The organism is Rhizobium sp. WYCCWR 11146, assembly GCF_013591995.1.
GTDB lineage: Bacteria > Pseudomonadota > Alphaproteobacteria > Rhizobiales > Rhizobiaceae > Rhizobium > Rhizobium indicum.
Genome location: NZ_JACCEY010000033.1, coordinates 72,166 through 128,786 on the forward strand (window position 1 = coordinate 72,166; position 56,621 = coordinate 128,786).

At 61.1% G+C, this 56,621-nt stretch carries 55 protein-coding genes, 1 tRNA gene and 1 pseudogene (1 of these 57 running past the window's edge); 28 read left to right on the forward strand and 29 right to left on the reverse strand.

Translation table 11 applies throughout. The features are described from left to right. The 3 genes from hisG to hisS form a co-directional block, all read right to left on the reverse strand. Nucleotides 1-660 (reverse strand): ATP phosphoribosyltransferase (gene hisG / locus HX899_RS26945; protein WP_181293808.1); only part of this gene is annotated, 660 nt, incomplete at its 3' end. Then, on the reverse strand, nt 657-1,778 hold the full coding sequence (locus tag HX899_RS26950) for an ATP phosphoribosyltransferase regulatory subunit (protein ID WP_138328916.1): 1,122 nt from the start codon (nt 1,776-1,778) through the stop codon (nt 657-659). The genes hisG and HX899_RS26950, both read right to left, overlap by 4 nt. A 42-nt stretch (nt 1,779-1,820) precedes the next feature. Then, nucleotides 1,821-3,344 carry a histidine--tRNA ligase gene (gene hisS / locus HX899_RS26955; RefSeq protein WP_181293809.1) on the reverse strand — a complete coding sequence of 508 codons (1,524 nt, stop codon included), beginning with the start codon at nt 3,342-3,344 and terminating at the stop codon, nt 1,821-1,823. A gap of 129 nt (nt 3,345-3,473) precedes the next feature. Between hisS and HX899_RS26960 the strand changes: the two genes are divergently transcribed. From HX899_RS26960 to HX899_RS26970, 3 genes are all read left to right on the forward strand, one after another. Next, the gene (locus HX899_RS26960) at nt 3,474-4,235 is read left to right on the forward strand and encodes a hypothetical protein (RefSeq protein ID WP_181293810.1); all 762 of its coding nucleotides are present in this window, start codon (nt 3,474-3,476) and stop codon (nt 4,233-4,235) included. Between the two features lie 57 nt (nt 4,236-4,292). Continuing rightward, complete coding sequence (locus tag HX899_RS26965; RefSeq protein ID WP_138390692.1) at nt 4,293-4,658, forward strand: hypothetical protein; 366 nt, start codon at nt 4,293-4,295, stop codon at nt 4,656-4,658. Nucleotides 4,659-4,731: 73 nt separating this feature from the next. Next, nucleotides 4,732-5,091 carry a DUF305 domain-containing protein gene (locus tag HX899_RS26970; protein WP_181293811.1) on the forward strand — a complete coding sequence of 120 codons (360 nt, stop codon included), beginning with the start codon at nt 4,732-4,734 and terminating at the stop codon, nt 5,089-5,091. Nucleotides 5,092-5,157: 66 nt separating this feature from the next. Here the strand turns inward: HX899_RS26970 and HX899_RS26975 are convergent, their stop codons facing one another. After that, on the reverse strand, nt 5,158-6,207 hold the full coding sequence (locus tag HX899_RS26975; protein WP_181293812.1) for an aldo/keto reductase: 1,050 nt from the start codon (nt 6,205-6,207) through the stop codon (nt 5,158-5,160). A 232-nt stretch (nt 6,208-6,439) separates the two neighbouring features. On the opposite strand from HX899_RS26975, the gene HX899_RS26980 reads away from it, so the two are divergent. Beyond that, nucleotides 6,440-7,144, forward strand: a complete 705-nt coding sequence (locus HX899_RS26980; protein ID WP_181293813.1) for an HAD family hydrolase — start codon at nt 6,440-6,442, stop codon at nt 7,142-7,144. A gap of 120 nt (nt 7,145-7,264) precedes the next feature. Here HX899_RS26980 and HX899_RS26985 read toward each other — a convergent pair whose 3' ends face one another. Then, the gene (locus HX899_RS26985; RefSeq protein ID WP_181293814.1) at nt 7,265-7,771 is read right to left on the reverse strand and encodes a hypothetical protein; all 507 of its coding nucleotides are present in this window, start codon (nt 7,769-7,771) and stop codon (nt 7,265-7,267) included. Further along, nucleotides 7,768-8,397, reverse strand: a complete 630-nt coding sequence (locus HX899_RS26990; protein WP_062943465.1) for a DNA-3-methyladenine glycosylase I — start codon at nt 8,395-8,397, stop codon at nt 7,768-7,770. The genes HX899_RS26985 and HX899_RS26990 overlap by 4 nt, the downstream gene beginning before the upstream one ends. Nucleotides 8,398-8,626: 229 nt before the next feature. Here HX899_RS26990 and HX899_RS26995 point away from each other — a divergent pair, with 229 nt between their 5' ends. The 3 genes from HX899_RS26995 to HX899_RS27005 all read left to right on the forward strand — a co-directional run bounded on the left by HX899_RS26995 (nt 8,627) and on the right by HX899_RS27005 (nt 11,103). Further along, entirely contained in the window at nt 8,627-9,376 is a 750-nt protein-coding gene (locus tag HX899_RS26995) for a L,D-transpeptidase (RefSeq protein ID WP_181293815.1), read from the forward strand. Nucleotides 9,377-9,615: 239 nt separating this feature from the next. Continuing rightward, nucleotides 9,616-10,308, forward strand: a complete 693-nt coding sequence (locus HX899_RS27000) for a L,D-transpeptidase (RefSeq protein ID WP_064651506.1) — start codon at nt 9,616-9,618, stop codon at nt 10,306-10,308. A gap of 120 nt (nt 10,309-10,428) precedes the next feature. Further along, nucleotides 10,429-11,103, forward strand: coding sequence for an outer membrane protein (locus HX899_RS27005; RefSeq protein WP_138328923.1), 675 nt, complete (start codon nt 10,429-10,431; stop codon nt 11,101-11,103). A gap of 18 nt (nt 11,104-11,121) precedes the next feature. On the opposite strand, the gene HX899_RS27010 is transcribed toward HX899_RS27005, so the two are convergent. The 4 genes from HX899_RS27010 to HX899_RS27025 all read right to left on the reverse strand — a co-directional run bounded on the left by HX899_RS27010 (nt 11,122) and on the right by HX899_RS27025 (nt 15,795). Then, nucleotides 11,122-11,562: a hypothetical protein gene (locus HX899_RS27010; protein WP_181293816.1), complete on the reverse strand. Its 441-nt coding sequence runs from the start codon at nt 11,560-11,562 to the stop codon at nt 11,122-11,124. A 42-nt stretch (nt 11,563-11,604) separates the two neighbouring features. Beyond that, on the reverse strand, nt 11,605-12,915 hold the full coding sequence (glcF, locus tag HX899_RS27015; protein ID WP_181293817.1) for a glycolate oxidase subunit GlcF: 1,311 nt from the start codon (nt 12,913-12,915) through the stop codon (nt 11,605-11,607). A gap of 244 nt (nt 12,916-13,159) precedes the next feature. Beyond that, nucleotides 13,160-14,359: a glycolate oxidase subunit GlcE gene (gene glcE, locus HX899_RS27020; protein WP_181293818.1), complete on the reverse strand. Its 1,200-nt coding sequence runs from the start codon at nt 14,357-14,359 to the stop codon at nt 13,160-13,162. Beyond that, nucleotides 14,356-15,795: an FAD-linked oxidase C-terminal domain-containing protein gene (locus tag HX899_RS27025; protein ID WP_181293819.1), complete on the reverse strand. Its 1,440-nt coding sequence runs from the start codon at nt 15,793-15,795 to the stop codon at nt 14,356-14,358. Before HX899_RS27025 ends, glcE begins: the two co-directional genes overlap by 4 nt. A 261-nt stretch (nt 15,796-16,056) precedes the next feature. Between HX899_RS27025 and HX899_RS27030 the strand changes: the two genes are divergently transcribed. Then, nucleotides 16,057-16,953 (forward strand): LysR family transcriptional regulator, encoded by an 897-nt coding sequence (locus HX899_RS27030; RefSeq protein ID WP_017990392.1) that lies wholly within the window; start codon nt 16,057-16,059, stop codon nt 16,951-16,953. 7 nt (nt 16,954-16,960) lie between these two features. Here the strand turns inward: HX899_RS27030 and HX899_RS27035 are convergent, their stop codons facing one another. Next, complete coding sequence (locus HX899_RS27035) at nt 16,961-18,118, reverse strand: adenosylhomocysteinase (RefSeq protein WP_181293820.1); 1,158 nt, start codon at nt 18,116-18,118, stop codon at nt 16,961-16,963. Nucleotides 18,119-18,216: 98 nt separating this feature from the next. Then, on the reverse strand, nt 18,217-19,125 hold the full coding sequence (locus tag HX899_RS27040; RefSeq protein WP_138328931.1) for a LysR substrate-binding domain-containing protein: 909 nt from the start codon (nt 19,123-19,125) through the stop codon (nt 18,217-18,219). A gap of 231 nt (nt 19,126-19,356) precedes the next feature. On the opposite strand from HX899_RS27040, the gene HX899_RS27045 reads away from it, so the two are divergent. From HX899_RS27045 to HX899_RS27060, 4 genes are all read left to right on the forward strand, one after another. Continuing rightward, nucleotides 19,357-19,887, forward strand: a complete 531-nt coding sequence (locus HX899_RS27045; protein ID WP_062943475.1) for an NUDIX hydrolase — start codon at nt 19,357-19,359, stop codon at nt 19,885-19,887. A gap of 62 nt (nt 19,888-19,949) precedes the next feature. Then, nucleotides 19,950-21,449, forward strand: coding sequence for an inorganic phosphate transporter (locus tag HX899_RS27050; protein ID WP_138328933.1), 1,500 nt, complete (start codon nt 19,950-19,952; stop codon nt 21,447-21,449). A gap of 18 nt (nt 21,450-21,467) precedes the next feature. Next, on the forward strand, nt 21,468-22,205 hold the full coding sequence (locus HX899_RS27055) for a 16S rRNA (uracil(1498)-N(3))-methyltransferase (RefSeq protein WP_138328934.1): 738 nt from the start codon (nt 21,468-21,470) through the stop codon (nt 22,203-22,205). 147 nt (nt 22,206-22,352) lie between these two features. Beyond that, nucleotides 22,353-23,726 carry a glutamate--cysteine ligase gene (locus HX899_RS27060; RefSeq protein ID WP_138328935.1) on the forward strand — a complete coding sequence of 458 codons (1,374 nt, stop codon included), beginning with the start codon at nt 22,353-22,355 and terminating at the stop codon, nt 23,724-23,726. Between the two features lie 64 nt (nt 23,727-23,790). Here the strand turns inward: HX899_RS27060 and HX899_RS27065 are convergent, their stop codons facing one another. From HX899_RS27065 to HX899_RS27075, 3 genes are all read right to left on the reverse strand, one after another. Further along, nucleotides 23,791-24,675: a hypothetical protein gene (locus HX899_RS27065; RefSeq protein ID WP_138328936.1), complete on the reverse strand. Its 885-nt coding sequence runs from the start codon at nt 24,673-24,675 to the stop codon at nt 23,791-23,793. Nucleotides 24,676-24,741: 66 nt separating this feature from the next. Continuing rightward, nucleotides 24,742-25,653, reverse strand: a complete 912-nt coding sequence (iolE, locus tag HX899_RS27070) for a myo-inosose-2 dehydratase (protein ID WP_181293821.1) — start codon at nt 25,651-25,653, stop codon at nt 24,742-24,744. A 75-nt stretch (nt 25,654-25,728) separates the two neighbouring features. Next, the gene (locus tag HX899_RS27075; protein WP_181293822.1) at nt 25,729-26,724 is read right to left on the reverse strand and encodes a LacI family DNA-binding transcriptional regulator; all 996 of its coding nucleotides are present in this window, start codon (nt 26,722-26,724) and stop codon (nt 25,729-25,731) included. 182 nt (nt 26,725-26,906) lie between these two features. Between HX899_RS27075 and HX899_RS27080 the strand changes: the two genes are divergently transcribed. The 7 genes from HX899_RS27080 (at nt 26,907) to HX899_RS27110 (ending at nt 33,227) form a co-directional block, all read left to right on the forward strand. Next, complete coding sequence (locus tag HX899_RS27080) at nt 26,907-27,857, forward strand: sugar ABC transporter substrate-binding protein (protein WP_138328939.1); 951 nt, start codon at nt 26,907-26,909, stop codon at nt 27,855-27,857. Nucleotides 27,858-27,962: 105 nt separating this feature from the next. Beyond that, nucleotides 27,963-29,084, forward strand: coding sequence for an ABC transporter permease (locus HX899_RS27085; protein ID WP_097620998.1), 1,122 nt, complete (start codon nt 27,963-27,965; stop codon nt 29,082-29,084). After that, the gene (locus tag HX899_RS27090) at nt 29,084-29,872 is read left to right on the forward strand and encodes an ATP-binding cassette domain-containing protein (RefSeq protein WP_029872562.1); all 789 of its coding nucleotides are present in this window, start codon (nt 29,084-29,086) and stop codon (nt 29,870-29,872) included. The genes HX899_RS27085 and HX899_RS27090 overlap by 1 nt, the downstream gene beginning before the upstream one ends. 77 nt (nt 29,873-29,949) lie before the next feature. Continuing rightward, the gene (locus tag HX899_RS27095) at nt 29,950-30,744 is read left to right on the forward strand and encodes a TIM barrel protein (RefSeq protein WP_181293823.1); all 795 of its coding nucleotides are present in this window, start codon (nt 29,950-29,952) and stop codon (nt 30,742-30,744) included. Nucleotides 30,745-30,773: 29 nt separating this feature from the next. Further along, nucleotides 30,774-31,793, forward strand: coding sequence for a Gfo/Idh/MocA family oxidoreductase (locus HX899_RS27100; RefSeq protein ID WP_094086672.1), 1,020 nt, complete (start codon nt 30,774-30,776; stop codon nt 31,791-31,793). 56 nt (nt 31,794-31,849) lie between these two features. Continuing rightward, a complete protein-coding gene (locus HX899_RS27105) occupies nt 31,850-32,179 on the forward strand; it encodes a MurR/RpiR family transcriptional regulator (protein ID WP_094086673.1) in 330 nt (109 codons plus the stop codon). A gap of 175 nt (nt 32,180-32,354) precedes the next feature. After that, complete coding sequence (locus tag HX899_RS27110) at nt 32,355-33,227, forward strand: DUF937 domain-containing protein (protein ID WP_181293824.1); 873 nt, start codon at nt 32,355-32,357, stop codon at nt 33,225-33,227. Nucleotides 33,228-33,429: 202 nt separating this feature from the next. Here the strand turns inward: HX899_RS27110 and HX899_RS27115 are convergent, their stop codons facing one another. Continuing rightward, nucleotides 33,430-33,729, reverse strand: coding sequence for a DUF1127 domain-containing protein (locus tag HX899_RS27115; RefSeq protein WP_138328942.1), 300 nt, complete (start codon nt 33,727-33,729; stop codon nt 33,430-33,432). 215 nt (nt 33,730-33,944) lie between these two features. Between HX899_RS27115 and HX899_RS27120 the strand changes: the two genes are divergently transcribed. Next, complete coding sequence (locus tag HX899_RS27120) at nt 33,945-34,901, forward strand: LysR substrate-binding domain-containing protein (protein WP_038614725.1); 957 nt, start codon at nt 33,945-33,947, stop codon at nt 34,899-34,901. Between the two features lie 6 nt (nt 34,902-34,907). On the opposite strand, the gene HX899_RS27125 is transcribed toward HX899_RS27120, so the two are convergent. The 6 genes from HX899_RS27125 to HX899_RS27150 form a co-directional block, all read right to left on the reverse strand. Continuing rightward, a complete protein-coding gene (locus HX899_RS27125) occupies nt 34,908-35,549 on the reverse strand; it encodes a TetR family transcriptional regulator (RefSeq protein WP_138328944.1) in 642 nt (213 codons plus the stop codon). 214 nt (nt 35,550-35,763) lie between these two features. Then, nucleotides 35,764-38,814 carry an autotransporter domain-containing protein gene (locus HX899_RS27130; protein WP_246697186.1) on the reverse strand — a complete coding sequence of 1,017 codons (3,051 nt, stop codon included), beginning with the start codon at nt 38,812-38,814 and terminating at the stop codon, nt 35,764-35,766. A gap of 329 nt (nt 38,815-39,143) precedes the next feature. Beyond that, complete coding sequence (locus tag HX899_RS27135; protein WP_138328946.1) at nt 39,144-39,560, reverse strand: MAPEG family protein; 417 nt, start codon at nt 39,558-39,560, stop codon at nt 39,144-39,146. A 162-nt stretch (nt 39,561-39,722) separates the two neighbouring features. Further along, on the reverse strand, nt 39,723-40,277 hold the full coding sequence (locus HX899_RS27140) for a hypothetical protein (protein ID WP_138328947.1): 555 nt from the start codon (nt 40,275-40,277) through the stop codon (nt 39,723-39,725). Nucleotides 40,278-40,279: 2 nt separating this feature from the next. Next, complete coding sequence (gene guaB, locus HX899_RS27145; protein ID WP_128440017.1) at nt 40,280-41,764, reverse strand: IMP dehydrogenase; 1,485 nt, start codon at nt 41,762-41,764, stop codon at nt 40,280-40,282. A 278-nt stretch (nt 41,765-42,042) separates the two neighbouring features. Beyond that, the gene (locus tag HX899_RS27150) at nt 42,043-43,035 is read right to left on the reverse strand and encodes an MBL fold metallo-hydrolase (protein WP_181293826.1); all 993 of its coding nucleotides are present in this window, start codon (nt 43,033-43,035) and stop codon (nt 42,043-42,045) included. Nucleotides 43,036-43,286: 251 nt separating this feature from the next. On the opposite strand from HX899_RS27150, the gene HX899_RS27155 reads away from it, so the two are divergent. Next, nucleotides 43,287-44,711 (forward strand): DHA2 family efflux MFS transporter permease subunit, encoded by a 1,425-nt coding sequence (locus HX899_RS27155; protein ID WP_181293827.1) that lies wholly within the window; start codon nt 43,287-43,289, stop codon nt 44,709-44,711. Nucleotides 44,712-44,821: 110 nt separating this feature from the next. On the opposite strand, the gene HX899_RS27160 is transcribed toward HX899_RS27155, so the two are convergent. From HX899_RS27160 to HX899_RS27175, 4 genes are all read right to left on the reverse strand, one after another. After that, nucleotides 44,822-45,205, reverse strand: a complete 384-nt coding sequence (locus HX899_RS27160; protein ID WP_181293828.1) for a VOC family protein — start codon at nt 45,203-45,205, stop codon at nt 44,822-44,824. A gap of 158 nt (nt 45,206-45,363) precedes the next feature. Further along, complete coding sequence (locus tag HX899_RS27165) at nt 45,364-46,083, reverse strand: RlmE family RNA methyltransferase (protein ID WP_017993025.1); 720 nt, start codon at nt 46,081-46,083, stop codon at nt 45,364-45,366. Nucleotides 46,084-46,097: 14 nt separating this feature from the next. Continuing rightward, on the reverse strand, nt 46,098-47,666 hold the full coding sequence (locus HX899_RS27170; RefSeq protein WP_181293829.1) for an exopolyphosphatase: 1,569 nt from the start codon (nt 47,664-47,666) through the stop codon (nt 46,098-46,100). Nucleotides 47,667-47,714: 48 nt separating this feature from the next. Further along, nucleotides 47,715-47,924, reverse strand: coding sequence for a hypothetical protein (locus tag HX899_RS27175; protein ID WP_181293830.1), 210 nt, complete (start codon nt 47,922-47,924; stop codon nt 47,715-47,717). Between HX899_RS27175 and HX899_RS27180 the strand changes: the two genes are divergently transcribed. After that, nucleotides 47,910-47,983, forward strand: a tRNA-Gln gene (locus tag HX899_RS27180). The genes HX899_RS27175 and HX899_RS27180 overlap by 15 nt on opposite strands. Nucleotides 47,984-48,159: 176 nt before the next feature. Here HX899_RS27180 and HX899_RS27185 read toward each other — a convergent pair. After that, nucleotides 48,160-48,459 carry a hypothetical protein gene (locus HX899_RS27185; protein ID WP_181293831.1) on the reverse strand — a complete coding sequence of 100 codons (300 nt, stop codon included), beginning with the start codon at nt 48,457-48,459 and terminating at the stop codon, nt 48,160-48,162. Between the two features lie 30 nt (nt 48,460-48,489). On the opposite strand from HX899_RS27185, the gene HX899_RS27190 reads away from it, so the two are divergent. Then, entirely contained in the window at nt 48,490-50,466 is a 1,977-nt protein-coding gene (locus HX899_RS27190) for an acyltransferase family protein (protein ID WP_181293832.1), read from the forward strand. A gap of 157 nt (nt 50,467-50,623) precedes the next feature. Here HX899_RS27190 and HX899_RS27195 read toward each other — a convergent pair whose 3' ends face one another. After that, nucleotides 50,624-51,577, reverse strand: a complete 954-nt coding sequence (locus HX899_RS27195; protein WP_348647935.1) for a GDP-L-fucose synthase — start codon at nt 51,575-51,577, stop codon at nt 50,624-50,626. Continuing rightward, on the reverse strand, nt 51,578-52,639 hold the full coding sequence (gmd, locus tag HX899_RS27200; RefSeq protein WP_131630351.1) for a GDP-mannose 4,6-dehydratase: 1,062 nt from the start codon (nt 52,637-52,639) through the stop codon (nt 51,578-51,580). A gap of 180 nt (nt 52,640-52,819) precedes the next feature. Here gmd and HX899_RS35265 point away from each other — a divergent pair. The 5 genes and pseudogenes from HX899_RS35265 to HX899_RS27225 form a co-directional block, all read left to right on the forward strand. Next, nucleotides 52,820-52,955: pseudogene (locus HX899_RS35265) on the forward strand (dTDP-glucose 4,6-dehydratase); the annotation flags it as partial. A 398-nt stretch (nt 52,956-53,353) separates the two neighbouring features. Continuing rightward, nucleotides 53,354-54,550, forward strand: a complete 1,197-nt coding sequence (locus tag HX899_RS27210; RefSeq protein ID WP_181293833.1) for a glycosyltransferase family 1 protein — start codon at nt 53,354-53,356, stop codon at nt 54,548-54,550. A 2-nt stretch (nt 54,551-54,552) separates the two neighbouring features. Next, the gene (locus tag HX899_RS27215; RefSeq protein ID WP_138390716.1) at nt 54,553-55,488 is read left to right on the forward strand and encodes a glycosyltransferase; all 936 of its coding nucleotides are present in this window, start codon (nt 54,553-54,555) and stop codon (nt 55,486-55,488) included. A gap of 28 nt (nt 55,489-55,516) precedes the next feature. Beyond that, a complete protein-coding gene (locus tag HX899_RS27220) occupies nt 55,517-55,951 on the forward strand; it encodes a hypothetical protein (protein ID WP_180194730.1) in 435 nt (144 codons plus the stop codon). After that, nucleotides 55,948-56,621: the 5' portion of a DegT/DnrJ/EryC1/StrS aminotransferase family protein gene (locus HX899_RS27225; RefSeq protein ID WP_138390718.1), read on the forward strand. Its footprint extends 436 nt past the window's final position; 674 of the gene's 1,110 nt are visible here — the first part of the coding sequence; its start codon is at nt 55,948-55,950; the stop codon falls past the right edge of the window. Before HX899_RS27220 ends, HX899_RS27225 begins: the two co-directional genes overlap by 4 nt.

The window sequence follows — 56,621 nt, forward strand, 5'->3', positions numbered from 1 at the left end:
GACCGCCGGTTCGTCCGCATGGCTCTCCTTGCGGGCGCGCACGAGGCAGGCCTGCGAATGCAGGATGACGCCGTCCTGGAGCACCTTCAGGTGGTTGGCACGCAGCGTCGAGCCGGTGGAGGTGATATCGACGATGATATCGGCCGAGCCGGAGGCGGGAGCACCCTCGGTGGCGCCCAGGCTTTCGACGATGCGATAAAGCTGGATGCCGTGCTGGCTCGAAAAGAACTGCTGGGTCAGTCGCCAGTATTTGGTGGCGATGGCAAGGCGCCGGCCGTGGCGGGCGCGGAAATCGGCGGCGACATCGACGAGATCGGCCATGGTGTCGACATCGAGCCAGATCTCCGGCACAGCGACGACGACATCGGCATGGCCGAATCCGAGGCGGGCGCAGAATTCGACGCGCTTGTCGACCTCGGCAAAACCTTCCCGCATCAGATCCTCGCCGGTGACGCCGAAATCGACGGTGCCGTTGCCGATTTCGCGGGAGATTTCGGAAGCCGAGAGGAAAGCGATTTCCACATCGTCCCAGCCTTCGACGCGGCCGCGATAGGAGCGGTCGTTACCAACAGCCGAGATCGTCATGCCGGCACGTTCGAAGATCGCCGAAGCGTCCTCCTTCATCCGGCCCTTGGAGGGAAGCGCGATGGTGATGGTCATGCGGCTGCCCTTTCGGTTTCGATGCGGTCGAGCCAGAAGGAGAAGCCGACGGCCGGAATGCGGTCCGTCGCACCGAGGAAGGTCAGGAGCCGGTCGAAGCGGCCGCCGCCGGCTAGAACCGCGGTCGAACCTTCGACCGTCACCTCGAAGACGAGGCCGGTGTAGTAGTCGAGCGGCCGTCCGAAGGCGGCACGATAGTCGAGGCAGGAAAGATCGACGCCGGCATTGGAAAGTGCTGCGACACGGCCATTGAAACGGGAAAGCGCATTGCCGAGTTTCAGGCCGGCAGCATCGGCGAAACCGGAAAGGGCCGCGGACGCATTGACCAGCGGCACGTCGAGCGACAGGAACTCTTCCAAAACATGGAAGGCCGCATCGTCGAGGCGCGTTTCGGACAGGATGAGCTTTTCCTTGAGCCTTCGGGCGATCTCCAGCGCCGAACGGCCGGCATTCGTCGAATAGCCGGTCTTCTGCATCTCGCGCTCGAGATGGGCGACCAGCGCCTGCTCGTCGCCTGACGCGACCAGCCTGGCGATATCGTCGTCCAGACCGGTGACGAATTGCGGGCTGACGAGGCTGGCAAGCAGCGCCTCCAGCTGCGTCATATTGCCGAAGGCGTGGATCAGGCGCTTCTGCCAGCCAAGCGGCAGGCCGAGCGCCTGGACGACAGCCTCGAACACCGCCTGGTCGCCCAATGTCACCGACAGACGGCGGCCCGGCAGCAGGCGGGCGAGAATGCCGGTGGCATCGCCGATGGCGCGGGCATCGGCGTTTGACAGGTCGATATCGCCGAGATCCTCGATGCCGGCCTGATAGAATTCATTGGCCCCGTCGCGACGCTGGCGGAAAACCTCGCCGAGATAGGCGTAGCGCTTCGGCGTGCCGGTCGCCGTCTCGATGTGGCGCAGACAGACGGGAATGGTGAACTCGGGACGCAGGCAGAGGCTGGCGCCGGTTTCGCTCTCCGTCATGAAGATGCGGCGGCGCAGATCTTCGCCGGCGATATCCAGGAAAGGTTCGGCCGGCTGAATGACAGGCGTATCGATGCGCTCGGCGTTGCGGGCGACGAATTCGGCGATGAGGTCGTTGGAGAATTCGGGGAGGTTGATCAGGGGCATGCCGGGCTCCGAATAATAGGCGACGGGCGTGCCGGAAATGCCTCAGACATCACCGCCCGCCCTCTTCCGATCCTCGGCCTGTGCAGCAAGGATTTCCTTCACCTTGGCGACGAGGTCGGCTTCCGGCGCCGTCTCCTGCGCGACGCGCGCTTCGCGCCAGCTGGCATTGTCCTCGATCTCGCCGGAGAGCCGCTTGCCTTCGATCAGATCCTTGATCTGCACGACGCTTGTCGCGCGCTCGTCGCCGCCCTGGATGATGGCGACGGGGCAGCCGCGGCGATCGGCATATTTCAGCTGGTTGCCGAACTTCTTCCAGTTGCCCTGGAACATCTCGGCGCGGATGCCGGCGGCGCGCAGTTCCTGCGTCATCTTCTGATAGCGGCCCATCGCCTCGACATCCCCGTCCATGACGGTCACCAGCACCGGCTCGATGACCTCGCTGGCGCCGAGCTTGCCGAGGTTCTTCAGCGCCGTCATCAGCCTGGAGACGCCGATCGAAAAGCCGGTCGCCGGTACCGGCTGCCCCATGAAGCGGGAGACGAGGCCGTCATAACGACCGCCGCCGCCGACCGAACCGAAGACGACCTTTTCGCCCTTTTCGTTGGTGACGTCGAAGGTCAGTTCGGCCTCATAGACTGGACCCGTATAATATTCGAGGCCGCGCACGACGGAGGGGTCGATCTTGATGCGGTCAGGGCCATAGCCGGCGCTGGTGACGAGTGCACCGATGAAGTTCAGCTCCTCGACGCCTTCGCCACCCTTGGAGGTTCCTGCAACCAGCTCAGCGAGGCGGGCAGCGCTTTCGGCATAGTCCTTGATGCCGACGAAGAACAGCACCTTGTCGATCTGCTCCTGGCCGAGGCCGGCGCCCTTGGTGAAATCGCCGGATTCATCCTTGCGGCCGGGACCGAGTAGCAAGGCCACGCCCTCCGGGCCGAACTTGTCGAGCTTGTCGATGGCGCGCAGCACGTTGAGCCGCTGGCCGGCCTTGTCGTCGCCGCCGAGGCCTATCGCCTCGAGCACACCGTCCAGAACCTTGCGGTTATTGACGCGGATGACATAGTCGCCGCGCTTGATACCGAGGGCTTCCAGCGTATCGGCCATCATCATGCACATTTCGGCATCGGCCTGGACGCCCGGCGCACCGACTGTATCGGCATCGAACTGCATGAACTGACGGAAGCGGCCGGGGCCCGGCTTTTCGTTGCGGAAGACGTAACCGGCGCGATAAGTGCGGTAGGGAAGCTGGATCTCGTTGAAATTCTCGGCGACATGACGGGCGAGCGGCGCCGTCAGGTCGTAACGCAGCGACATCCATTGCTCGTCATCGTCCTGCAGCGAGAAGACGCCCTCGTTCGGCCGGTCGCTGTCCGGCAGGAACTTGCCGAGCGCATCGGTATATTCGAACAGCGGCGTTTCGAGCGGATCGAAACCATAGTGCTCATAGACTTCCCGGATCTTTGCCGTCATCTCGTTGACGGCGCGGATATCGCCGGCCGTCCGGTCAACGAAGCCGCGCGGCAGGCGGGCCTTGAGCTTTTGCGGTTTCTTCTGCTTGTCGTTCATTTCCGGGGATTCCACTGACTGTGACAGTGGCGGTTTCCTAGCGGATTGGGCGGGGAGCGGCAAGGGCGAAGGGTCTTGATGTGGCTGCGAGAATCGATTGAACGAAGGAGCTCCATCAGAAATGCGGATATGTTCATGATCACTGAGGCACTCCTCTATGCCGCGACCTTGCCGCTGACCGGCAAGCCGCATCGAAAGTTCATCCGCTATTCCGTCAATCTCTGGTCGCGGGCCGGGCGCTGCGCGGCGGATTGGGCCGAGCATGAGGAGATGAGCCGGAAGGCGATCCTGGCGGCGACGGCCGATCTCAGGCAGAAGCGGACCGCCGTCGTCCTCGGCTCCGGCCTGTTGCGCGACGTGCCGATCGAAGTGCTGGCGAGAGATTTCGACACCGTGGTGCTGGTCGATCTCGTTCATCTCGCTTCGGTGCGCCTGTGGCTGTCGGCCAAGGGCTATCGCAATGTCCGGCTGATCGAGCGCGATCTCTCCGGCTATGATGACCTTGCCGCCGGCCGCGAGCCCGAACCGCTCGGCTTCCTGCGCGCTGTGCCCTATCTCGATCTGGTGGTTTCCGCCAACCTCTTGTCGCAGATCGGTCGCGGCGTGAAACGGCGCCATGAGGCCGAGCCAGGGCGAATGCCTGAAGACACGGTGGAAAGGCTGATCGCGGCACATCTTGCCGGACTTTCCGGGCTTTCCTGCCGCAGCTGCCTGGTGACCGACATCGCCTATGCCGTCATCGACCGCAATGGCAGGACGCATGAAGAGGCCGACCTGCTGCACGGCGTTTTGCCGCCAACGGCAAAAGCGGCCTGGACATGGCCGGTCGCCCCGCTCGGCGAAGAGAGCAAGGATTATAGGATCGAGCACAAGGTCATCGCTGCATGGTGACCAGGATGTGACCGCCGATCGGCTTGGCTTGTATCCAGCCTTCGCCTATAAAACAGCATGCGCATGCTTGCCCTCATCACGATGTTTCTCGGCTGGCTGGTCTACAGCGCCATGTCCGCATGGGCCGGCTGTCCGACCTGTGCGTCGATGGATGCGCCGGTCGTCGTCGAAAACGGTATGCACCATGAGATGGCTGGCATGGATAGGCATGGGGCGGCTGATACGGCCGATCCGTTGAAAGACCCGTGCGCCACCGGCAACTCCGCGCATATGCCGCTATGCGCCGCCTGTCTTCTGCTGCCAGCGACGGTGACGGTCATGGATGGCGGAAAGTCCATTTTCGGCTATCCCGCCCCGGCGCCTGCCCGCGCCCTGGACGACGACAAGCCGACACCGCAGCCGCCCCCTCCCCGACTGTCCTGACACGACGACCATCCATGCCAATCAGGTGGTTTGGCCGCCTGGAGACCTATGTCAGACAGAGGAAGGAACTCTCATGTCTTTGAAAATCATCATCCTCACCGCAATGCTCGCCATCATTGCCGCTCCCGTCCTTGCCGAAGACAAGCCGATGGACATGAGCAAGCCGATGGGCAACCACGATGCGGCAGGCCACGCCTTCAGCGAGGCGAATGCCAAGATGCACAAGGATATGATGATCGAATATAGCGGCGGCGCCGATGCGGATTTCGTCCGCGGCATGATCCCGCATCATCAGGGTGCGATCGATATGGCCAGGATCGAGCTGCAATACGGAAAAGATCCCGATATCCGCAAACTCGCCGAATCCGTCATCAAGGCGCAGGAAGCCGAGATCGCCGAGATGAACGCCTGGCTCAAGGCCCACGGCAAGTAACCGATCGTTGGTGAAAAGGGGAACGCCGGAAATGTCCGGCGTTCCTCAAGACTTATGTTGGCGATCTCAGTCCTTCGGCTCGAAATCGGCCGGGCGGCGGCCGGCGCCCTGTCGCGCCAGCATCCAGCCCGGATATTCGGGCGCAAGCGCGCTTACCTCATCGAGCCTCTTCATATCGCCTTCATCGAGCTTCAGCTTGACGGCGGCAAGGTTCTGGTCGAGCTGGTCGACACGCTTGGCGCCGATGATGACTGTGGTGACGAAAGGCTTGGCGAGGATATAGGCGAGCGCCACGGTGGCGACGCTGACGCCGTGCTTTTCGGCGACCTCGCGCATGACGGCGACGCAGGCCCAGGCCTTGTTCGTGTCGACCGGCGGGAAATCAAAACTGGCGCGGCGGCCTTCGCCGTTGCCGGGCGCGCCGGGACCGTACTTGCCGGAGAGCAGACCGCCGGCGAGCGGCGACCAGACCATCAGGCCAAGCTTTTCCTCCTGCATCATCGGCACGATGTCGCGTTCGAGATCGCGGCCGGCGATGGAATAATAGGCCTGCACAGTTTCGAAACGGGCAAAGCCGCGACGTTCGGAGAGGCCGAGTGCCTTGGAAATGCGCCAGGCCTGCCAGTTGGAGACGCCGATGTAACGCACGAGACCGCGGGACACGAGATCGTCAAGAGCGCGCAGCGTCTCCTCGATCGGCGTCACCGTGTCGGTCGCGTGGATCTGATAGAGGTCGATATGGTCGGTCTGCAGGCGTTCGAGGCTCGCCTCGACCGAATCCATGATGTGGCCGCGCGAGGCGCCGCGGTCGTTCGGCTTGTCGCCCATAACGCCGTAGACCTTGGTGGCGATGACGACGTCCTTGCGCCTGACGTCTAGGTTCTTCAGCGCCTGGCCGAGCAACCTTTCGGACTCGCCGGATGAATAGACATCGGCCGTGTCGATGAAATTGACGCCTGATGCAAGGGACCGCTCGACGATCCGGTCGGCGGCATTCTGGTCGACATCGGCGATGGCGCCCCACATACTGCCCTGTTTGGCTTCGCCGAAGGTCATCGTACCCAGGCAGATTTCCGAGACGAAAAGTCCCGTATTTCCGAGTTGATTGTAACGCATGGTCGAAAAAATCCTTTGTGTCTGCCGCAAGAGGGGCTTGCGAACTGCTGAACTTCATTTTTTGATTATTGGCCTGCATTATGACAGGCACAGCCGTGGCTGGCTGCAAGTGAGGCGATTTCCATGTAGTGCGGCGGCGGCGCTTTTCAACGCCGCGCATGCCGCGCCAGAACGCCCTTGTCTCGACACAGGCAGCCGATAGATTGCCGGCCACATTTTAAGAGGTACGCATATGACGACGCGACCACTGACCACGATCGGCTTCGATGCCGACGATACACTCTGGCAAAACGAACAATATTACCGGCTGACGGAGGCGCATTTCACCGGGCTTCTCGCCGATTTCGCCGAAGGACCGAAGATTTCCGAACGGCTGCTGGAAGCCGAGAAACGCAACCTTCGCCATTACGGCTTCGGCATCAAGGGTTTCACGCTGTCGATGATCGAGACGGCGATCGAGATCACCGAGGGCAAGATTCCGGCCGGTGTGATCGCCAAGATCCTCGATACCGGCCGCGAACTGCTATCCCATCCCGTCGAGACCATGCCGCATGTGCGCGACACGCTGGAGGCGCTTGCCGGCAAATACCTGCTTGTCATGATCACCAAGGGCGATCTCTTCGATCAGGAGCGAAAGCTTGCCCAATCCGGGCTCGGCGACTTCTTCGATGCCGTCGAGATCGTCTCCGACAAGACGGCCGTCACCTATCGCCGCATCTTCGCCAAGGTCGGCGACGGGCCGGAGCGAGCGATGATGGTCGGCAATTCGCTGAAATCGGACATCGTGCCGGCGATCGCCGCCGGCAGCTACGGCGTCTTCGTGCCACACGAACTGACCTGGGTGCTGGAACATGTGGACGAGCCGAAAGAGGCGCCGCGTTTCCGCAAGATCGACCACCTCGGCGAATTGCGCGAGCTGATCGACCGGCTCGGCTAGAGCGGTTCAGCTTTTAACGGAAACGCAGAACCGCTCTAACTTTTGTTTTTACGCAATTCCGGACGGAAAACCGCTTCGCACTTTTCCTGGAATTGCTCTAAGCCGGGCGCTACCTCTGCCTCATTGCGGCTTCGGCGGGGCCTTCGGGAACAGCGAGGGGCGCTCCGGCTCGGCCGGCGGTTTCGGCTGCTGCGGGGCAGCCGCCAGCGGCTCGATCAGGATGCTGAAGGGAGCGCCGAGGCCACGGCGCGGCGAGACCTTGGAATAATAGGGACGCAGCAGCCAGGTGGCGTTTTCCTTGATCGTCGTCTCGAAGCTCATGCCGTCCTCGTCGGTGCCGAAGAAGGCCTCGTCATCGGGTTTCGACAGGTCGAAAATCGCCAGGAAGGCAAATTTGCTTTTCGTCGAAAAGCTGATCTTCAGGTGCTGGCCGGTGCGCACCGGCAGCGTATAGACGTGGCCATTGCCGAACTTCGTCCAGCCCTTCAACTGCATGGTGACGGCCGGGAATTGCAGCTTCTCCAGCTTCTCGCCAGGATCGAGCTGCGGCGTCTGCGCCATGGCGGAGGCCGTCAGGAGGAAAAGGGCAGCAGCGGCGATCAATGTTCTCACGGAATGATCTTTCATGGGCGAACCAGGGCGGTGCGCATCGCCTCGACCTCGGGCCGGCAGAAGCAGCCTTCCAGATGATCGTTGACGAGACCCATCGCCTGCATGAAAGCATAAACTGTGGTCGGGCCGACAAAGGTCCAGCCGCGTTTCTTCAGATCCTTCGAAATGACCACCGATGTCGGCGTCGTCGGATTGGCGATGATATGCTCGCGGTCGACCACGGCCGGCCGCTCGTTATGGCCGGGCTCGTAGCGCCAGAAATAATGGGCGAGCGAGCCGAATTCGTCCTTGAGCTCGATTGCGCGCTTGGCATTGTTGATGGTCGAGACGATCTTGCCGCGATGGCGGATGATGCCGGCATCGGCGAGGCAGCGAGCGACATCCCCTTCGCCGAAGAGAGCGACCTTGTCGAAATCGAAACCTGAAAAGGCGGCGCGGAAATTCTCGCGTTTGCGCAGGATCGTCAGCCAGGAAAGACCGGACTGGAAGCCTTCGAGGCAGATCTTCTCGAAGAGGCGGATGTCATTGGTGACAGGGCGGCCCCATTCCTCGTCATGATAGCGGAGATAGTCGGGCAGATTGGCATGCCAGTGGCAGCGGCTCCTGCCGTCCTCGCCGATTATGATGCCTGTCGCGCTCATGATCCTTCATTCTGCGGGGATCCGCTTCGTTCTCTGCTCATGATTCCGGCTTTACCATTTGCAAACCGTCTTTCCAAACCGAACGGTAACCCTGACGAAAAGTTTATCCGGTCGGTCGGCTTTTCATGAATCGATCTTTACCATTCGCTGGCGGATCGGGTGGCAGCGTCATTCCCGGGCGGAACATCTCCGCCAGCGCATTTTCGGTCATTTGTAGAGAGTTCGTCCGATGATGAAACAGCTTGTTCTTGCCGCAGCCCTCTTCGGCATCTTCTCCACGGCCGCCCTTGCAGACGACCGCTATGCCACCCGCCCGCCCGTCGTGCTCAGCCCCGATCTGACCGCGCCCTGGATCAATCAGCTGGGCGGTGGCAGGGTTCGTCCTGTCGTCTATCAGCGGCCGGTCATCCGCCAGCAGCAGCGCGGCCTTTTCCAGCGCCGCGTGCTGCGTCAGGCGCCGCAGGCGGCACCGCAGACCGTTTCGGCGATCAATCCCGGCATTCCGTCGATCCGCCGTCCGATCGAGCCGCAATACCTGCCGCAGATGGTCGATTACGACACCGCGGAAAAGCCCGGCACGATCGTTATCGATACCAACAACCGCTTCCTCTATCTGGTGATGCAAGGCGGCAAGGCGCGGCGCTACGGCGTCGGCGTCGGCAAGCCGGGGTTCGAATGGGCAGGCGCCCACAAGATAACCCGCAAGACCGAATGGCCGGATTGGACACCGCCTTCCGAGATGATCAGCCGCGAAGCCGCCAAGGGCCATTACCTGCCGGCGCGCATGGATGGCGGGGCGGAAAACCCGCTCGGCGCCCGCGCCATGTATCTCGGCTCGACACTTTACCGCATCCACGGCACCAACGCCCCCTGGTCGATCGGCAGCGCCGTTTCCTCCGGCTGCATCCGCCTGCGCAACGAAGACGTCGTCGACCTCTACGACCGCGTCAATGTCGGGACCCGCGTCATCGTCATGTAACGGCGGCGCAATACTTACAGCGCCGCGTGTCTTGTTCTGATGCGCAAAGGGCGCTGTAATCCTTTAAATTGCTGCATAATTTCTCCTTAAGTCGATTCCGATTTGAGGATAAATTATGCAGTGGGGGCCGCAAGAACATCCGGCTCCCCTTCTCCAAAATGCTTTATCCGGCCACACCGATCTTGAATCGGGCAGAAGTTCATGTAGCTTCGAGCGGATTTGCTTGAGGGGAATCGATCATGATCAAACTAATGCCGGGTCTGGCTGCTGCCGGACTTGTCCTATCCTTGATGTCCACATCCGCCTTTGCTGCACCCGCCGGCTCCGCGTCCGACAATGCACGGCGCCCGGCGCAGATCGTGCGCGTCGCGCAGATGCCGAAATATGTGAAGCCGCAGTTCAAGCGCAAGAAAGTGCGCCTGGTCACGACGGAAGCCACCGGCACCGTCATCATCGATACCAACAACAAATATCTCTACCTCGTCGAAGGCAACAATCGCGCCACCCGCTACGGCATCGGCGTCGGTCGCGACGGCTTCGGCTGGTCGGGGGTCGTCAAGATCGGCCGCAAGGCCGAATGGCCGAGCTGGACGCCGCCGGCCGAGATGCGCCGCCGCGAAGCCGCCAAAGGACATATTATTCCTGCTTTCCAGGAAGGCGGCGAGGACAATCCCCTCGGCGCCCGCGCCATGTATCTCTACCAGGGCGGCCGCGACACGATCTTCCGCATCCACGGCACCAATCAGCCCTGGACGATCGGCCTCAACATGTCTTCCGGCTGCATCCGGATGATGAACCAGGATGTGACCCATCTCTACGATCGCGCGCCTGTCGGCACCAAGGTGATCGTCATCGGCCCCGGCAACAGGCAGGGCAAGGTGGCGTTCGAGGACAGGGGCATCGACGTGCTGCGCACCATGTTTGGCGGCTGAGCAACACTTACCAAAAAAACGAAAGGCGCAGTTTGACGCGCCTTTTGTTTTGCTTAGACTTTGCGGCGAAAAGCTGGCACACGTGCCTAAGAGTCGACATATTTATTTCGGGGCTATTCAATGACATCTGCGCTGCGTTCCTCAGCTTCCCTGCTTGCGGGCATCGCGTTTTTTACCATCTGTTCAGCAGTTTCCGCCTCGGCGGAAGACCTGCAATTCTCCATCTACGGCGGCTACCAGACCGCACCGCACAGCGGCGTCGATCTTTCCGACGGAACGAGTTTCACCGCCGGCTGGGAAGGCAAGTCCTTCGGCAGCCCGCCTTATTACGGTGCCCGCGTCACCTGGTGGCTCGAGAACTTCAACAAGCCGAACTGGGGTATCTCGCTCGATTATACCCATGACAAGGTCTATGCGGACGACGATACGCTCGCCAAGGCCGGCTGGTCGCATTTCGAATTCACCGACGGCCTGAACCTGATCACGGTGAACGGTCTCTATCGCTTCCAGGATCCGACCCGCCGCTGGACGCCCTATCTCGGCGCCGGTATCGGCGTGAACATTCCGCATGTCGAAGTGATTCGCCCTGAGGGCAAGACCTGGGCCTATGAATTCGGCGGCGTGACGCTGCAGGCCCAGGCCGGCGTCGACTTCAAGGTGACCGAGCGCTGGTCGACCTTCGTCGAATACAAGGGAACCTATTCGCGCATCGACGTTCCGATTGACAGCGGCGTGGACCTGAAGACCAACATCTTCACGAATGCTGTCAACGTCGGCGTATCGTTCCACTGGTAACAAATTTCAGCTGCGGTGCTATTTGGTGCCGCAGCTGACCTTGCCCTCGACGGCATAGGGTTTTTCACCGCCTTCGATCGTCAGGGAATAGCTGCCGCTGAAATTTGCCGACGGCTTGCCGCGCTCACCGGCGACGACCACCAGATCCAGCGTTGCGCCGCCGGTGTCATCTTCGCCGCCGTCGAAGACTTCCATCAGCAGTTCGCCGTTGCGCGACCAATGGTTGGTCAGGTGCTGCGATTCGAAAACACGCTTTCCGAACACGGCTTCTTGTGCCGGATCCTTGACGATCAACGCGCCGCGGAAATGATTGAGCTTGTGGCCGGCAGCGCTTTCGAAACCGCTTTCGAGCGTGAAGCGTGCTTCCTTGTCATCGGCGGAACAGAAATAACGGCTATTTGCATGGGCGGTGCCTGCCGCACCGAGCAGTCCCGCAAGCACAATCATTCCCCGCCACATCGTCTAAACTCCCGAGACCGGCCCGACGGGCCTTCGCAAGCTTCAGCCTAACGGCAAACCTGTTAATTTTTCCGGCACAGCGCCGCCGTAGGCCCAATCGAGCAGTTCGACCGTATGCAGGATCGGCATGCCGGTGCCGGTGGCGATCTGGGTGATGCAGCCTATATTGCCGGTAGCGATGACATCGGCCTTGGTGGCCTCGATGTTCTTGACCTTGCGCGCCTTCAGCGCCGCCGAGATCTCCGGCTGCATGATGTTGTAGGTGCCGGCAGAGCCGCAGCAAAGATGGCCTTCGGCCGGATCGCGCACCGTAAAGCCCGCCGCTTTCAGCAATTGCTTCGGCGCAAGCGTGATCCGCTGGCCGTGCTGCATGGAACAAGCGGAATGATAGGCGACCGTGACGCCCTTCGGCTTGTGCGCCGGCAGGTCGAGGGTTGCGAGATATTCGGTGACGTCCTTGGCGAGCGCCGAGACCCTGGCCGCCTTTGCAGCATAGGCGGGATCGAGGCGCAGCATGTGGCCGTAATCCTTGATCGTCGTGCCGCAGCCCGAGGCGGTGATGATGATCGCGTCGAGGCCCCGCCCGTCGATCTCGCGTGTCCAGATATCGACATTCGCACGGGCGCTTTCGAGCGCTTGTTCGGCGCGGCCCATGTGATGGACCAGCGAGCCGCAGCAGACCTCGCCCTCCGGCATCACGACCTCGACGCCGAAGCGCGTCAGCAGGCGGATCGCCGCCGCGTTGATGCCGGGATCGAGCACCGGCTGAGCACAGCCGGAAAGGATCGCCACCCGGCCGCGCCGTTTGGTCTCGGGGCGATAGGTGCCTGGCTTTGCGAAGTCCGAAGCGGTCGGGATCCGCCGCGGCGCAAGCGCCAGCATGGCGGCAAAGGGTTTCAGCGCGCCCCCCCGCATCAGGCCGGCGAAGGGCCTGCCGAGACGGGCGAGTTTGAGCGCCAGACGGAAACGACCGGGATAAGGCAACACGGCGGCAAGAATGGCGCGCGTCAGCCGGTTCATGAACGGGCGTTTATAGGTCTTTTCGATATGGGCGCGGGCGTGATCGACCAGATGCATGTAATCGACGCCGGAGGGACAGGTGGTGACGCAGGCAAGGCAAGAGAGACAACGGTCGATATGGGTGACGACCTCGGCATCGGCGGGCCGGCCGTTTTCCAGCATGTCCTTGATCAGGTAGATGCGGCCGCGCGGACTGTCGAGCTCGTTGCCGAGCGTCACATAGGTGGGACAGGTGGCGGTGCAGAAGCCGCAATGGACGCATTTGCGCAGAATCTGCTCGGATTCGGCGACATCTGGATCGAGGAGCTGGGTCAGGGTGAAGTTGGTTTGCATCTAACGGGATCCCCGGGGGATGGTGAAGGTTGTGCTTGGGACACCCCCCTCTGTCCTGCCGGACATCTCCCCCACAAGGGGGGAGATCGATATGCCGCACCCGCTTCCCATCTCGCAACGCCCAAGTTTAGCATCGCGACAAGTCGAAATGAGAGCGTCACGGCTCCTGCGTGATCTCCCCCCTTGTGGGGGAGATGTCCGGCAGGACAGAGGGGGGTAACCCAAGCGCAAACTCATTTATCCCTCACCCCATCTTCCCCGGATTGAAGATTCCCGCCGGATCGAATTTCTCCTTCACCCGCTGCGACAGCATCACCACAGCTTCGGGCTCGGGATGAAAGGCAGCAGTTGTCGCCCTCGCCTCACCCGATGCACGAATCAGCGTCGCGTGGCCGCCGCCGAGCGCCTTGATGTAGCGACGGACCAGTTCCGCTTCGGGGCCGGCCTCCATGCGCATCCAGACGAGGCCGCCCTGCCAGTCGTAGAAGGCGTCGACGCCGGCCTCAAGGCGGAGGGCTGCGACCAGCTGATGGCCGGTGCCGGGGGCGACCGAGACGCGCCAGATCGGCCGCACGCTGCCGTCGGCATAGGGCAGCACGTCGCGGATGTCCTGCCAGAGCTTCTGGCTTTCCGGCTGTTCCAGCCGCGTGACCCTGGCGAAGGCCGACATGGCCGCCGCAAGCTTTTCGATGCGCACGTCGACCGAGCTCGGCAGGCCTTCGATGCGCAGAACGGTCGCCTCGCCCTCGGGCAATTTGCCGGCGAGGAATTTCCACGTCACCGTCAGCGGCAGGTGGGCGGCAGCCGAGACTTCGACCGGCAGGGCCATCGCCGACGCCATGGCGTTTGCCGCCTCGGCGTCGTTGAGACCTGATAGCACCACCGTCCGCTCCGTCTTCGGGCGCGGCGGCACACGGAAGGTGACTTCGGTGAGGAAACCCAACGTGCCATGCGAGCCGGCGACCAGCTTGACGAGATCGAGGCCAGTGACATTCTTCATCACCCGGCCGCCGGCCTTGATGATCTCGCCCTTGCCGTTGACAAAGCGCACGCCGAGCAGACTGTCGCGGGCGGCACCTGCGATCAGCCGGCGCGGGCCGGAGACATTGGCGGCGAAGACGCCGCCGATGGTCGGCTCGCCGGATGTGCCCATCACAGGGCGATGATCCATCGGCTCGAAGGCGAGCATCTGGCCGTTCTCCGAAAGTGCCGCCTCGACTTCGGCCAGCGGCGTGCCCGATCGGACGGTCATGACCATTTCGCCGGGATTATAAGCGACGATGCCGGTGAACCCGGTCGAGCGCAGCCGGTCCTCGGCGGTAACGATATTGCCGAAGCCCGAGCGGGTCTCGCCGCCGCAGATCGCCAGCGGCCGGCCTGCCTCCGCATGGGCGCGGACGATCACTGCTGCCTCTTCCTCGCTTGTCGGCATCAGATCGATCATGCGGCAGGGCGCCCTTCGAGCGGGAAGACCTTCGACGGGTTGAGGAGCCAGCCGGGATCGAAGGCGGCACGCGCCGCCATCTGCTGGGCGAGATCCACCTCGGAATATTGGTGCCGCATCAGATCGCGCTTCTCGATGCCGACACCATGTTCGCCGGTGAGGCAGCCGCCGGCATCGACGCAGAGCCTCAGAATATCGTTGCCGGCCGCCTCGGCACGGGCAGCATCCTCGGGATCGTTGGCGTTGAAGAGGATCAGCGGATGCATATTGCCGTCGCCGGCATGGAAGACGTTGGCGACGCGCAAGCCGTAGTGATCGACGATCTCGGCGGTCCGCTTCAGCACGTGGGAGAGCTGGCTGAGCGGCACGGTGCCATCCATGCAGATATAGTCGGCTATGCGGCCGGTGGCGCCGAAGGCGGATTTGCGACCCTTCCAGATCAATGCCGCCTCGGTCGCCGACTGGCATTCGCGCACGGTCTTCACAGCGTGCCGGCGGGCGATCTCGACGATGTCCTTCAGCGCGGCGTCCATCTCCGCTTCCGACCCCTCGACCTCGACGATCAGCAGCGCGCCGACATCGAGCGGGTATCCGGCATGGGCAAAGGCCTCGCAGATCTCGATCGCCGGCTTGTCCATGAATTCGATCGCAACTGGGATGATGCCGGCGGCAATGACATCGGCAACGCAGGCGCCCGCCTCCTCCGAACTCTCGAAGCCGAAGAGCACCGGGCGCGCGCCTTCCGGCTTGGCGATCAACCGCACCGTCGCCTCGGTGACGATGCCAAGCTGGCCTTCATGGCCGCAGACGAGACCGAGCAGATCGTAGCCTGCAGCATCCAGCGCCTTGCCGCCAAGCTCGATCACCGTGCCGTCGACCAGCACTATCCTGACGCCGAGCAGATTATTGGTGGTGACGCCGTATTTCAGGCAGTGGGCGCCGCCGGAATTCATGCCGATATTGCCGCCGATCGTGCAGGCAAGCTGCGAGCTCGGGTCAGGCGCATAGAAAAAGCCGTCCGCGGAGACGGATTCGGAAATATTGAGATTGGTGACGCCGGCCTGGACCACGGCGACCCGGTTCGGCAGATCGATTTCGAGAATGCTGTTCATCTTCGACAGGCCGAGCACGACGGCATCCTCCTGCGGAATGGCGCCGCCGGAGAGCGAAGTGCCGGCACCGCGCGGCACGACGGGAATGCCGTAGCGGTTGCAATATCGCATGACGGCGGAAACCTCGGCCGTAGTGCGCGGCAGGGCGACGGCGAGCGGCAGGCGGCGGTAGGACACGAAGGCGTCGGTCTCGAACGGCACCAGCTCGCGCGCCTCATGCACCAGGCATTCCGGAGGCAGAAGATCGGTCAGATCGGTAACGATCTGGGCTCGGCGCGCCAGCACGTCAGCGCGCGGCTCGAGAAACGAAATGGCGTCGGACATGGCGTTCTCCCTGGCCCTGACGAGGGGATGACAGCGGGAAGATGACAGCGGAAACCGGCCGCGAACCTCCCTGCCGCCGATAAACCGGCTTAGAGCGGTTCAGCTTTTCATGGAAGCGCAGAACCGCTCTAACTTTTTGTTTTGACGCAATTCCGGACGGAAAACCGCTTCGCACTTTTCCTGGAATTGCTCTAGCACTTTCCCGAAAGTGGCGCAAATGCTAAGCACTTATGCCAAAAGAGGAAAAAGTCGCAAAACCTTATGACCAATCTGGGTGATCTCGAAATCTTTGCCAAGGTCGTTTCAACGGGAAGCATGTCGCTCGCCGGGCGGGCGCTCGGCTTTTCGCCGGCCGTCGTCTCCAAACGGATCAAGCGGTTGGAGGACCGGCTCGGCACCCGGCTTCTGCAGCGGACGACGCGACAGATCTCGCTGACGGAGGCCGGACAGGGTTTCTACGATCGCGTTCTCGGCATTCTCGCCGGGCTCGAAGAGGCGGAATTCTATATTTCCGGCCGCTCGGCGCAGATGCACGGCACGCTGAAGATCTCGGCCCCGACCTCCTTCGGGCGCATGCATATAGCACCGCATCTGAAGGATTTCATGGAGGCGCATCCAGAGCTTGCGATCAACCTGGTGCTGACCGACGAATTCAGCGACATCGTCGGCGGCGGTTTCGATCTGGCGATCCGCATCGCCGAACTCACCGATTCGAGCCTCGTTGCCCGAAGGCTGGCGCCGGTGCGCCGGCTGCTCTGCGCTTCGCCGGACTATCTTGCAGCGCATGGCGAACCGAAGCACATCGACGAGCTGAAACACCATCGCTGCCTGCCGGCCCATAATAACGACACCTGGCGGCTGAAGGGGCCGGATGGGGCGCTGAGTCTCAGGCCGGAAGGTTTGCTCATCACCAATTCCAGCGAGGTGATCCGCGAGGCGGTGATCGCCGGTCTCGGGATCGCGCTGCGCTCCACCTGGGATATCGGCGAAGAGCTCAAAGCCGGCCGCCTAGTGCAGGTGCTGCCGGCCTATGAGAGCTCGCACAATGTCGCGCTGTCGGCCGTCTATCCCAGCCGGCAGTTCCTGCCGGCCAAGGTGCGGCTGTTCATCGACTATCTGGCGGAACTTTATGGCCCCGTCCCCTACTGGGAGCGTTGACGCCGCTTCAGCGCGCCAGATCGAGATAGGCGTTCGCCACCATCGCATCGATATCGGAGGGCACAGGCACGATGCAGGATTGGGGACCGGCTTCGCCTCTGGCGATGCGCTCCAGGCAGCGGGCCTGAAGGGTGAAGCCGAGATCCATCGATTCGACGGTATTGCCGAGCGGCCGCGGGCCGGCGAGATTGGCCATGTGGCCGCCGCCAAGTACATGGAAAGAGCGGCCGTCACGGAGATGGAAGGTCTCGATGTGATCGGCCTCATAGCGGTCGATGCCGACGATATCGGGATGGCGGCGGAAAGCCTCGACATCGATCTCATGCGGGAAATGACCGCCATTCATCAGGATCGCGCCATCCTTGACGAGCGGCAGGTCGGCCGCCGTGACGATACCGGCAAAACCCGTGACGGTGATGATGATATCTGCCGAGCGGATCGCCGCATCGCGCAGCGGCGTGACGAAGCCGTCGAGATGGGCTTCGAGTGTCGTCACCGGATCGGTATCGACGACGCTGACGGTGGAAAAGGCATTGCGGAAACAGGCGGCCGTGCCCTTGCCGCAAGCGCCGTAGCCAAAGACCGTCACGCGTTTGCCGTTGGTGGAGCGGTTGGTGAAGCGCAGGTAGCTTTCGAACAGGCTCTGGCCGACGGCATGCCTGTTTTCGGCGAACTGCTTGATCGGGCTGTCGTTGATGACGAGGATCGGCATGTTCAGGCGCTCGCGCAGCGGCAGCAGCCGGGTGCGGCCGGAGGTGGTTTCCTCGGTGCCGCCGCGGAGATTGGCGTAGGTTTTTTCCGCCGCGATGGCGAAAAGATCGCCGCCATTGTCGAGCAGCAAATCGGGCTGTTCGGCGATCACTGCTTCGAGGCTCTGATGATGCGCGGCGGGATCGGTCGTCTGCGAGGCAAAAACCGTGATGCCTTGGGAACGCAGGAATTCGACCGTCGAAGGCTGGGTGCTGTTGAGATTGCCGGTGCAGACGAGACGGGCGCCGCCGGCGCGAAGCGTCATCAGCAGCGCTACCGTCTTCGGCTCCAGATGAATGCCGGTGCCGATCGACAGGGCCTCGAAAGGACGCGTCCGCTCGAATTCGGCGGCCGTCGCCTTAAGCAGCCGGCAGCTGTTGCCGATCCAGTCGATGCGGGTTGCGCTCTTTTCCATCATCTCTTTCCTATTTGCGTGTTGGTGCTATTTTTAGCCGAGCAACAGGGCGGCGAATATGGAAGTAATTCTGGCGAAGGGGCAGAAAATCTGCCCTTTCAGGCCGGTGTCCCGCAACGAAGCAGCCAGCCGGATAAGGCGGCAAAGGCCGTCCGTTTCGCATCCGGCGTGCGGCAGCAGAGGCTATAGCCCGATGGCCGGGAGATGAAACCGTAGGGCGCGACCAGATGCCCGCGGTGGAGATCGTCTTCGATCGAAGCGCGTGGCGCAAGCGCGATGCCAAGCCCGGAGCGGGCAGCAGCCAGCGCCAGCAGCAGATCCTCGAATTCTTGGGCGCGGGAAAAGACGACCGGCGGCGTGCCGCTTTCGGCAAACCATTCGTCCCAGAGCTTCGGAACGCTGCGGCTGACAAGCATCGTCAGCGCACCCATTGCCGCCGGGCCGCTCGATAGTGTCGCGGCAAGCGAAGGCGTCGCGACCGGGCCGAATTCGTCCTCCATGAACCGCAGGGCGGTGATGCCCGCGGCCGGCCGGTATTCGCCGCCCATGATCACAGCGTCCAATTCGGGATGCATCTGCAGCGGTTCGACCACGGTCATCGGCACGATGTCGACGGTATGACCGAGGCTCGCCTGCATGTCCCCGACGCGCGGCATCAGCCACCAGACCGCGAAGGCGGAGGGCACGCCAAGGCGGATGCGGCCTGGCACCACACCTTCGAGTTCCGAAGCGGCGCGCTGTAGAATGTCGAAAGCCGCACTCGCGGCGGCTGCAAAAACGCTGGCCTGCAAGGTCGGGACCAGCCTGCGGCCGTCACGCGTAAAGAGCTTGCGACCGAAGTGATTCTCCAGCGTGTCGATCTGCTGGCGCACGGCGCCGCGCACCACATTCAGCTCTTCGGCAGCCTTCAGAATGCTGCCGTGACGGCAGACGGCCTCGAAGGCGCGGATGGCATTGAGCGGTGGAAGACGCATGGAGACGACATTCACAAAATCATAGTGGATCACTAGATCTCGCCATTGAACGAAAGGCAAGATCACGCCATATTGTACAGCTGTGCAATGTGACGCATTCGAGACAGGATGTGGCGGATTTTCCGAACCTGTCCCACCTCGATTTCCCTATGAACGGCGATCAAATCGCGTTTCGATCTTCACGCCTATTTTGGATTGAGTAAGCTTTCCGTGATATACGTATATGAGTGATTCCTAACGACGACTGCGAAGGTGACCCGACAATTGACTCTTCTCGCCCGACTGGCTTCCGATGTGCAACTGATGTTCCGGCGTCCGCCGCGACAGCAATATGGTGCGCTCTGCTATCGGGTAAAGAAGAAGAGCGGCGAGGTCGAGGTACTGTTGATGACCAGCCGCGATACCGGCCGCTGGGTCATTCCCAAGGGCTGGCCGATGACGCGCAAATGCGCCCATGAGGTCGCGATGCAGGAAGCCTTCGAGGAAGCCGGCGTCCGCGGCGTCGTCGAAACGGAGACGCTCGGCGCCTACACTTATTCGAAGGTGCTGCGCGACGGCGTGCAGGTGATCTGCAAGGTGCAGGTCTATGCACTCGAAGTCACCGACATGGCGAAAAACTTCAAGGAAAAGGGCGAGCGCCGCATCGAATGGGTCTCGTTCGACGAGGCGGCCGGGCGCGTGCGCGAACCGGAACTCCGCCACCTTTTCCTCGCCTTCAAACAAAGGATGGCCGACAGGCTTTCGGCCAAGGCTGCAAAACAAATTCCAGAAGTGAAACAAATTCCGGCAGAATGAATCCTGCCATCTTGCGCTGCTAGGAAAGCAGCGTAGAAGCAGATTCATCCTCAGGAAAAAGAATGCCGCCACGTCCCGCAGTCCTCACGAAACGCACGCTCGACAAGGACCTCGACAAGATCACCCATGCCGAGGACGCGGCGAAGCATGTTTTGCGGCGGCTGGTGACGCCTGGTCTCGGGCTGATCTTCGTCGGTCTGGCCATGCTCTTTGCCGGCGTCTACGTATTCGACCGGCCGGGAGCGATGCTCGTCATCGCGGCGGCGGCCCTTGCCGGCTACATGGCGATGAACATCGGCGCCAATGACGTGACCAACAATGTCGGCGCCGCCGTGGGCGCGCGCGCCATGACGATGGGCCAGGCACTCATCATCGCCGCGATTTTCGAAGTTCTTGGCGCCACGATCGGCGGCGGCGAGGTCGTCAAGACGATTTCCGCAAACATTGTCGACGCCGTCCAGGTACCGCCGGCGCTGCTCGGCTGGATCATGATGGCGGCCCTGATGGCGGCGGCCCTCTGGATCAACCTCGCAACCTGGATGAACGCGCCGGTGTCCACCACCCATGCGATCGTCGGGGCGGTGATCGGCGCCGGCATCTCAGCCGTCGGGCCGGAGCCGGTGAACTGGCGGGTGATGCTGGAGATCACCTCGAGCTGGATCACCTCGCCGCTGATCGGCGGGCTGATCGCGGCCGGGCTGCTTTATCTCGTCAAGACCCTGATCATCTATCGCGACGACAAAATCGCGGCCGCACAGCGCTGGGTGCCGGTGCTGGTCGCGGTGATGGCCGGCGGCTTCATGGCCTATATGGTGCTGCAGCTGTCGCCCACGGGCAGGTTTCAGTCTTTCACCATCATCCTCATCGGGATCGGCATCGGGCTGGTGAGCTGGCTTGCCGCCCGGCCGCTCATTCTCGCCCAAGCGCGGGATCTCGAAAACCGCAACAGCTCGCTGCGGGTGCTGTTTAAGCTGCCGCTGATCGGCTCCGCAGCGCTGCTGTCCTTCGCGCATGGCGCCAACGACGTTTCGAACGCGGTCGGGCCGCTTTCGGCGATCGTCCATTCGGTCGGCATCGGCGGAGACGGTGGCGTCGGGCATCCGCCGCTCTGGGTGATGCTGATCGGCGCCTTCGGCATCTCCGTCGGCCTGCTGCTCTTCGGGCCGCGCCTCATCCGGCTCGTCGGCGAGGAGATCACCAAGCTCAATCCGATGCGGGCCTATTGCGTCGCGCTGTCGACCGCCTTCACCGTCATCGTCGCCTCCTGGCTCGGCCTGCCGGTCAGCACCACGCATATCGCCGTCGGCGCCGTTTTCGGCGTCGGCTTCTTCCGCGAATGGTACACGCGCCATTCGAAGGCCCGCATCGCCTATATCAGACGCAAGGCCGAAAGCTGGGACATTGACGAGCCGGAAGAGCCGAATATCCACGAGACCCGGCGGCGCTATCTCGTGCGCCGTTCGCATTTCATGACGATCATCGCCGCCTGGATCGTCACCGTGCCGGTTTCGGCAGCGCTTGCGGCAATGATTTATTGGGTTATGTTCGCGCTCTTCGTCTGAGATCCCGAGTTTTTTTAAATGCGCGCCAATTTCCGTATGCAACGGCTTTTCGTCGACGCGCCGCTTTCCAGCGGCGCCGTCGTAGAGGCGAATGCCGATCAGTTCAACTATCTCGGCAATGTCCTGAGGATGGAGGACGGTGCGGAGATCCTGCTCTTCAACGGCCGCGACGGCGAGTGGAAGGCGACCCTTACCTTCCCCACGCGCAAACGCATCCTTTTGACGGCAACCGAAGAGACGCGGCCGCAGCCGCTGCCTTGCGACCTGCACTACCTCTTTGCGCCGCTCAAGGTCGGCCGCTTGGACTATCTCGTGCAGAAGGCGGTCGAAATGGGAGCCGGCCTGCTGCAGCCGGTCATGACCCAGCACGTCCAGGGCAAGATCACCAATCTCGACAAGCTGCGCGCCAATGTCGTCGAGGCGGCGGAGCAATGCGGCATCCTCGGCATTCCCGATGTGGCCGAGCCGGTGAGGCTTCTCGACCTGCTCGACCGCTGGCCGAGCGAGCGCCGCATCATCTATTGCGACGAGGGCGATGCCGGGCAAAACCCGCTGCCGGTGCTCTCGGCGATCAGGGAAAGACATCTCGCTTTGCTCGTCGGGCCGGAAGGCGGCTTTTCGGAAGAGGAACGCGCGCGGCTTCGAAGCCTCGATTTCGTCACCGCCATTCCGCTCGGACCGCGCATCCTGCGGGCCGATACGGCAGCCGTTGCGGCATTGGCAGTGGTCCAGGCCGCGATCGGCGACTGGAACTAAGATCGAAAACGGGTTGACATGGAAATCACTGTTATTTTTTTGATGCGTCATTGAAAGAATTTCACTTGCAACATGGGTGGCTTGGGTCCAAATCACCCTTCCAATTGCCCGGCCCCCTGGGCGCCTTTTTGAATACAGGTATCCCGCATGGCCCGCGACACTACCGACCAGACACCGCTCTCTTCGGTCCAGGATCTGACCGATTATATCGCGGCGGGCAACAAGCCGCGGGAGCGCTTCCGGATCGGCACCGAACACGAGAAATTCGCCTTCTTTCGCGCCGACAACAGCCCGGTTCCCTATTTCGGCGATGCCAGCATTTCGGCCCTCTTGACCGGCCTGCAGAAAAAAAGCGGCTGGGAGCCGATCACCGACGGCGGCAACATCATCGGGCTTGCCGAGCAGAACGGCATGGGCGCGATCTCGATCGAGCCTGGCGGCCAGTTCGAACTTTCCGGCGCACCGCTGGAGACGATCCATGAGACCTGTCGGGAATCGAACCAGCATCTGGCGACGCTGCGCGAAATCGCCGAACCGATGGGCATCCGCTTCCTCGGCATCGGCGGCAGTCCGAAATGGACCTATGCGGAAACCCCGCAGATGCCGAAATCACGCTACGAGATCATGACCCGCTATATGCCGAAGGTCGGCACCCAGGGTCTCGACATGATGTACCGCACCTGCACGATCCAGGTGAATCTCGATTTCTCCTCGGAAGCCGACATGCGCAAGAAAATGCGCGTCTCGATGAAGCTGCAATCGCTGGCGACCGCTCTATTTGCATCCTCGCCCTTCACCGAAGGCAAGCCGAACGGGCTGCTCTCCTGGCGCGGCGATATTTGGCGCGATGTCGACAACCGGCGCGCCGGCCTGCTCGATTTCACCTTCCGCGACGATTTCGGCTTCCGTGACTATGCCGAATGGGCGCTCGACGCGCCGATGTATTTCATCGTCCGCGACGGCCGCTATCACGACTGCACCCATGTCACCTTCCGCCAGTTCATGAACGGCGCATTGAAGGGCGAGGTCGCCGATCCGGCGCCGACGATGGGTGACTGGACAAACCATCTTTCGACACTTTTCCCCGACGTGCGGCTAAAGCGTTTCCTCGAAATGCGCGGCGCCGACGGCGGCCCATGGCGCCGCATCTGTGCCTTGCCGGCCTTCTGGGTCGGCCTGCTTTACGACGATGCGGCACTCGACGCCGCCGACGAGTTGACGAAGGATTGGAGCTTTGCCGAGATTGGTGCGCTGCGCAACGCCGTTCCCGCCGAAGGGTTGAAGGCGCAATTCCGCGGACATCCGCTCTTCGACATGGCGCGCGAGGTGATCGGCATATCAAGGGCCGGCCTCAAGGCGCGGGGCAGGCTCAACCGCGAAGGCCAGGACGAGAGCATCTTCCTGGCGCCTCTCGAAGAGGTGCTCGCCAAGAAGGCGACACTCGCCGAGGATCTGCTGTCGCTCTATCACGGCCGCTGGCGGGGCTCCGTGGAACCGGTGTTCGAGGACTATCAGTACTGAACTGAGCCCTGAATAATTCCCTAAATCGGAACCGATTCAAGGAATATGCAGTGGCAAGCTGTGGTCACGGCGCCTTCGCGCGCTTCCTGGCTTCGCGCAATCTGGCCGTGCGACGAGCGGGCCTCAGTTCCTCGATCGTCGGCAGCCACCACTCGGCGTCTTGAACTGGTGGCATCTTCGCAGGCCAGGTGCGGACGAGTTCTTCCAATGTGGGGACCCGCCAATATCCCCAGACATGATCCTCGGTCACGCCGGCATAGAAGTCCGTAACGACGTTCGGGTCGACCAGTTCGCCGGTGATCTCGGTAAAGACGACGATTCCGTAGGCGGTGACCACAGGGCGGCCTATCGGCGGCAAGTCGTCGCTCTGAAGCGGGTAGCGATGACGCTTCCGTTCCGCAGAGCGGAGCTTGCTGCGTATATCCTGTTCGGTCCCCTTCCGCTCCTCGGCTCGACGCCGTCTCTCCTCTGGCTCGTTTCTGCGCGCCGCCGCCTCGATCTCCTGCCACCGGCGTCTGAGTTCCTCATAGGACCGGAAGGGAACGTGCCATATCTTGAGATCGCCGTCCCATCGCGAGAATGGCACTTCGCGCAATTCGTCGACGACGGTCTTCGAATACGGCGTGCGAATTCGAAAGCCTGCCTTGCCGAGTTCAAGGTAAGAACTGTCGATGGGATCGAAGGCGAAGGCGTCGCGGCCCTTCGCATCCGCATGGGCGTCGGCTTCAGCCTCCATCTCGGCAAGCCATCGCCCGATGCGGCGGGACGCCGTCCGCCCGGGAACGAACCAGGCCTTGCGGGCATCACTCCAGCGGGCACGGGGGAAACGTCTTCGGAATTGCTCGACAGTCATCCTGTCATAGGAGAAGGAAATGTCGGCGCCCGGCTTCACACCGTCTTCACTCGGCGGCGCCTCGTTGTGATCAGCGGGGGATTTCGTTTCGGCCATGGAAGGAGAACGCCGGCGCGCAGGGATCGGTTTCCGGCGAGGATATCATGCCGCGAAGAAATCGGCTCAGCTCCGGAAATTTGCCTGCACATGCTTAAATGCCCGCTCGACGGCGGGGCGTGGTTCAGCGACGGCGGGGTCCTGCTCGGCTTCGACGACCAGCCATCCGCGATAGCCGCTGTCCCTGACGAAACGGGCAAGCCGCTTGAAATCGATGATGCCGTCGCCGGGGACGGTGAACATGCCCCCGCGCACGCCGGCATTGAAGCTCATGTCACCCGCACGCACCTCGTCGATAACAGGACCTCGAATGTCTTTCAGATGAATGTGCACGATGCGATCGCCGAACCGATCGATCAGCCTGGCATAGTCGAAGCCGCCGGCGACGGCATGGCCGGTATCGAGAAGCAGTCCCGCCTCCGAGCCTGTCTTGTCAAAGATTGCCGATATCTCGTCGAACGTTTCGGCGACCATCATCAGGTGATGGTGGTAGGCAAGCGTCAGACCATATTCCGTCGCCAGGCGTCCGGCGAAATCGGTCAGGCGCCCGGCATATCCCGCCACTTCGGCCGCCGGCATGCGCAACCGCTGCGACATCGGTGCATCCAGCGGCGATCCAGGCGTCATCATCGCGACTTCGCCATAGACCATCACCTTGCAATCCATCGCTCGCAGCAGCGCGGCGTGCCCGGCAACGGCCTTCATCTCGTCGTCGACACTGCGCTCGGCCAACTCGCCGGAATGCCATCCGGATGCGAGAGCAAGCCGATGGCTGTCCAGCAGCGAGCGGAGCGCTCCTGCCTCGCGCGGGAATTTCCGCCCGAGCTCGATCCCCTCATAGCCGCTCTCGGCAGCGTCCCGGAGGCAGGTTTCTAGCGATATGTCGGCGCCGAGGTCTTCCAGAACGTCGTTGGCCCATGACAGCGGACTGACCGCCAGACGCACGCCAACGGGCAAGGCAGTGATATGTCCAGTCATCGATATTTCCTCCGAGATATGTCTTGAGAGTGCCGCTAGGTGGCCGCGAAAAGGAGCGCCCCATGTGGAAATGGCCTATGTGGATGTTCGCACGACCAGCTTGCCGGGAAGGGTTACGGTTTCCGGCTCCAGCCGGCCCTTGATCATGCCGATGACCGCCTGCACCATCTCGATCCTCGGCTGCTCATAGGTCGTCAGGCCGTAGCAGGAGGCGCCGCCGAGTTCGTAATTGTCGAAGCCGACGACGGCGATGTCATCAGGTATCCGCAGTCCGAAATTGCCGCGGATCTCGTCCATCGCTCCGAGGGCGAGGATATCATTTTCGCACATGAGGACGTCGACCCTTGCGGCCGGGTCGATGTCGTTCAGATAGTGACGGACGGATCCTGCCCCAGCTTCGGCGCTGTATCTGTCGGCGGACAGAATGGCGATCTCGTCCACCCCCTTCCCCTTCCAGAAATTGATGAAATGCTGCCGGCGCCGCAGCGCCGTCGATAGCGCCGGCGCACCGGTCATGAAACCGGGACGCCGGTATCCCCTTTCATAGAGGTGGTCGACAATGTCGCGCAGCGCCAGTTCGGCGTCGCAGACGACGGCCGGCACGCCGTCGATCTGGCTGTCACGAGCCAGGACGAACATCGGCGGCATGCCCCTGCCCAATTGCCGGTCGCTCAGCGTTTCGTTGCGAAAGGCGGTGCCGAAGAGGATGACGGCGTCGACCTGACGCTGATCGGCGTTCAGCAGCGCATGGACGTGATCGAAGTGATTGTTGATATTGATCAGCACCGCGACCAGGCCTTCCGCCTGCAAACGTTCGGTCAGGGTTTCCAGGAACGGCAGCTTCTGGGGATTGGCGAAGTCGTCGACGAAGACCGCGACCTGATGCGTCAGATTGGTCGCGAGACTACGGGCGAGCAGGTTGGGCGTGTAGTTGAGCACGGCCGCCGCCTCGAGAACCCTACGCTTGCTTTCCTCGGTGATCGAGGCGCCCGGCGTAAATGCCCGGATGACCGTCCACTTCGAGACGCCTGCCGCATCCGCGACCTCTTTGGCCGTCGCTCTTTTTCGCAATGATGCCTCCCCGCAAAAAAATGAAACAAACATTCCATTTTATGATTCAGATGAAATGAATGCTTGATTTTAGCGCATCCGTGAATAAGATGCACCCGTTTGCACCCGGTAGCAAGCACGTTTGCACCCGGTAGCATTCGTTTTTGCCATCCTGAGGAGTGGATGGCCTAGAGGAGGAAGACATGACATCTATTTTGAAGAAACTCGCATTCGGCGCCCTCGCCCTTGGCGTTGCGACCACGGCGGCTGTCGGAGCCAAGGCCCAGGAGCCGACGATCATCGCCGTCACCCACGGCCAGGCGTCCGATCCGTTCTGGTCGATCGTCAAGAACGGCATGATGCAGGCGGCCAAGGACAGCAACGTCAAGGTCGACTATCGCGCTCCCGAAACCTTCGACATGGTGGCGATGGCGCAGCTGATAGAAGCCGCCGTCAACCAGAGCCCTGCCGGCATCGTCATCTCGAACCCCGATCCCGATGCGCTCGGTTCGGCGATCGAAAAGGCCGTTGCCGCCGGCATCCCGGTCATCTCGATGAACTCCGGCATTTCCGCTGCCGAAAAACTCGGCATCAAGCTGCATGTCGGCCAGGACGAACTGCCGGCAGGCGTCAAGGTCGGCGCCAAGCTCAAATCTCTCGGCCTGAAGCACGTCCTCTGCGTCAACCAGGAAGTTGGCAACGCGGCGCTCGATCAGCGTTGCGCCGGCACCGAGAAGGGCTTTGAAGGCGGCACGGTCACCGTTTTGCCGACCACGGCCGATCCGGCCGAAATTGAAGCGAAGATCCAGGCGGCTCTGACCTCCGATCCGTCCATCGATGTCGTTCTCGGCCTGTCGGCTCCGCTCGTCGGCGAGCGTGCGGTCGCCGTCGTCGAGAAGATGGGCGCTGGCGACAAGGTCAAGGTCGCATCCTACGATCTGTCCGCCGGCTTCCTGCAGGCTGTCGCCGACGGCAAGGCGTTGTTCGCGGTGGACCAGCAGCCATACCTCCAGGGCTATCTCCCCGTGACCTTCCTGGCGCTCAACGCTCGATATGGCACGATCCCGGCAGGCAACGTCGCCTCCGGCCCGAGCTTCGTCGAGAAGGATGCGGCCGCATCGGTCATCGAGAAATCCTCCCAGGGCATCCGCTGAGGCGGAGCCGCGGCAGCTTCCGCCTGGGCGGAGGCTGCCTCCAACGCCGCGCCTCCACGCGTGAAGGCGCACGCACGGCAACGACCAATCCTTGAGGAATGAACCATGACGCTCGCCAATGAACAGAATGGGGCTGCCACCCGATCCGATGAGCGGCTGAAAAAGGTTTCGGGTTTGACCGCGCTGCTGCGGCGGCCGGAACTCGGCGCCGTCGCCGGTCTGGTGCTCGTCACCATCTTCTTTTTCTTCACCGCCAATCCCGCCATGTTCACGCTGGCCGGCGTGATCAATTTCATGGCGCCGGCCGCGCAGCTCGGCATTCTGGCGATCGGCGCGGCATTGTTGATGATCGGCGGCGAATTCGATCTGTCGATCGGCTCGATGGTGGCCTTTGCCGGATTGGTCTTCGGCACCGCCCTCGTCGTTCTGCACCTGCCGCTCAGCGTGGCGATCCTCGTTGCGCTGGCCTTCGCCGCCGTGATCGGCGTGACCAACGCCCAGATCACCATGCGGACCGGCCTTCCCTCCTTCATCGTCACGCTCGCCTTCCTGTTCATCCTGCGCGGCCTGACGCTCGTCGGCCTGAAATGGGCAAGCGGCGGCGCCACCCAGCTGCGCGGCATGAAGGAAGCCGCAGCCGGCAGTCCGCTCGCGCCATTCTTCTCGGGCGACGCCTTTATCGGCCTGTTCTCATGGCTCGCCGGGCACGGGATCATCGAGACCTTCCCGAACGGCACGCCGAAAGTGCCGGGAATTCCGGTCGAGATCCTGTGGTTCTTCGGCATCGCCGTTCTTGCCACCTGGGTCCTGCTCAGAACCCGCTTCGGAAACTGGATCTTCGCAGCCGGCGGCGATCCGCGCGCCGCCAGAAAATCGGGCGTTCCGGTTGCCCGCGTCAAGACCACGCTTTTCGTGATCACCGCCCTTTGCGCCACGCTGGTCGCCATCCTGACCGTGCTCGACGCAGGCTCGACGGATGCGCGCCGTGGCTTCCAGAAGGAGTTCGAGGCCATCATCGCCGCCGTCATCGGCGGATGCCTGCTGACAGGCGGCTATGGCTCGGCCATCGGCGCATTCTTCGGTTCGATCGTCTTCGGCATGGTGCTGATCGGCCTGACCTACACCTCGATCGACCAGGATTGGTACCTCGTCTTCCTCGGCGGCATGCTGCTGATCGCGGTGATCTTCAACAATGTCATTCGCAAACGCGTCACGGGAGAACGCTGATGAGCATGTCTCAGACGCCCCTCGTCGAGGTGAAGAACCTCGTCAAACACTTCGGCTCCATCATTGCGCTGAACGGCGTGTCGCTCACCGTCAATGCCAACGAAGTGCTCTGCCTTCTCGGCGATAACGGCGCCGGCAAGTCGACGCTGATCAATACGCTCGCCGGCGTCTTCAAGCCGACATCGGGAGAATTCCTGGTCGAAGGGCAGCCGCGCGCCTTTGCCGGTCCGCGCGACGCGCTCGATGCCGGTATCGCCACCGTGTATCAGGATCTCGCGATGATCCCGCTGATGTCGGTGACCCGGAACTTTTTCATGGGACGCGAACCGCTCAAAGGCTTCGGCCCCTTCAAGCGCATGGACATGGAACACGCAAACAACGTGACGCGCGACGAGATGCACAGGATCGGCATCGATGTGCGCGATCCCGAGCAGGCCGTCGGCACGCTTTCCGGCGGAGAGCGCCAATGCGTTGCGATCGCGCGCGCGGTCTATTTCGGCGCCAAGGTGTTGATCCTCGACGAACCGACATCGGCACTCGGCGTGGCGCAAACATCGATGGTACTGAAATACATCAACCAGGTCCGCGGCAAGGGCCTCGGCGTGATCTTCATCACCCACAATGTTCGCCACGCCTATGCTGTCGGCAACCGCTTCACCGCGCTCAACCGCGGCCGCACGCTCGGCACCTATTCGAAGAGCGAGATCGGCATCGAGGACCTTCAAAACCTGATGGCCGGCGGCAAGGAGCTGCAGACCCTGTCGGAAGAACTCGGCGGAACGATCTGACCGACCTTCACCCCGAACTACGATGCGGCGCTCGCGCCGCTCTCACCACCTCAGACCCTTGATATGGAAACCCTGCCATGAGTGCTGCCAAGACTTCCCCCTTCCTGCTTGCCGCCTGCGCCGAAATGCTCTGGCGCGACAAGCCGATCGAATGGCGCGCCGCGCGCCTGAAGGAAATGGGCTTCGGCGTCGGTCTCTGGAATTGGCCGGAGCACGACCTCGCCAAACTGGAGGCAACAGGCGCGACCTTCACGATCATGAACGGCTATCTCACCGGCCGCCTGACCGACGACGAGGGCGCCGCCGAACTTTTAAGGACGGCGCGCCAAACCGCTGAGATCGGCAAGCGGCTCGGTGTGCAGCGGCTGAACCTGCACGGCACCGGCCTCGGAGATGGGGGCCTACCCGTCCAGCCGGTCGAAGTGGTCACCGGCGCGATGTGGCTGAAAGCGCGCGACACGCTCCTCCGGATCGTCGACATGGCCGAAGAGGAAAACGTCACCTTCACGCTCGAAAACCTCAATCTACCGGTCGATCATCCGGGCGTGCCCTTCGGACGCGCGGAAGACACGCTGGCGCTGGTCTCGAGCGTCGATCACCCCCGGCTTCGCCTCAATCTCGACCTCTACCATGCCCAGATCGGCGAAGGGAACCTGATCGAGCTTTGCCGCAAATGCCTGCCCTGGATCGGCGAAATCCAGGTGGCCGACGTGCCGGGCCGCTGCGAGCCGGGGACCGGCGAAATCAACTGGCGCGGCATCGCCCGCGCGCTGAACGCCATGGGCTATTCCGGCCCGGTCGGCATGGAAGCCTGGTCGGCGGGCGATCCCGAAGCCGCGCTTGAAGCCTTCCGCACCGCCTTCACCCTCTGATCCATCTCGATACGCACAGGATTGCTGCCATGCCAGCCAACAAACCCGTCAATCTCGGCCTCATCGGCGCCGGCCGCATCGGTTCCTTTCATGGGGAGACCGTGTCCCGCCGCCTCGTCAACGCCAATCTCGTCGCCATCGCCGATCCCGCACCGGGCGCTGCCGCCAGGCTCGGCGAGACGCTCGACGTCGAGACCGCTTATACCGGCGTCGCGGAGCTTCTTTCCCATCCCGGGCTCGATGCCGTGATCATCGCCACACCTGCCCGCTTCCACACCAATATCCTCGTCCAGGCCGCCGAAGCCGGCAAGGCGATCTTCTGCGAAAAGCCGATGGCGCTGACACTGGAGGATGCCGATCGCGCTATTGCAGCGGCACGCGCGGCCAACGTTCCCCTTCAGGTCGGTTTCAACCGGCGTTGGGATCAGGCCTTTGCCGAAGGCCGTGCCGCGATCGACGAGGGAAAGATCGGCGCGCCGCAGCTGATCCGCTCGCTGACGCGCGATCCCGGCCCGTTCGGCGCCGATCCCGATCGCATTCCGCTCTGGACGATTTTCTACGAAACCCTCATTCACGACTTTGACACGCTGCTTTGGCTCAATCCCGGAGCAAAGCCCGTCGAGGTCCATGCAATGGCCGACGCCCTCATCCGGCCGGATGCCCGGGAGAAAGGCTTCCTCGATACGGCTGTAGTGACCATCCGGTTCGACAATGGCTCGATCGCGGTCGCCGAGGCAAACTTCTCCGCCCTCTACGGCTACGACATTCGCGGCGAAGTCTTCGGCTCCGGCGGGATGGTCACGATGGGCGACGTGCGCCGCTCTAGCATGACGCTCTTCGACGGCAATGGCGTCTCGAACGACACATGGCGCCGCGACACCGAGCACTTCGTTCACGGCTATACGGCCCAGCTCGCCTCTTTCGTTCGCGCCGTTCGTAACCGTGAACTACCCAAAGGGCCGACGGGTACGGATGCTCGCAATGCACTCGCAATCGCGCTTGCCTGCATCGCATCGGTTTCGAAAAAGCAGGCAATCCCGCTGGACTGAAGGCCAACCGCGGTGCGTCCGGAGCCGGCGCACTGCATCTCGAAGGAACCACGGTCATGAATTCTGAGGAAAATCTCAAGCGGCCGACCGATCTGACCGAACTCAAGGCCATGATCGTCAAGACAGGCTTGACGCTGCCCGAACAGCAGGAACGCGCTGCCCGCATGGCGCTCACAAATCCGGAACTGATCGCGTTCGGGACCGTCGCTTCTGTCGCGCTCAAGTGCTCCGTCTCCCCCTCCACCGTCGTTCGCGTTGCCACCGCTCTCGGATTTGCGAGCTTTCGCGACTTCAAGACATTTTTCCGGCAGCATCTGAAAACATCCCGCCTTGCCGAGCAGAGCATAAACACTGCCCGACACGCGCCTCCCATCCCGAACCGATGATGTCCTAAAGCGAGAGGGCCGGAGGCGGTGTTCCACTGATCTGCCGCTGAGGCTCGACCGCATGCTCCAGCAAAAAAATTCCTCCCTAAGTTCTTATGGCAAAAAGCCGTTTGCACATTACCATTTCCGGATATAGTGACGTGACACGCGTCACGACTCGGGGAAAGGGACCTCCATGCTGCCACTCTTCGACATGATGATGCAGGCGCAGAACGGCGCGGCGATGGAGGCGATCGCCCGGCAGTTCAACCTTGCGCAGGAACAGGCGACGAAGGCGATGGCGGCGCTGATGCCGGCCTTTTCCGCCGGGCTGAAACGCAGCACCAGCAACCCTTACGATTTCGTCGGACTGATGCAGGCGGTCTCCTCCGGCAGCTATGGGCGATATTTCGAGGATATGAGCCGGGCCTTCACCCCGGAGGGCATTTCCGACGGCAACAACATCCTCGCCCAGCTCTTCGGCTCGAAGGAGGTTTCGCGCGCGGTCGCCGCTCAGGCGGCGCAGATGACCGGGATCGGCCAGGACATTTACAAGCGGATGCTGCCGGTGCTGGCCGATACACTGATGGGCGGTCTCTTCAAGCAGACGACCGGCCAGATGGCCTCGCCGGTCAACCCCTTCGTCAACACCGCGATGAACGAGACCATCCAGAAGTGGCTGGAAAGCACCGGCTTCGCGCCGAAGCCGAAGACAGCTCCGGAACCCAGCATCTTCGACAATCCCTTCACGCAGGCGATGCAGCTGATGTTTTCGGTGCCGAAGCCGGAAGCGGCATCTCAACCGAACCCCTTCCTCGACAATCCCTTCGCCAAGGCCTTCCAGGAGATGATGGGCGGGCTCGGCCAGCAGCCGGCGGCCCAGACTAAGACCAAGACCAAGACGCCGGAGGCGCCGAAGGAAGAGGCGAAGGTCAATGCCGACAGCTACACCGAGATGCTGAACGCCATGTTCGACAGCGGACTGGAAGTGCAGAAGAACTACCAGAGGAACCTGGAAGCGATCTTCGAGACCTATCGGCCGAAGCCCTCCTCGGACAAGAGCGAATAGCGCTCTAACGCGCGTCGCGATCTTTCCGGTTCGCTTGCCACGCTTTAGGTCCTTGGTTTCTCGCATGACGCGCAAAACCGCGGCGAACTTTTGCGCGACATGCTTTAGCGCATAAAAAAACCCGGAGATGGCTTGGGAAAGCCGATCACCGGGTCAAGCGGCAGGGCTATTGGCTATCACCCTGCGGGGAAACTCGACGCTCCTACTGTTCGTAGGAGCGGAAGAGCGACAGGCGCCAACGATTGCGTGCCGAGCGCGTCAGATGTTCCGACGGGTCCTCGAAAAAGGTCGACGCCAGGAACGCGGAGGTCAGGTCGGCCCTGCTAAGGCCGATATCCCTCAGCTGAGCGTCGCTCAGATCGTGCAGCGTGTTGATCTCCATGCGATTGCGGAACCCGCGAAAGAGGGAGGTCAACGGTGCGAGGCCTGCTGCCAGACGCTGGGGAAACGTCGGGGTGAGCTTGCCGCAGTCGAGTTCTATTGTTCTGTCTGTCATCCGCATGGGACTCTCCTTTCTTTCGATTTTCTTTTAGGCGCGCAACAACCCACCCCTCCCGCGAGGTCGTGCGAGAAGGAGCAAGGCTGTATTGGGCTCGGACAGGCAGGGCGTCTGTCCTTCACTTTGCTTGATTTGCATCCCGAAGATGCCAAAGACCTATTGATCAGTCCAACGAATGTTTCTAATGATTATCATCAGCTATCTTTATGGGTGACAACATGTCCGCGCCTCTTGATCTCGACCAATTGCAGACTTTCATTGCCATCGTCGATTCCGGCAGCTTCACCAAGGCCGCCGACCGGGTCTACAAGACCCAATCGGCCGTCTCCATGCAGATGCGCCGTCTCGAGGAACGCATCGGCAAGCAGCTGTTCATCAAGGACGGGCGCGGCAACCGGCTGACCGTCGAGGGCGAAAAGCTGCTCAACTATGCCCGGCGCATCATCCGCCTCAACAATGAGGCGATCGCGGCCTTCGACGACAACAGGCTGGAAGGGATGCTGCGGATCGGCACGCCTGATGACTATGCCGACCGCTACATGCCTGAGATCATCGGCCGCTTCGCCAAGACGCATCCGAATGTCGAGCTCTATATCGTCTGCGAGCCCTCGGTGGATCTTGCCGAACGCATGCATAAGGGCGAGCTCGACATCGCGCTCGTCACCCACAATCCGCGCGAGCGCATGTCCGATGTCGTGAGAACCGAGCCGCTCTGCTGGGTGGGTTCGGCCAACCATCCGATCCGCGACGACGCGCCGGTGCCGCTTGCCGTGGGACGGCGCGACTGCCAGTGGCGCCAGCTCGCCTGCTCGGCGCTCGATGCCGTGGGACGCGAGCACCAGATCCTGTTCACCAGCTGGTCCTGCACCGTCGTTGCCGCCGCCGTGCTTGCCGGCATGGCGGTTTCGGTGATGCCGGAATCGGCGCTGCGGACGGGCATGAAGGTGTTGAGCCAGGCGGACGGCTTCCCGGCGCTGCCGCCGGTGCAGATCGGCATCATGAAGCGACCGGGCGTTTCGCTCTCGCTGATGAACGCGATCACCGCGCATATCACCGCCTGCCTCGACAACATCACGCCCACTGTCGTCGACGACAGCCTCGAGGCAGACGTCAAATCTGCCCAGGCGCGCCTTTATCCGCGGCTGAAGGCGGCCAATATGGTCCCAAGCTGGTAGCCGCTCTCAGGCGGCGCGCGGCAGGGTCGTGGCGAAAAGGGAGGCGCGGATGACGCGCTTCCACTCATCGAGCATACGCCGCGCCAAGGCCTCCTCGCTGACGGCGGCAAGCCGGATGACGGCGCCGATCAGGTGGCTGAATAGGTAAGTGCGCGCATACATTTCTTCGTCGCAAAGGTCGGGAGCCAGCTGACGCACGGCGTCATGGAAGATGCCGGCGACGTGACCGCTATGCTCGATATTCAGCTGCAGCAGATCCTGATCGGTCTCCGTTCCCATCCAGACACCGAGATAGACGGGATCGTTGTGGTAGGAATCGTAATACCAGTCGATGGTGGCGCAGACGACGTCCTGCGCCTGGTCGAGTGACTGAACGTCGGCAAACATCGCCGCCATCTTCGCCTGGATCGCCGAGGCGTGCTGGTCGAACAGGGCTTTGACGATCGCCGCCTTCTCCGGGAAATACTGGTAGACCGAACCGATCGGCACCTTGGCGGCGATGGCGAGTTCCGTCATCCGCATGGCGCTGACGCCCTTTTCGGCGATGATCTTGGCGGCGGCGGCGAGAATAAGGTCCAGCCTCTGGATGCTGCGCTCCTGCTTCGGCTTCCTGCGCAAGCCGATCCGATCCATGCTTTCCGCGCCCATGTCGTTCCCATTCTTTTTGTTCGCGCCGGAAGGCATGACATGCAGGTCTTCATCGGCCGTAAATGGAAACACTCGCATTTTAACGACCGGCAAAAGCGTATGAAAAACGGGGCTCTACGGCATTATGCTGCAACTCAAAGTGTTGCAATGTCCTTACGCGCCTGAAAAGACGCGGGAGCGCTGCAATGCATCTCGTATTTAAATCGGGACGTTTCTAGAATTTCACCGACAGCGCCGCTTTAACCCCATGCTGCTGCGCGTTATCGGCAATCTGGCCGGAATAGGCGATGCCGAGGATGGCGCTTCCGGTGAGGTCGAAGTCGAGCCCGGCGTCGAGAACCAAGGCGTTCTCTGCCACCGGCACGCCGGCGACGGTGAACGCGTCGCCTCCGGCAAAAGCCTGCGTCGACAGCGGAACGATGTCGCCGGCGGCGTGCCGCCAGCCTGACATGCCGCGCAGGGTGGCGTTCGTCTCACCCAGGCGGATCTCCATTTCAGCATGCAGCCCAAGCGTGGTGATCGTGGTGTTGGTCATGCGGCTGGAGCTGTGGAGCGCAGCCGCCCCGCCCTCTTCGGTGAAACCCGCCGTTCGAATACCCACATGAGCGAGATTGACGAAGGGCTCGAAAGAGGCCGCCGCCGTATCAAACTGATAGCCCAGCTCCGCAAATGCCTGCAGCGTGCCGGCATTATAGCTCGCCTCCAGCCTGTCCTCGAAGCTTCCGATGGCGACGCGGCGGCTGGTTTCGATCTCATGCCATGTGTGAGCGACGCCGGAGCGGAAGGCGAGACCGCCCCATTGCGTACCGGCGTAAAGGCCGAGATGATAATCGTCGCTCGATCCCGATGAGCTTCGATGCCGCGGATCGAATTGGGAATTGCTGTAACCGGCCATCAGGCCGAGCCTGACGTCATCGAACATGGCGTCGACGCCGGCGAGAAACCCGCCGGTCTGGTGGTTGAGGGTGGCGGCATTGCCGTCCGTGCGTGTCTCGCTTGCGCCGCCAAAGGCCGTGCTCCAGAAAACCGGCGCGTCCGAAGGATCGGCAGCGACGAGTTCCGGGCCGCCCGGCCAGAAAGCCTGAATCGGGATCACGCCGGCACCGGCATCGCCGAACGCGGAACGCAGGCGCTCGTTGGCGGCCTCGCGGACAAAGAGGCTTTGCGTGATCAGCGCCGTTTTGATCGAGGCATGGATTTCACCGGAAAGCGCGTCGTAACTGGCCTGGATCAGCGGCTCGTCATCGGGCAATGTGACGATGGCGTCGTAGATATCGTTGCCAGTTCCGAGATTCTCTGCAGCCTCTGCCGCTGCCATCTGGTTGCGCGACCGGGCCATGTCGCTGAAACGCACGTCGTTGCGTTCGATTTCCAGATAGACGTTGTTCGGATCATAGGACAGATTCGCCGAGAGGAAGGCATAATCGGACGTGACGGCGCCGAATGTTCCGTTGATCCCGCCGGCGGCCGTCAGGATCGTATAGGTCGAGAAAGGCTGGTAGTCGCCATTCATCCCGACATGGGCAACGCTGGCGCCATTGAGGAACGCGATGCCCGTGACCGAGATTAAATCGCTGGCAGTGCCAGCCGGATCGACCTCGACCTCATAGGTGGAACTGGGATTGAGGGTGAGGTTGCCGCCGATGGTCAATGTTCCGATGGAGTTGCCCGGCGCGATGGTGACGCCCGCGCCGGCGGTCACCGTACCGATATGACCCGACCCGGCCAGCGTGCCGCCCGTCATCATCAAGATGCCGCCAAGGCTGCCATTGACGATCAGGCGTCCGTCCGAAACCGTGGTCGTGCCGGCATAGCCCGAACTGTTGCCGGTCAGACGCAAGGTGCCGCTGCCCAGCATCGTGACGTCGCCGCTGCCGGAGAATATACCGCCATAGGTGGTGTTGCTCGTCTGATCGAGCGTGAGTTCGGCGCCGCCGATGGCGATCTCGCCGCCGCTTCCCGAAAGTTCTCCCATGGCCAGGTCGAAGCCGCCGAGATCGAGTATGCCGCCATTGACCGCATAGGCGCCGTTCTGCACGAAGGCGCCGGCGCTGCCCGCCTGCAAAGTGCCGGCCTCGACCGTGGTCACGCCGCCATAGCTGCTGGCGCCCGACAGCGTCAGCGTGCCGGCGCCCTGCTTGGTCATACCGCCAGCACCTTGCAGATCCGTCCCAATGCCGATGGCAAAGCCGTTGGTGTCGATAAAGGCGCCGCCCGCATCGAGCATGACATCTCCGGCGTTGAACCCGCCCAGGAAATTCGCCTCATTGCCCGTTGCACGCAGAATACCGCCATCGAAGACGAGGCCGGCGTCACCGGCGCCCCTGTCGATATAACCGGTCTCCAGGACGCCGCGTCCGCTTCCGGCGCTGCCGACAAGTTCTACCGTTCCCGTGGCGCCCGAATCGTCGGCGATGACAACCCCGGAAGCCGAAATCATGCCGCCGTTCTCGACCGTCACGCTGCCCGAGCCGAATTCGCCGACAAACAACGCGCTGGAACTGATCCAGCTCGATCCCGTGCCCGTCACGCTGACCACGCCGCTGCCGTTCGTACTGAAGCCGACATAACCCAGGCTGCCGGTGACCGAGCCGCCGTTCGAAATGGTCAGTGATCCCGCGCCGGCCGTGCCGACCGAGACTTCGGTGGAGTTGCTCCAGACCGAGTTCGGGCCGGTAACGATGACCTCGCCGATGGCGGTGGAATCATTGCTGATATAGCCGGACGCGCTGTTGACCGTTCCGCCATTGGAAATGATCAGAGTACCGGCGCCGCTATCGCCGATGGTGAGATCCTGCGAATTCGTCCAGGTCGAGCCGCTGCCTGTCACCGTCACCGTGCCGCTGGCAGCGGCGGAGAAATAGCCGATATAACCGTTGATATTGTCGACAGCACCTCCGTTTTCGATGGTGAGCGTGCCGGTGCCTTCATTGCCGATATAAAGGTCGTCGGCATTGGTCCAGGTTGAGCCTGCCCCCGTGACCGTCACCGTGCCGCTGGCGCCCGGGTCGACGCCGAGCACGCCGATGTCATTGCTGACGGCGCCGCCATTGCGGATGATAAGGGCTGCGTCGTCGCCGTTCTGGTCGCCCACGAGGAGGTCGGTATTGATTGTCCATGGGCTCGGTTGCGTGCCCGGGCCGGCACCGCCCGGATCGTTGCCATCGACGATCTCCGTGTCATTGCCGGTGATGACCTGCGCCCATCCCGGCTGCACGGCCAGGACCAGCGCCGCAGTGCTCGCCAAACCCGCAAGTCGCAGCATGGCCATCCCATGGATTGCCGCTCCACACATCCTTTCGCCCATGCTCGCTCGCAAATCGTCCCCACCGTCATTCGCTCGCGCAGAAATAGACCAATCAATTTAAATATTAGTAACCATGTTACTGAAATATTCATCGGCCGCGGGAACAACAGCCTTACGTCGCACGCTTTAGGCGCATGTTTTGACTGGTCCACCGCCTCTTCACTGTGAAAGCAATATCGTTGGGAATGACTCATCGTCCGGCGGCCATTTAGGCGCCGATGCCGGCATTTTGCGTCGTCGGCCTGCAACACTTACGGGCAAATGATGGGGCGGCAGCGCCTGTCGCCTCAGCTCATCACCATCCATGCGGCAAGCCAGACCCACATGGCGGCAAGCACCAGGTAACCGGCAGCGAAGATCGGGCTGCGATAACGCAGATCGTTGCTGGTGACATGGATGGCGGCGTGGGCGTAGCGCAGGGCGACGAAGATCCAGGCAAGCCCGACGGTGACGATATTGTCGGCGTCCGCGATATAAAGAAGAATGCAGCAGACATGGAAGAGCACAGGCAGTTCGAACTGGTTGGCGAGGCAGTTCTTGACGGCAAGGCTCTCGGCCGGCTCGTCACGGTTTTCGCGATAATCCGATTTCGCGATGCTGCCGGCGCGGAGCATTTTTGCGCGCCGAAGCCCAAGAAGCGCATAAAGACCATAGACCAGGGCCACATGGGCGAGGAGTGGCCAGAAGATTTGATAGCCGGTCATGTGTGGCCGTTTCCTTTCCGCTTCCGCTTTCGTCGCGAGCATTAGCCGAAAGGGGAGCTGGATACCAGCATAGGGCAACGCCCCATCGGCACCTGCGTCGCTAAGGCACGTCGGCGCAGGTGTCTCGGCTTTTCGACATGGAGCTGGATGGAATACGGCGCCTCAGTCCTGGCGCGGCGAGAGCCAGCGGGCAATGGCAAACCGGGCGATGAGGATGAAGCAGATGGCGAGGCTTGCGAATTTCAGCCGTGTCATCCACGGCAGCAGCTGCGTTGCAACAGTTGAGGGCGCACCGTTGCCGAAGGCCATCAGGCTCGAGATGTTCTCGCCATAGTCGGCGATGCCATAGATGAATGGCAGCAGGTATACCGCCTTGCCGATGAGCGGATGCACCGATTGGCCGAACCACGAGCCGACGGGACCGAGCTTGAGGAAGGCGAGGAACAGCAGCGCCGTCAGCAATGCCGGAAAGATCAGCTCCGGCCCGAAATACATGGCGCGCAGCAGCCCGGTCGCCGTCTCGTTCTCATCGAGCAGCTTCTGCATGTGGAAGACCGCCGACTCGTCGTAACCGGCGAAATAGGTGTCGAGGACCGCCTGCCCGGTTTCGTGCTTGAACGGAACGACGAAACCGAAGGTCGTCCAGGCGAGCACGGCAAGACAGAGAGCTGCGAGCAGCGCGACGATCCAGAGAGGAATCCCGCTGCCCGCCTTCATGATCAGAGGCCAGCGCCCGGATAGTTCGGGCTCTCGCGGGTGATCGTCACGTCATGGGCGTGGCTTTCGCGAAGGCCGGCACCGGAGATGCGCACGAACGTGGCCCGCTCCTGGAAATCCTTGAGGTCCTTGCCGCCAACATAACCCATGGCCGCCTTGAGGCCGCCGGCGAGCTGGTGGATAACGCCCGAGACCGGCCCCTTGTACGGCACCTGGCCTTCGATGCCCTCGGGCACGAGCTTCAGCGTGTCGCGCACCTCGGCCTGGAAGTAACGGTCGGCCGAGCCGCGGGCCATGGCGCCGACGGAGCCCATGCCGCGATAGGCCTTGAACGAACGGCCCTGGTAGAGATAGACCTCGCCCGGGCTCTCATCGGTGCCGGCAAGCAGCGAGCCGATCATGACGGCGGAAGCGCCGGCGGCGATCGCCTTGGCAAGATCGCCGGAGAACTTGATGCCGCCATCGGCGATGACGGGCACGTCCTGATCATTCGCGGCCTGAACCGCCGACATGATCGCGGCGAGCTGGGGAACGCCGACGCCGGCAACGATGCGCGTCGTGCAGATCGAACCCGGACCGATGCCGACCTTGACGGCGTCCGCGCCGGCATCGATCAGCGCCCTGGTGCCGTCATAGGTGGCGACGTTGCCGGCCATGATGCGCACCGAATTGGAAAGCTTCTTGACGCGGGTGACGGCATCGAGGACGCGCTGCGAATGGCCGTGGGCGGTATCGACGACCAGAAGGTCGACACCGGCCTCGATCAGGCGTTCGGCGCGCTCGAAGCCGTCGTCACCGACGCTGATGGCGGCGGCGGCGCGAAGCCTGCCCTGCGCATCCTTGGAAGCGTTCGGGTTCAACTGCGACTTCTCGATATCCTTGACGGTGATGAGGCCGACGCAGCGGCCTTCGGTATCGACCACCAGCAGCTTCTCGATGCGATGCGAATGCAGCAGGCGCTTGGCCTCCTGCTGATCGACGTTTTCCTTAACGGTGACCAGATTGTCCTTGGTCATCAGTTCATGGATCTTCTGTTCCTGATCGGAAGCGAAGCGGACGTCGCGGTTGGTCAGGATCCCGACGAGGCGGCCGGACTTCTCCACGACAGGGATGCCGGAAATGCTGTAGGATTTCATGAGCCCGAGCGCATCGGCAAGCGTCGCATCGGGGCCGATCGTCACCGGATTGACGACCATGCCGCTTTCAAACTTCTTCACTTGCCGGACCTGCTCGGCCTGCTCGATCGGCGTCAGGTTGCGATGAATGACGCCGAGGCCGCCGGCCTGGGCCATGGCGATCGCCAGGCGGCTCTCGGTGACGGTATCCATGGCTGATGAGATGATCGGGATGTTGAGTTCGAAATCCCGGGCGATGCGGGTGGAGATATTCGTCTGGCCCGGCATGACCTCGGAATGTCCCGGCTGCAGCAGCACGTCGTCGAAGGTAAGCGCGTCTGCGCCGGTTGCCGTTTCAATGATGCGTGCCATGGCCAAATTCCTTCGTTTAATAAAAATGCGACCCTGTCCGGAAACGAATCGTCCGCCCCGGCGGTCTGCATGGGTTGCTTGGAAGTTGGCGAGGGCTGGTAACACGTCTATGACAGGAAGGAAATAGCAAAAAGCCCGGCCTGCCCGCCGGGCTCGTCATGGGTGCCATGCGCCAGGAGCATTCCGGGAATAACGCCAGGCAATTTTCTGTCCAGAACGTTGTAAAAACAATATGTTATAGCGGTTCAGCGCTTCCGTGAAGGCTGAACCGCTTCGGATCAGATGTCGAACTGATAGGTCTTCGGCACGAAACGGTACCCGCCATCCTGCCGCTCGACGAAGCCGACTGCCGGGAACGGCATGTGGTAGCCAAGGAAGGCGATCTTTTCGCTCGCAATCATCTCGAAAACCTTGCGGCGGGTGGCGGCTGCCTGCGTCTTGTCCATGTCGAAGCGCACCTCCCAATCCGGCCGCAGCAGCGACAGGATATAGTGGTTGGCGGTATCGCCCGTGAGCACAAGGCGCTTGCCCTCGGATTCGACGTGGAACACCATATGTCCCGGCGAGTGGCCGGCCGCCAGCACCGCAGTCACACCGGGCGCGACGCTATCACCGTCCTTAATAAAAGTGGTCTTCTCGGCGAGCGGCACGACATTGGCGAGCACCGCCTTGTGACCGCCCTCAGCCGGCGTACCCTCACGCGCCTTGTCCGACCAGAAGTCATATTCGGCCTGGCCGACGACATAGCGGGCATTCTTGAAGGCAGCAGCACCGTCTTCCATTAGGCCACCAATATGATCGCCGTGCAGATGGGTGAGCGCCACCAACGTGACGTCGTCGGCCGAATATCCCGCCGCCTTCAGGCCTTCGGTCAGTTGGCCGGCCCCACGTGCGCGGCCGCCAGCGCCGAAGCCGGTATCGACGAGGATGACATCCGAACCGGTATCGATGAGAGCCGGCATATAGCCGTTCATGAACTTGTCGGCCGGCAGGAAGTTTGCGGTCAGCAATGCCTTGACGGTTTCGGGATCCTGATTGGTGCCGAAGGTTTCATAGGGCTTTTCGACAATGCTGGTGCCGTCACGGACGACGGTGAACTTATAGGAACCGAGCTTGAATTGATTGATCTCAGGCAAAGGCGCTCCATCCATATGATTGCGTTCTCCAGTTGCGGCCGCTTCGGCCTTCTCTCTTAAAATGACCGGCGCCGCCAGCAGGCCAAGACCTGCGGCAAAAAGGGTGCGTCGCTTTATTCCCGATGAAATTGCCATATGTCCATCCTCCTATGACGTGCGGTGCGTCGCCGCACGGCCCCCAGTGTCGATTCCGACCGGATTTCTTGCCCCGGCCAAGTAAACATATGTCAATCTTGACTGGCGACGTTGTTGCGCAAGCCGTCTCACGCAGACGTGAAGCAAACGTGTCGTCGACCCGGATTTGGGGATTGGCAGAACCCGCCACTGGGACTAAACAGCACGGGCCTTTCCAGCTCCAATCCGCTGCCCCATCAAGGCTCCCGCCTATGAATCGCATTGTCCCGCTGATCCTCGCTGTCGCCCTTTTCATGGAACAGATGGACTCCACCGTCATTGCGACGGCGCTGCCGGCGATCGCGGCGGATTTGCATGTCGGGCCAATCACGCTGAAGCTGGCGCTGACCTCCTACATGGTGGCGCTGGCGGTGTTCATACCGGTCAGCGGCTGGATGGCCGACAGGTTCGGCGCCAAGAAGATCTTCCGCCTTGCCATCTCGGTCTTCGTCATCGGCTCGATCCTTTGCGCAATCTCGTCCAACCTCGTCGAATTCGTCTTCGCCCGCTTCCTGCAGGGCATGGGCGGCGCGATGATGACGCCGGTCGGCCGCCTCGTGCTGGTGCGTACCACGAAGCGCAGCGATCTGGTCTCGGCCATGGCGCTGCTCACCATCCCCGCGCTTGTGGGCCCGCTCACCGGCCCGCCGCTCGGCGGCTTCATCACCACCTATTTCAGCTGGCACTGGATCTTCCTGATCAACGTGCCGGTCGGCATCATCGGCATCTGGCTTGCGACGATCTTCCTGCCGGAGGTGGAAGCGACGGCGCCGCCGAAGCTCGATTTCACCGGTTTCGTGCTGACCTCGCTTTCGGCCGCGGGTGTCGTCTTCGGCCTGTCGGTGGTCAGTCTGCCGGCCCTGCCCCCGATCATCGGCGTCACCGCCACCTTGATCGGCGTGCTTTGCGGCTTTCTCTATATGCGCCATGCCAAGCGGCATCCGGCGCCGATCCTCAACCTCAACCTGTTCAAGAACCCGACGTTTCGAACCTCCACCTTGGGCGGCACGCTCTTCCGCATCTGCGTCGGCGCCATGCCCTTCCTGACGCCGCTGATGCTGCAGCTCGGTTTCGGGCTGACGCCGTTCCAATCCGGCCTCATCACCTTTGCTGGCGCGATCGGGGCGATCACCACCAAGTTCATGGCGAAGCGCGTCTTCGCCGCCGCCGGCTTCCGCACCACGCTTCTCGGCGCCGCCATGGTCACGACCCTGGTGACTGTCGTCACCGGCCTGTTCACGCCGTCGACGCCGCATCTCGTCATCATCGGCGTGCTGCTGCTCGGCGGTTTCTCCCGCTCCTTCATGTTCACCGGCGTCAATGCGCTGGCCTTCGCCGACATCGATGATGCGGAAGCCAGCCAAGCGACATCGATGAGCTCGGTGATGCAGCAGATCAGCCTGGCGCTTGGCGTCGCGGTCGCCGCCGCGATCCTGGAGAGCTCGATCTATTTCCGCGGCGAAGCGCTGCAGGTGGCCGATTTCCACCTCGCCTTCTACATCATCGCCGGACTGACCGTCATTGCGACCATTCCCTTCATCCGGATGGACCGCAATGCCGGCGCACTCGTTTCCGGCCACCGCTCCAAGGCAATATCGGCAGCAACCGTTGAAGCCGAACAGCACGCGGTGAAATAAAGCATGCGCGCAAAAGTGTGCAGCGGTTTTGCGGTAACGACATGCGTGGAAACAAAGAGCTAAAGCTCGAGGAGCGAATCTGAAAGATTGCGACGCGCTTTAGGCAGCTGCTACTGCGGGTTTTCGCAGACGGCAGAGAGCTTGTTGCCGTCGAGGTCACGCACATAGGCGGCATAGAAATGGGCATGGTAGGAGCGCAGGCCGGGCTCGCCCTCATCCACGGCGCCTGCCGCGATCGCCGCTGCATGGAAGGCGTCGACATCGGCCCGTGTTTCGGCTGCAAGTGCCACCATGGCGCCATTGCCTGAGGTCGCCCGGCGGCGATTGAAGGGCGTCACCACCCAGAAGCGGCAGCGCGTATCGCCCTCGGCGGCATAGCCGATTTCCTCTTCGGAAGAGCGCTGGCGGCGATAGCCGAGGGGAGACAGCACGGCATCATAAAAATGCCCTGCACGATAGAGGTCGTTGGTTCCGAGCGTGACGTAAAGAAGCATGGGATCCGCGGTTCAAATCCTGACAGCGCGGCGCGTCCTTTGATGCGCGCAAAGGACGCGGCAACGCTTTCCATTGCCGCATATCTTATCCTTAAATCGATACCGTTTTAAGGAGTTATGCAGTCGATCGCCATCATCCGTCAGGACCTGCCCAAAAATCAAGCTTCCTCTGCGTCGCCTTCGGCCTTGCGCCCCTTGAACCCCTTGGCCAGCAGGAACATCTCGACCGATTCGGCGCGCGACGAGTTCGGTTTGACATGGACGACCTGGCGGAAGTTCTGCTTCAGCATGGCGAGCAGCTCACGCTCCGTGCCGCCCTGAAAGGTCTTGGTGAGGAAGTGCCCGCCTTCCCCCAGCACTTCGACGGCGAAATGCGCCGCCACTTCGCAGAGATGCATGGTGCGCAGATGGTCGGTGCGGTGGTGACCGGTGGTGGGCGCCGCCATGTCGGAGATGACGAGATCAGGCGTGCCGCCGACGGCCTCCAACAGCTTTTCCGGCGCACTGGGATCGAGGAAATCGAGCTGCAGGATCTTGACCCCCGGCAGCTGGGTCATTTCAAGGAAATCGATCGCAGCCACACGGATATCATCATCCGTCGAGCCGGTGACCTTGGCGGCGATCTGCGACCAGCTGCCCGGCGCAGCGCCGAGATCGATGATGCGCCTGGCGCCGCGCAGGATATGATGTTTCTCGTCGATCTCCAGCAGCTTGAAGGCGGCCCGGGCGCGATAACCTTCGAGTTGGGCGCGCTGCACATAGGGATCGTTGATGTGACGCTCCAGCCATTGACGGGAGGAGGCCTTCATCTTCTTGTTTTTGACGCGCTGGCCGAGCTTGCGGCCGGTGCGGTTTCCCGCGATCGGTGCCTTGGTCATGCCTATTCCTTATCTCACGATCTCACGCGTTGGCCGCGGCGGTTGCGATTGCGCCGCCAAACGCCGTCATCGGCCATCATGTCGGTGAGCAGGCCTTCCCTCAAGCCGCGATCGGCAACCCGCATGCGCGGGCTCGGCCAGCGGCGGCGGATCGCCTCGAGGATGGCGCAGCCGGCCAACACCAGATCGGCCCGGTCAGGCCCGATGCAGGGATTGGCGGCGCGGCTTGCGAAATCCCAGGAGAGAAGCTTTGCCTGCATGGCGGAGACCTCGTCGTCGGACAGCCAGATGCCATCGACCTTGCGCCGGTCATAACGCGGCAGGTCGAGATGCACGCCGGCAAGCGTCGTCACCGTGCCCGATGTGCCGATCAGGTGAAAGTCGCCGGTCTGGGCGACCTCGATCTCCGGGCAATCGAAGCGTCCAAGCATGCCTTCGACTTCGCGCACCATGCCTTCGAAGGCCTCCGGCGTGACGTCGTGCCCGCCATGGCGCTCCGACAGCGTCACGACGCCGACCGGCAGCGAGGTCCAGTGGGTGATGTGATTGGCGAGGCGGCTGAAGCGATTGTCGCCGATGCGGATGACGGCGATCTCCGACGAGCCGCCGCCGATATCGAAAAGCACGACGGAGCGCGTCTCGCGACCGACCAGCGAGGAGCAGCCGGAGACGGCAAGCCGCGCCTCTGTCTCGCGATCGATGATCTCGAGCGCGAGGCCGGTTTCGGCAACGACCCGGCTGAGGAATTCCTCGCCATTGACTGCCTGGCGGCAGGCTTCGGTGGCGATCAGCCGCATGCGGCGGATCTGCCGGTTCCTGAGCTTGGAGGCGCAGATCCTCAGCGCCTCGATCGCCCTCTCCATCGCCTCATCCGACAGACGGCCGCTTGCCGCAAGGCCTTCGCCGAGGCGCACGATGCGGGAAAAAGCATCGACGACGCGGAATTGACCCGGACGAGTCGGCTGGGCAATGAGGAGGCGGCAATTGTTGGTGCCGAGATCGAGGGCGGCGTAGAGCTCCTCCGGCCACACATGCTCGCCGGCCTGACGATCCCCCGGATGCCCGGAATGGGACTGGCTTTCCTGGCGGCCCCTGCGGTTGGCGCTTGCGCCATTCAGTGCTTCACGCAGTTCGGCCCTGAGCACGGTTTCTTCTGCGCGGCTTTCCTGCTGCTGGGCGCCTGATGGTTTTGCCGATGTCAGCGGCCGGCCCTGTAGACCGCGCTTGCCGCGGTGCTTGCGGCGGTTGCGACGGCTCGGCGCTGAATCGCTATCGGAGCGGACAGCATTGCCTGCCGCTGCCGTCTGTTCCATTGCCTGGGGGAGAGGTGAACCATCCTGCACGGCACCATGGCCGCCACGACGGCGACGCTTGCGCTTGCGGGCCGGATTCCCGGCTGCATCTTCCATCGGGCGCGCAGGCTGTCCGGCACCGCCGGAAGGCTCATGCGAAGCGGGATGAGCCGCGTTGCGGGGTTGCCCGCCACGCTTGCCCTTGCGGCGCCTGGACTTCTTGCCGTCCTTGCGCCCTGCCGCCGACGCCCCGTCAAATTGCGGCTTTGCGCCGCCTTCGGGGTCTTCCACGTTGTTTTTCCATCGCGCCGCGCAAGTCTTGAGATATGCAGCAGGCGCTCATTTCGATTTTTGCGTTGCGGCAAGAATATCAGCGCCCGCCGAAATCGCCAAATTCTTTTTTGGACAGGGGATTTGCAGCGGTTTCATGCCTTTCGTACAGCACTGAATTTTTTCAAAACGGGTATTTGCAATCTGCCGGCTTTTGGTTATAAGCGCCGCACAGCAGCCAAGCCATGCTTCGGCGGCAACTGCTGGGGAATAGTTCAATGGTAGAACGACGGACTCTGACTCCGTTAATCTTGGTTCGAATCCAGGTTCCCCAGCCAATATTTCACTAAGTGATTGATTTTACGGCAAAACGGGTTTGCTTTTATCTGCCCTCCCGGTGCCCTCCTCCAATGCCTGCTTCCTTTTCGCTGCCCTGATCACTTGGATCGATTGGCGCAGCATGTCGGCGAATCCGACATCGTGGCTTGGGCGAGCATCTTGCAGCATCTACGCACTACACGCGCCCATTTCGATTTTTGTTGCTTTCGGGCGCGCCGTGGTGGGCAGCGATGGTAGGCGCTATTGGCATCGGCCTGACGTCTTCTGGCTTCTGGAACGGCCCATCGACAAAATTGGTCAGCGACTGGGAAAACAAATGCAAACTAATGAGGGTTCCGGAATGCTGATTTACAACAGCGCAGAAAATAAAGATTGAAATCGGCCCCGCCCACAAATCTTTTATCAGGCCACACTGTTCTCCCTCCAAGATCTCTGTGTTAGGCACCCCAAAAGCGCCAATCTTGCGCGCGACCAAAGTACGCTCTCGATATCGAAGGCAGGCACATTGAAGGTTTACCGACCAGAGATTGATGGCTTACGGGCCATATCGGTGATCGCGGTCATTCTTTACCACGCCGGGTTCACGGTTGCCGGCCACACGTTGCTTCCTGGCGGATACATTGGCGTCGACGTATTTTTTGTGATCAGCGGCTTCCTGATTTCCCAAATTTTGTTGACGGAAATCGAAGCAACGGGGCGTATCGATTTCCTTAAATTCTATGCTCGGCGCGCGCGGAGAATTTTGCCGGCGTTGTTCGCAGTCATTTTTGCGACAATTCCCCTCGCCTATTATTTTTTGTTACCATTGGAACTCACAGACTACGCGAACTCCATAGGGTCGTCGCTCCTGTTTGGATCGAATATCTATTTTTATTTTACTGCGGCTCTGTACGGGGAGCCCAATACCCTTCTCAAGCCCTTTCTTCACACCTGGTCGTTGAGCGTCGAAGAGCAATTTTATATCGGCTTTCCGGTCTTATTGCTGATCGTGCGTCGATACTTGAAATCAAAATTCTTGCCATACGTGTTGCTCGTGGCAGCCCTCAGCTTTGTATTGTGTATCGTGACGGTGCGGCATGATCCGCAACAGGCCTTCTACTCGCCACTCACCCGGGCCTGGGAACTGCTGGCCGGAACACTTCTCGCCTATCACGAAGTGAGGCGTGGACGAACCCGCCCTCGGCCGTTACTCGCGGCGGCCGGGCTTATCCTCGTTCTTGGCTCACTCATCTTTTTTGGAAAGGATACGGTTCATCCTGGCCGGTTGACTTTGATCCCAGTCATCGGGACCTGTCTGGTGCTCGCATTCGCCGGTCAGCAGAACGCAGCCGGGCGCCTGTTGGCTTCTCGGCCTGCGGCGCTCACCGGATTGGTATCCTACTCTTTATATTTGTGGCATTATCCGGTCTTCGCCTTCTGGCGGTTGACAAGCTTAAATTTCGACAATGGTGACAAGCTTCTCGCCATCGTAGTGACGGTCCTGGTCGCGGTCGTCAGCTTTGTCGTCATCGAAAAGCCCTTTCGCCACACCAGGAGAAGCCGCGCTCTCTGGATCACCCTGAGTTCATCCGTTGTCACCATCGCGGCTGCTGTCCTGTCAGCAATCACTATGGCCGGTTTTCCTCACAGGCTGGATGAAGTCTATTCACCTCTGGCGCAGGCGAACGAAGCACGGCTCGAAAGCACTTTTCTAGGCCTGAACGACAACATTCAAGCTGGGAAACCCATTGTCTTCATCATTGGGGACTCGCACGCCAGAAACTGGTCAATCGCGCTGAAAAATTACATCGATGCCGACCAATATCAAATCGTGGCAATCAGCTACTTGAACTGCTTGGTGGAGATCAAGAACGATATTGTTAGGGCCCCCTCTCGCGCCAGCATTTACGACAAATACTGCATTCCCTTTGAAAAGTATATCAACGACAAGTCATTGCTCAGCCGAACGAAAGCGATCTTTCTCACGAGCCTTCGGCCTTTCGAGTACACCGTCAACCCCTTCAGGTTTGAGCTTCTTTCCTGGATGAAAAGCCACTCGGACGACGCGCGCATTTTCGTTTTCGGAAATTATTTCCAGCTCGACGAATCGCACTCGTGCCTAGGGCTGATGTTTCAGAGAAAATCTGATGCCTCCATATGCCTGCGGGAGGCGACCTATCCGCCGGCTAACCAGCCTTTAGAGCAACTGCCATTTTTCCCATCCGATCTAGCGTTCACCTACGTCGATATCGTCAAGCTTCACTGCGATTACGACAAGGAGAAATGCCTCACGAGCAGCAGGGGTGTTCCGTTCATCACAGACTGGAACCATCTGACAGCAGAATTTCTGACGACCCTGATTGGTGACATTCTGGAAAAGAGAACCGCCGACCTACGGGGCGACGGTCTCCTCGATTTCCTGGTACCGCCGCACGCCAGGCAATCCGAACGAACTGCAAGTTCTCAGCCGAACGCTGGTCGAACGTCTTCCGCTTCTCCATGAGTTTGAGCGGACGGACGCCGGGAACGACGGTAAACTTGGTGTTCAAGTCCGGACCTCGGCATGCCCCATCGTCTCGATCAAGGAGCCACGTCGCCTAAAGCTGACGGCTCACACGTCACGCCAATCGCAGCCCTTTGGAGTTCTGGATGCCCGACAGCTATTGTCGCGCTACGGCGGCTTTGCCTTCGAACTGCAGGAACCAATCATACACTGCGCGGATACCTTCCTCCAGCGAGATGCGTGGCTTCCAGCCCATGTTCTTCAGCTTGTCGGTGCTCATGAGCTTACGCGGCGTCCCGTCAGGCTTGGAGAGGTCGTGGGCAATTTTTCCTTCGTAACCGACAACACGGCAAACCAACCGCGCGAGCTCGATGATTTCAATGTCCTCTCCCGAACCGACATTGACGTGCTGCGCGTCCGAATAGTTCTTCAACAGGAAAACCAGCGCATCCGCGCAATCGTCAACGTGGAGGAATTCCCGTCGTGGCTTTCCGGTTCCCCAGATGGTAATTTCGGATGCCCCCGTCACCTTTGCGAGGTGCGCTTTGTGAATTAGCGCCGGCAGAACGTGACTGGATTGCAGATCGAAATTATCGCCCGGACCATAGAGGTTGGTGGGCATGGCAGAAATATAGTCGCGTCCGTGCTGCTTGCGGTAGGCGTCGGCCAGCTTGATCCCGGCAATCTTGGCTATAGCATACCACTCGTTGGTCGGCTCAAGCGGTCCGGTCAAAAGCGCATCTTCAGAAATCGGCTGCGGCGCGAATTTAGGATAAATGCAGCTTGAGCCCAGAAACAGAAGCCTGTCGACGCCGTTACGATGCGCGGCTTCGAAGATATTGGCCTCAATAATCAGGTTATCGTAGAGGAAATCGGCCGGGAAGGTATCGTTCGCAAGAATACCGCCAACCTTTGCAGCAGCGAGGATGATCGCATCCGGTCTGTTCGTCTGGACGAATCTCTCGACCTCGTCCTGCCGTTTGAGATCAAGCTCCTGTCGCGTTGCCGTGATGACAGTGCAATTTTCTGAGTGAAGCCTGCGCACAAGCGCGCTGCCGACCATGCCGCGATGACCGGCGACCCAGATTTTCTTGTTGGACAGGTTGGACACTCAGATCTCTTTCCGGCTGTTTTGAGCCTTCCAGTGTTTGACATCCTCCCGCACCATTTCGGCGGCGAGTTCGCGAACCGGGGTCTTGTGGTGCCAGCCCAATTTCTGACGTGCCTTGGTCGGGTCGCCAAGCAAAAGGTCGACTTCCGTCGGGCGGAAATACCGCGGGTCGATTTCCACAAGGCAGGCACCGGACGCGGCGTCATAACCCTTCTCGTCGACGCCGGACCCCTTCCATTCCAAAGCAATGCCGACGTCGGCAAAAGCCCACTCCACAAACTGGCGGACACTCGTCGTCTCACCGGTCGCCAAGACGTAGTCATCCGGCTTGTCCTGCTGCAGCATGCGCCACATGCCCTCGACATATTCACGCGCGTGGCCCCAGTCACGCTTGGCGTCGAGATTGCCGAGGAAAAGCTTATCCTGCCGCCCCAGATGGATGGCAGCCACCGCCATCGTGATCTTGCGCGTGACGAAGGTTTCGCCGCGAAGCGGGCTTTCGTGATTGAAAAGAATGCCGTTCGACGCATGCATGCCGTAGGCCTCGCGATAATTCACGACGATCCAGTAGGCATAGAGCTTGGCTGCGGCATAGGGAGAACGCGGATAAAAGGGCGTCTTCTCGTTCTGCGGCACCTCCTGCACAAGACCGTAGAGTTCCGAGGTCGATGCCTGGTAGAATCGGGTCTTTTCCTCGAGCCCCAGGATACGGATCGCTTCGAGCAACCTCAACGTCCCGATGCCATCGGCATCCGCCGTATATTCAGGCGTTTCGAAGCTGACACCCACATGGCTTTGTGCGGCAAGATTGTAGATTTCATCGGGCTGCGTCTGCTGCACGATCCGCAGCAGGTTGGTCGAGTCGATCATATCGCCATAGTGGAGAATGAAGCGAGGATGTGTCTCATGCGGATCCTGATAGATATGTTCGATGCGGCCGGTATTAAAAGACGAGGACCGCCGCTTGATACCGTGCACCGTATAGCCCTTGCTCAGAAGCAATTCGGCCAAATAGGCACCATCCTGACCAGTCACCCCAGTAATAAGCGCGGTTTTTGTCATTTTTTCACATCGTCGTTCGATACAATCTTCGGGTCGTGTTTATGGAAACGACCGAACGAGTGCAACCCCCATGTAACTGCGGGCAGGTCGGCGAAATGAGTATCGTCGACCTCTTCGGCTGACGTGAGACTGGCACAATGAGACTAGAGCTTTCATTTGTCAGATGTCCAAGGGCTAAATATGATCCTGGTGACGGGAGGAGTCGGCTTCATCGGTGCGAATTTCGTGCTCGGCTGAGCTTGCGCTTCACGATGAACCAGTCGTCAACCTCGATGCGCTCACCTATGCCGGCAATCTTGAAAACCTTACCTCCGTGATGGCCATTCAAGCACCATAGAAGAAACTGTCGATCACTGTCTCAAGATTGCAACGACACCCTCCAAACAGGTCCAAATTTGCCTTGTGACCGGGCCGTTGTGGGTGTTGTCGTGATCGCAGGATATGCTAAGGCCAATACCAGGAATTAATTAGGTGCAACTGAATGGATGACGCGGATGGCCCCTCGCCCCAATTGGTGAGAGCGCCCTTTTGCGGATCTCCGTGACGATCAATTCGTGACAGCATCCGCTGGCTGTGACCCTTTTACAAAGGGACGAGAAATTGAGGAGCGAGATCCGCTGTGTCAGATTATCTGTGAAAAACGACGCGGTTCTCCGGCCTGATCGAAATGTGAAGTAGGCGTCTGCTGGCGCGGAGGCTGAGGTTAGTCAAAGCATGAAAATTGGCATCTTGTTAGAAAACCCGATTCAGGTCGGTGGCGGATTCAATCAAGCAATCAATGCGATCGTACAACTCCAGCGTATCATCGGAAAACAGCATGAGGTCGTGGCTTTCACGACAATCAAAGCCAATCTTCAGCATCTCAAGCGGCTTGGAGTTCCCGCAGAATACCTGCCTGCCGCCGGAAGGCTATCTCGAATTGCACTCGCCGTGTTGCGCCGCTCAATCCGCAAGGAAATTGGCAAAGCGTGGATGGCAAACAAGATCGAAAATGCGCTGCTGAAAGCAGGCATGGATCTGGGGTATTTCGTTACACATTCCTCAACTCCGAACTATTTCCGCAAGCTCAACTACGTCACGACAGTCCTTGATCTCTGTCATCGGGACGATCTCGAATTTCCGGAAGTCAGCTCCGAAGGCAGATTCGAAGAACGAGAGCGGCACTTTTCCACATGCCTGCCACGTGCGGTCGCCGTCTTGGTGGCATCACATCAGCTACTGAAGAGGATTGTCGTTCGCTACGGAGTTGACGAAGAGCGCATGATTGCGATGCCGTTCGAGCCCTCTCCTTTCTTAAGTGAAGCGCATTCGATTGATCGCACAGCCGTGCTCGGCAATTACGGGCTGAGGGATGGCTATTATTTCTATCCGGCGCAATTCTGGCCTCATAAGAACCATATACGCATTCTTGAAGCGATCTCGTTGTTAAAGCAAAAGGCGGCCGTTAATTCCGACATACGCGTGGTCTTTTCGGGTGCGGACAGCGGTAATTTGGCCTGGATCAAGCAGCAAGCGCAGCGGTTAGGCGTCTCTGACAATGTGACGTTTCTCGGCTTTGTACCGGTTGATCACATGCGCGCGCTTTACGAAGGCGCTCTGGCCGTCGTGATGTCGACTTATTTTGGCCCGACCAATCTACCGCCGTTGGAAGCGTGGGCAGTCGGCCGCCCGTTGATCTATTCGGCGCACCTCAATGAACAGGTCGGCGATGCGGCGTTGTTTGCCGACGCTAATGACGCAGAGCAGTGGGCCGACGCAATGTTGCGCATTCGGGATCCTGCGGTGGCAGTTGATCTGATCGAAAAAGGGCGTAAGCAGCTAAAAGCGATCGACACGGAGCGGCTCGAAGCCGAGACCCTATTCGTACATAGACTCGAGCAATTTGCGCAACGCAGGAAATGCTGGGAATAATCATGGAATGCGCACCAGTCATACTTTTTGTCTTCAATCGTCCCATGCATATGGCACGGACTATCGCTGCATTGCAGGCAAACGAATTGGCGGAACAGACGCCGCTGTTCATTTTTTGCGACGGTCAGCGCAATGAAAAAGAAGCGGAGCGCGTGCGCCAGGTCCGTGAACAGGCAAAGACGGTAACGGGTTTCAAGTCAGTCACTATCGTCGAGCGTGAAAAAAACTATGGCCTTGCAGGCTCCATCATCGATGGCGTGGGCCGTCTGTGCGAACAATATGGCCGCGTCATCGTCGTCGAGGATGACCTGATAACCTCGCCTGACTTCTTGCGCTATATGAACCAGGGGCTGGATCTTTATGCAGATGAGGAGCGCGTCGCCAGCATTCACGGTTACGCCTATCCGGTCCCCAACGACGATGCTCCCGAGAGCTATTTCCTACGTGGGGCGGACTGTTGGGGCTGGGCCACGTGGGCCCGGGCATGGAAACATTTCGAACCCAATGGGGCTAAGCTTCTGATAGGCCTGAAAGAGAAAGGCCTTGCCAAAGCTTTCGACTATGATGGGAACGCCTTTTTCCTGGCGATGCTGCGCAATCAAGTCAAAGGCAAGAATCAATCTTGGGCGATCAGGTGGCATGCCAGCGCTTATCTGGACAATATGCTGACTCTCTACCCTCGCCAGAGCCTTGTGGAGAACTCAGGGTTTGACGACAGCGGAGTCCACTGCAGCGATGTCGATTATTACGCCGGCAGCCTCGGGCATGCGCCGGGGAAATTGCAAAAGATCCCCGTTGAAGTTAACGAACAAATGCGACTGCGCGTGTTGGGCTTTTTCGCAAAGATGCGCCGCCAGCGGATGAATGATTTTTACAAGCTCGTATTCTCGGCCGGGGTCAAGCGCATACGCAAAGTAGTCGGTTTGGCGGCATCCTGACGCATCGGTCGATTTGGGAAAGAGAAACATGATAGAAAAGATCACGAACGGTGGCGAACTGCAGGCCATGATATTGCGGTCGAACTACACGTTCGATGGTATCCAATTTTTCACGCCGGACGAATTTTCGCAGCAACTCGCCTATATGAAGCGACCGACTGGCTATGTCATCCAACCCCACGTTCACAACGCCGTCGCGCGCGAGGTCCTCTATACGAAGGAGGTCCTGCTTATAAAGTCGGGCGTTGTCCGCGTGGACTTCTATTCCGACGCGCAGGAATACTACGAAAGCGCGATCCTGCGCGCTGGCGACGTCATCCTGCTTGCCTTCGGCGGACATGGTTTTGAAATCATCGAAGAAGCTGAAATCATCGAAGTCAAACAGGGACCTTATGCCGGAGAATCCGATAAGACACGATTTGTACCGTCGGTGCGGGAACTGAAGATAAAGGGTGTCGAATGATTCCGGTCAATGAACCGCTGCTGAATGGTAACGAGAGCAAGTATCTGCTGGAATGTATCGAGACCGGCTGGATTTCCTCCGAAGGCCCTTTCATCACACGTTTTGAGCGTGAGTTTGCCGCGACTGTCGGCCGCAAGCACGCAATCGCCGTTGCGAACGGTTCGATGGCTCTCGACGCTGGCATGATGGCGCTTGGCCTGGAGGAAGGCACTGAGGTCATCATGCCGTCCTTCACGATCATTTCCTGCGCAGCAGCCATCGTGAGAGCGGGTTGTGTGCCGGTTGCGGTGGATTCGGATCCTCTCACCTGGAATATCGATCCGACGAAGATCGAAGCAGCTATTACGCCGAAGACGCGCGCCATCATGGTGGTGCATATCTATGGCCTGCCCTGCGATATGGCCGCGATCAACGAGATCGCCCGCCGCCACGACCTCAAGATCATCGAAGACGCTGCAGAAATGCATGGACAGACATATAACGGCCAGCCTTGCGGCAGTTTCGGCGATGTCAGCATTTTCAGCTTCTATCCCAATAAGCACATTACCACAGGCGAAGGTGGCATGATCGTCACCGATTCCGACGCCCTTGCCGACAGATCTCGAAGCCTGCGAAATCTCTGCTTCCTGCCTGCCCGTCGCTTTGTTCACGAGGAACTGGGCTGGAATAT

Bases quoted from the DNA above. Each gene is read 5' to 3' on its own strand.
- HX899_RS27000 (WP_064651506.1), top strand. From the start codon at position 9,616: ATGATCAAACTAATGCCGGGTCTGGCTGCTGCCGGACTTGTCCTATCC.
- guaB (WP_128440017.1), bottom strand. From the start codon at position 41,764: ATGGCACGCATCATTGAAACGGCAACCGGCGCAGACGCGCTTACCTTC.
- HX899_RS27120 (WP_038614725.1), top strand. From the start codon at position 33,945: ATGTCCGCGCCTCTTGATCTCGACCAATTGCAGACTTTCATTGCCATC.
- HX899_RS27095 (WP_181293823.1), top strand. From the start codon at position 29,950: ATGAGTGCTGCCAAGACTTCCCCCTTCCTGCTTGCCGCCTGCGCCGAA.
- HX899_RS27115 (WP_138328942.1), bottom strand. From the start codon at position 33,729: ATGCGGATGACAGACAGAACAATAGAACTCGACTGCGGCAAGCTCACC.
- HX899_RS27160 (WP_181293828.1), bottom strand. From the start codon at position 45,205: ATGCTTCTTTACGTCACGCTCGGAACCAACGACCTCTATCGTGCAGGG.
- HX899_RS27150 (WP_181293826.1), bottom strand. From the start codon at position 43,035: ATGGCAATTTCATCGGGAATAAAGCGACGCACCCTTTTTGCCGCAGGT.
- HX899_RS26965 (WP_138390692.1), top strand. From the start codon at position 4,293: ATGCGCATGCTTGCCCTCATCACGATGTTTCTCGGCTGGCTGGTCTAC.
- HX899_RS27140 (WP_138328947.1), bottom strand. From the start codon at position 40,277: ATGAAGGCGGGCAGCGGGATTCCTCTCTGGATCGTCGCGCTGCTCGCA.
- HX899_RS27110 (WP_181293824.1), top strand. From the start codon at position 32,355: ATGCTGCCACTCTTCGACATGATGATGCAGGCGCAGAACGGCGCGGCG.
- HX899_RS27060 (WP_138328935.1), top strand. From the start codon at position 22,353: ATGGCCCGCGACACTACCGACCAGACACCGCTCTCTTCGGTCCAGGAT.
- glcE (WP_181293818.1), bottom strand. From the start codon at position 14,359: ATGATCGATCTGATGCCGACAAGCGAGGAAGAGGCAGCAGTGATCGTC.
- HX899_RS27080 (WP_138328939.1), top strand. From the start codon at position 26,907: ATGACATCTATTTTGAAGAAACTCGCATTCGGCGCCCTCGCCCTTGGC.
- HX899_RS26990 (WP_062943465.1), bottom strand. From the start codon at position 8,397: ATGAGCGCGACAGGCATCATAATCGGCGAGGACGGCAGGAGCCGCTGC.
- HX899_RS27155 (WP_181293827.1), top strand. From the start codon at position 43,287: ATGAATCGCATTGTCCCGCTGATCCTCGCTGTCGCCCTTTTCATGGAA.
- HX899_RS26970 (WP_181293811.1), top strand. From the start codon at position 4,732: ATGTCTTTGAAAATCATCATCCTCACCGCAATGCTCGCCATCATTGCC.
- hisS (WP_181293809.1), bottom strand. From the start codon at position 3,344: ATGAACGACAAGCAGAAGAAACCGCAAAAGCTCAAGGCCCGCCTGCCG.
- HX899_RS27130 (WP_246697186.1), bottom strand. From the start codon at position 38,814: ATGCTGCGACTTGCGGGTTTGGCGAGCACTGCGGCGCTGGTCCTGGCC.
- HX899_RS27165 (WP_017993025.1), bottom strand. From the start codon at position 46,083: ATGACCAAGGCACCGATCGCGGGAAACCGCACCGGCCGCAAGCTCGGC.
- HX899_RS27125 (WP_138328944.1), bottom strand. From the start codon at position 35,549: ATGGGCGCGGAAAGCATGGATCGGATCGGCTTGCGCAGGAAGCCGAAG.
- HX899_RS26960 (WP_181293810.1), top strand. From the start codon at position 3,474: ATGTTCATGATCACTGAGGCACTCCTCTATGCCGCGACCTTGCCGCTG.
- HX899_RS27090 (WP_029872562.1), top strand. From the start codon at position 29,084: ATGAGCATGTCTCAGACGCCCCTCGTCGAGGTGAAGAACCTCGTCAAA.
- HX899_RS27005 (WP_138328923.1), top strand. From the start codon at position 10,429: ATGACATCTGCGCTGCGTTCCTCAGCTTCCCTGCTTGCGGGCATCGCG.
- glcF (WP_181293817.1), bottom strand. From the start codon at position 12,915: ATGCAAACCAACTTCACCCTGACCCAGCTCCTCGATCCAGATGTCGCC.
- HX899_RS27050 (WP_138328933.1), top strand. From the start codon at position 19,950: ATGCCGCCACGTCCCGCAGTCCTCACGAAACGCACGCTCGACAAGGAC.
- gmd (WP_131630351.1), bottom strand. From the start codon at position 52,639: ATGACAAAAACCGCGCTTATTACTGGGGTGACTGGTCAGGATGGTGCC.
- HX899_RS27215 (WP_138390716.1), top strand. From the start codon at position 54,553: ATGGAATGCGCACCAGTCATACTTTTTGTCTTCAATCGTCCCATGCAT.
- HX899_RS27220 (WP_180194730.1), top strand. From the start codon at position 55,517: ATGATAGAAAAGATCACGAACGGTGGCGAACTGCAGGCCATGATATTG.
- HX899_RS27100 (WP_094086672.1), top strand. From the start codon at position 30,774: ATGCCAGCCAACAAACCCGTCAATCTCGGCCTCATCGGCGCCGGCCGC.
- HX899_RS27030 (WP_017990392.1), top strand. From the start codon at position 16,057: ATGACCAATCTGGGTGATCTCGAAATCTTTGCCAAGGTCGTTTCAACG.
- iolE (WP_181293821.1), bottom strand. From the start codon at position 25,653: ATGACTGGACATATCACTGCCTTGCCCGTTGGCGTGCGTCTGGCGGTC.
- HX899_RS27135 (WP_138328946.1), bottom strand. From the start codon at position 39,560: ATGACCGGCTATCAAATCTTCTGGCCACTCCTCGCCCATGTGGCCCTG.
- HX899_RS27025 (WP_181293819.1), bottom strand. From the start codon at position 15,795: ATGTCCGACGCCATTTCGTTTCTCGAGCCGCGCGCTGACGTGCTGGCG.
- HX899_RS26985 (WP_181293814.1), bottom strand. From the start codon at position 7,771: ATGAAAGATCATTCCGTGAGAACATTGATCGCCGCTGCTGCCCTTTTC.
- HX899_RS26980 (WP_181293813.1), top strand. From the start codon at position 6,440: ATGACGACGCGACCACTGACCACGATCGGCTTCGATGCCGACGATACA.
- HX899_RS27035 (WP_181293820.1), bottom strand. From the start codon at position 18,118: ATGGAAAAGAGCGCAACCCGCATCGACTGGATCGGCAACAGCTGCCGG.
- HX899_RS26950 (WP_138328916.1), bottom strand. From the start codon at position 1,778: ATGCCCCTGATCAACCTCCCCGAATTCTCCAACGACCTCATCGCCGAA.
- HX899_RS27210 (WP_181293833.1), top strand. From the start codon at position 53,354: ATGAAAATTGGCATCTTGTTAGAAAACCCGATTCAGGTCGGTGGCGGA.
- HX899_RS26995 (WP_181293815.1), top strand. From the start codon at position 8,627: ATGATGAAACAGCTTGTTCTTGCCGCAGCCCTCTTCGGCATCTTCTCC.
- HX899_RS27065 (WP_138328936.1), bottom strand. From the start codon at position 24,675: ATGGCCGAAACGAAATCCCCCGCTGATCACAACGAGGCGCCGCCGAGT.
- HX899_RS27010 (WP_181293816.1), bottom strand. From the start codon at position 11,562: ATGTGGCGGGGAATGATTGTGCTTGCGGGACTGCTCGGTGCGGCAGGC.
- HX899_RS27055 (WP_138328934.1), top strand. From the start codon at position 21,468: ATGCGCGCCAATTTCCGTATGCAACGGCTTTTCGTCGACGCGCCGCTT.
- HX899_RS27085 (WP_097620998.1), top strand. From the start codon at position 27,963: ATGACGCTCGCCAATGAACAGAATGGGGCTGCCACCCGATCCGATGAG.
- HX899_RS26975 (WP_181293812.1), bottom strand. From the start codon at position 6,207: ATGCGTTACAATCAACTCGGAAATACGGGACTTTTCGTCTCGGAAATC.
- HX899_RS27105 (WP_094086673.1), top strand. From the start codon at position 31,850: ATGAATTCTGAGGAAAATCTCAAGCGGCCGACCGATCTGACCGAACTC.